This is a genomic window from Dietzia sp. Alg238-R159, from assembly GCF_900537145.1.
Taxonomy (GTDB): domain Bacteria; phylum Actinomycetota; class Actinomycetes; order Mycobacteriales; family Mycobacteriaceae; genus Dietzia; species Dietzia kunjamensis.
This window is the reverse complement of record NZ_UNRI01000009.1, coordinates 1-57,671: the sequence shown is the minus strand read 5'-3', so window position 1 is coordinate 57,671 and position 57,671 is coordinate 1. Positions and strand designations below refer to the sequence as shown.

General features: G+C 66.4%; 47 protein-coding genes and 2 pseudogenes (1 of these 49 running past the window's edge). 17 read left to right on the top strand and 32 right to left on the bottom strand.

Features of this window, described 5'->3' with window-relative positions; translation table 11 throughout:
* Nucleotides 1-455, top strand: the final stretch of a protein-coding gene (gene selB / locus G6R20_RS16005; protein WP_205475917.1) for a selenocysteine-specific translation elongation factor. Its footprint begins 1,309 nt before the window's first position; only the last 455 of its 1,764 coding nucleotides appear in the window; its start codon lies off the left edge, out of view; its stop codon occupies nt 453-455.
* A 71-nt stretch (nt 456-526) separates the two neighbouring features.
* On the opposite strand, the gene nrfD is transcribed toward selB, so the two are convergent.
* From nrfD to fdh, 3 genes are read right to left on the bottom strand one after another with little or no spacing between them, the layout of a single operon-like run.
* Nucleotides 527-1,633 (bottom strand): NrfD/PsrC family molybdoenzyme membrane anchor subunit, encoded by a 1,107-nt coding sequence (nrfD, locus tag G6R20_RS16000; RefSeq protein WP_240341515.1) that lies wholly within the window; start codon nt 1,631-1,633, stop codon nt 527-529.
* Nucleotides 1,633-2,622, bottom strand: a complete 990-nt coding sequence (locus G6R20_RS15995) for a 4Fe-4S dicluster domain-containing protein (protein ID WP_163376970.1) — start codon at nt 2,620-2,622, stop codon at nt 1,633-1,635. The genes nrfD and G6R20_RS15995 overlap by 1 nt, the downstream gene beginning before the upstream one ends.
* 3 nt (nt 2,623-2,625) lie before the next feature.
* Entirely contained in the window at nt 2,626-5,880 is a 3,255-nt protein-coding gene (gene fdh / locus G6R20_RS15990; protein WP_240341521.1) for a formate dehydrogenase, read from the bottom strand.
* 193 nt (nt 5,881-6,073) lie between these two features.
* Here fdh and G6R20_RS15980 point away from each other — a divergent pair, with 193 nt between their 5' ends.
* The 4 genes from G6R20_RS15980 to G6R20_RS15965 all read left to right on the top strand — a co-directional run bounded on the left by G6R20_RS15980 (nt 6,074) and on the right by G6R20_RS15965 (nt 9,990).
* The gene (locus G6R20_RS15980; protein ID WP_240341514.1) at nt 6,074-7,348 is read left to right on the top strand and encodes a hypothetical protein; all 1,275 of its coding nucleotides are present in this window, start codon (nt 6,074-6,076) and stop codon (nt 7,346-7,348) included.
* A gap of 9 nt (nt 7,349-7,357) precedes the next feature.
* Nucleotides 7,358-8,395, top strand: coding sequence for an iron-containing redox enzyme family protein (locus G6R20_RS15975; protein WP_163376969.1), 1,038 nt, complete (start codon nt 7,358-7,360; stop codon nt 8,393-8,395).
* Between the two features lie 153 nt (nt 8,396-8,548).
* Entirely contained in the window at nt 8,549-8,944 is a 396-nt protein-coding gene (locus G6R20_RS15970) for a hypothetical protein (RefSeq protein ID WP_061917909.1), read from the top strand.
* Nucleotides 8,860-9,990, top strand: a complete 1,131-nt coding sequence (locus tag G6R20_RS15965) for an IS3 family transposase (RefSeq protein WP_163377000.1) — start codon at nt 8,860-8,862, stop codon at nt 9,988-9,990. Before G6R20_RS15970 ends, G6R20_RS15965 begins: the two co-directional genes overlap by 85 nt.
* Nucleotides 9,991-10,102: 112 nt before the next feature.
* Here the strand turns inward: G6R20_RS15965 and G6R20_RS15960 are convergent, their stop codons facing one another.
* The 5 genes from G6R20_RS15960 to G6R20_RS15940 form a co-directional block, all read right to left on the bottom strand.
* Nucleotides 10,103-10,273, bottom strand: a complete 171-nt coding sequence (locus G6R20_RS15960; protein WP_067720218.1) for a CDGSH iron-sulfur domain-containing protein — start codon at nt 10,271-10,273, stop codon at nt 10,103-10,105.
* A 34-nt stretch (nt 10,274-10,307) separates the two neighbouring features.
* On the bottom strand, nt 10,308-10,976 hold the full coding sequence (locus G6R20_RS15955) for a HemK2/MTQ2 family protein methyltransferase (protein ID WP_163376968.1): 669 nt from the start codon (nt 10,974-10,976) through the stop codon (nt 10,308-10,310).
* A 108-nt stretch (nt 10,977-11,084) separates the two neighbouring features.
* Nucleotides 11,085-11,657, bottom strand: a complete 573-nt coding sequence (locus G6R20_RS15950) for a hypothetical protein (RefSeq protein ID WP_132063498.1) — start codon at nt 11,655-11,657, stop codon at nt 11,085-11,087.
* Nucleotides 11,658-11,678: 21 nt separating this feature from the next.
* Nucleotides 11,679-12,767: an inositol-3-phosphate synthase gene (locus G6R20_RS15945; RefSeq protein ID WP_067720034.1), complete on the bottom strand. Its 1,089-nt coding sequence runs from the start codon at nt 12,765-12,767 to the stop codon at nt 11,679-11,681.
* Nucleotides 12,764-13,315, bottom strand: coding sequence for a PadR family transcriptional regulator (locus tag G6R20_RS15940; protein ID WP_096906350.1), 552 nt, complete (start codon nt 13,313-13,315; stop codon nt 12,764-12,766). Before G6R20_RS15940 ends, G6R20_RS15945 begins: the two co-directional genes overlap by 4 nt.
* Nucleotides 13,316-13,503: 188 nt before the next feature.
* Between G6R20_RS15940 and G6R20_RS15935 the strand changes: the two genes are divergently transcribed.
* The 4 genes from G6R20_RS15935 (at nt 13,504) to G6R20_RS15920 (ending at nt 18,225) form a co-directional block, all read left to right on the top strand.
* A complete protein-coding gene (locus tag G6R20_RS15935) occupies nt 13,504-13,992 on the top strand; it encodes a DUF5318 family protein (RefSeq protein ID WP_227022312.1) in 489 nt (162 codons plus the stop codon).
* A 130-nt stretch (nt 13,993-14,122) separates the two neighbouring features.
* Nucleotides 14,123-16,432 carry a transglycosylase domain-containing protein gene (locus G6R20_RS15930; protein WP_163376967.1) on the top strand — a complete coding sequence of 770 codons (2,310 nt, stop codon included), beginning with the start codon at nt 14,123-14,125 and terminating at the stop codon, nt 16,430-16,432.
* 42 nt (nt 16,433-16,474) lie between these two features.
* Nucleotides 16,475-18,037, top strand: coding sequence for a glycosyltransferase 87 family protein (locus G6R20_RS19050; protein WP_275898265.1), 1,563 nt, complete (start codon nt 16,475-16,477; stop codon nt 18,035-18,037).
* Nucleotides 18,034-18,225, top strand: coding sequence for a hypothetical protein (locus G6R20_RS15920; protein WP_119192320.1), 192 nt, complete (start codon nt 18,034-18,036; stop codon nt 18,223-18,225). The genes G6R20_RS19050 and G6R20_RS15920 overlap by 4 nt, the downstream gene beginning before the upstream one ends.
* 49 nt (nt 18,226-18,274) lie before the next feature.
* Here G6R20_RS15920 and G6R20_RS15915 read toward each other — a convergent pair whose 3' ends face one another.
* Nucleotides 18,275-22,261, bottom strand: a complete 3,987-nt coding sequence (locus G6R20_RS15915; RefSeq protein WP_163376965.1) for a hypothetical protein — start codon at nt 22,259-22,261, stop codon at nt 18,275-18,277.
* 177 nt (nt 22,262-22,438) lie between these two features.
* Here G6R20_RS15915 and G6R20_RS15910 point away from each other — a divergent pair, with 177 nt between their 5' ends.
* The 5 genes from G6R20_RS15910 (at nt 22,439) to dnaB (ending at nt 26,703) form a co-directional block, all read left to right on the top strand.
* Nucleotides 22,439-22,699: a LuxR C-terminal-related transcriptional regulator gene (locus G6R20_RS15910; RefSeq protein WP_163376964.1), complete on the top strand. Its 261-nt coding sequence runs from the start codon at nt 22,439-22,441 to the stop codon at nt 22,697-22,699.
* A 157-nt stretch (nt 22,700-22,856) separates the two neighbouring features.
* A complete protein-coding gene (rpsF, locus tag G6R20_RS15905) occupies nt 22,857-23,144 on the top strand; it encodes a 30S ribosomal protein S6 (protein ID WP_067720016.1) in 288 nt (95 codons plus the stop codon).
* A gap of 105 nt (nt 23,145-23,249) precedes the next feature.
* Complete coding sequence (locus tag G6R20_RS15900) at nt 23,250-23,825, top strand: single-stranded DNA-binding protein (RefSeq protein WP_067720013.1); 576 nt, start codon at nt 23,250-23,252, stop codon at nt 23,823-23,825.
* Between the two features lie 115 nt (nt 23,826-23,940).
* The gene (gene rplI, locus G6R20_RS15895; protein WP_067720010.1) at nt 23,941-24,393 is read left to right on the top strand and encodes a 50S ribosomal protein L9; all 453 of its coding nucleotides are present in this window, start codon (nt 23,941-23,943) and stop codon (nt 24,391-24,393) included.
* A gap of 519 nt (nt 24,394-24,912) precedes the next feature.
* Entirely contained in the window at nt 24,913-26,703 is a 1,791-nt protein-coding gene (gene dnaB, locus G6R20_RS15890) for a replicative DNA helicase (RefSeq protein WP_205475922.1), read from the top strand.
* A 642-nt stretch (nt 26,704-27,345) separates the two neighbouring features.
* Here the strand turns inward: dnaB and G6R20_RS15885 are convergent.
* The 15 genes and pseudogenes from G6R20_RS15885 to G6R20_RS15815 all read right to left on the bottom strand — a co-directional run bounded on the left by G6R20_RS15885 (nt 27,346) and on the right by G6R20_RS15815 (nt 47,118).
* Nucleotides 27,346-27,849 (bottom strand): GNAT family N-acetyltransferase, encoded by a 504-nt coding sequence (locus tag G6R20_RS15885; RefSeq protein ID WP_205475915.1) that lies wholly within the window; start codon nt 27,847-27,849, stop codon nt 27,346-27,348.
* A 157-nt stretch (nt 27,850-28,006) separates the two neighbouring features.
* Complete coding sequence (locus tag G6R20_RS15880) at nt 28,007-28,231, bottom strand: GNAT family N-acetyltransferase (RefSeq protein WP_163376962.1); 225 nt, start codon at nt 28,229-28,231, stop codon at nt 28,007-28,009.
* A 236-nt stretch (nt 28,232-28,467) separates the two neighbouring features.
* Nucleotides 28,468-29,313 (bottom strand): annotated as a pseudogene (locus G6R20_RS15875) (IS3 family transposase); the annotation flags it as partial.
* Entirely contained in the window at nt 29,310-29,765 is a 456-nt protein-coding gene (locus G6R20_RS15870; RefSeq protein ID WP_163376961.1) for a transposase, read from the bottom strand. The pseudogene G6R20_RS15875 and the gene G6R20_RS15870, both read right to left, overlap by 4 nt.
* A 526-nt stretch (nt 29,766-30,291) precedes the next feature.
* Nucleotides 30,292-30,909 carry an AAA family ATPase gene (locus G6R20_RS15865; RefSeq protein ID WP_163376960.1) on the bottom strand — a complete coding sequence of 206 codons (618 nt, stop codon included), beginning with the start codon at nt 30,907-30,909 and terminating at the stop codon, nt 30,292-30,294.
* Nucleotides 30,910-31,603: 694 nt separating this feature from the next.
* Nucleotides 31,604-33,175 (bottom strand): hypothetical protein, encoded by a 1,572-nt coding sequence (locus tag G6R20_RS18545; protein ID WP_205475914.1) that lies wholly within the window; start codon nt 33,173-33,175, stop codon nt 31,604-31,606.
* A 73-nt stretch (nt 33,176-33,248) separates the two neighbouring features.
* Nucleotides 33,249-36,359, bottom strand: coding sequence for a type I restriction endonuclease (locus tag G6R20_RS15855; protein ID WP_163376959.1), 3,111 nt, complete (start codon nt 36,357-36,359; stop codon nt 33,249-33,251).
* Nucleotides 36,360-36,361: 2 nt separating this feature from the next.
* Nucleotides 36,362-37,561 carry a restriction endonuclease subunit S gene (locus G6R20_RS15850; protein ID WP_163376958.1) on the bottom strand — a complete coding sequence of 400 codons (1,200 nt, stop codon included), beginning with the start codon at nt 37,559-37,561 and terminating at the stop codon, nt 36,362-36,364.
* Nucleotides 37,562-39,538: a class I SAM-dependent DNA methyltransferase gene (locus G6R20_RS15845; RefSeq protein ID WP_163376957.1), complete on the bottom strand. Its 1,977-nt coding sequence runs from the start codon at nt 39,536-39,538 to the stop codon at nt 37,562-37,564.
* A 146-nt stretch (nt 39,539-39,684) separates the two neighbouring features.
* Nucleotides 39,685-41,826, bottom strand: coding sequence for a DUF262 domain-containing protein (locus tag G6R20_RS15840; protein ID WP_163376956.1), 2,142 nt, complete (start codon nt 41,824-41,826; stop codon nt 39,685-39,687).
* Nucleotides 41,823-43,322, bottom strand: a complete 1,500-nt coding sequence (locus G6R20_RS15835) for a DUF262 domain-containing protein (RefSeq protein ID WP_163376955.1) — start codon at nt 43,320-43,322, stop codon at nt 41,823-41,825. Before G6R20_RS15835 ends, G6R20_RS15840 begins: the two co-directional genes overlap by 4 nt.
* Nucleotides 43,323-43,573: 251 nt before the next feature.
* Entirely contained in the window at nt 43,574-44,575 is a 1,002-nt protein-coding gene (locus tag G6R20_RS15830) for a CHAT domain-containing protein (protein ID WP_240341513.1), read from the bottom strand.
* 433 nt (nt 44,576-45,008) lie between these two features.
* A complete protein-coding gene (locus G6R20_RS15825) occupies nt 45,009-45,212 on the bottom strand; it encodes a hypothetical protein (protein WP_163376953.1) in 204 nt (67 codons plus the stop codon).
* Nucleotides 45,213-45,481: 269 nt separating this feature from the next.
* Complete coding sequence (locus G6R20_RS15820; protein ID WP_163376952.1) at nt 45,482-46,081, bottom strand: hypothetical protein; 600 nt, start codon at nt 46,079-46,081, stop codon at nt 45,482-45,484.
* A 683-nt stretch (nt 46,082-46,764) separates the two neighbouring features.
* Nucleotides 46,765-47,118, bottom strand: a complete 354-nt coding sequence (locus G6R20_RS15815) for a hypothetical protein (protein WP_163376951.1) — start codon at nt 47,116-47,118, stop codon at nt 46,765-46,767.
* Between the two features lie 210 nt (nt 47,119-47,328).
* Between G6R20_RS15815 and G6R20_RS15810 the strand changes: the two genes are divergently transcribed.
* On the top strand, nt 47,329-47,511 hold the full coding sequence (locus G6R20_RS15810; protein WP_163376950.1) for a hypothetical protein: 183 nt from the start codon (nt 47,329-47,331) through the stop codon (nt 47,509-47,511).
* 148 nt (nt 47,512-47,659) lie between these two features.
* On the opposite strand, the gene G6R20_RS15805 is transcribed toward G6R20_RS15810, so the two are convergent.
* The 6 genes from G6R20_RS15805 to G6R20_RS15780 all read right to left on the bottom strand — a co-directional run bounded on the left by G6R20_RS15805 (nt 47,660) and on the right by G6R20_RS15780 (nt 51,103).
* A complete protein-coding gene (locus tag G6R20_RS15805; protein ID WP_163376949.1) occupies nt 47,660-47,902 on the bottom strand; it encodes a hypothetical protein in 243 nt (80 codons plus the stop codon).
* Between the two features lie 211 nt (nt 47,903-48,113).
* A complete protein-coding gene (locus G6R20_RS15800) occupies nt 48,114-48,383 on the bottom strand; it encodes a hypothetical protein (RefSeq protein WP_163376948.1) in 270 nt (89 codons plus the stop codon).
* A gap of 228 nt (nt 48,384-48,611) precedes the next feature.
* Nucleotides 48,612-49,142, bottom strand: coding sequence for a hypothetical protein (locus G6R20_RS15795; RefSeq protein WP_163376947.1), 531 nt, complete (start codon nt 49,140-49,142; stop codon nt 48,612-48,614).
* A 185-nt stretch (nt 49,143-49,327) separates the two neighbouring features.
* A complete protein-coding gene (locus tag G6R20_RS15790) occupies nt 49,328-49,600 on the bottom strand; it encodes a hypothetical protein (protein WP_163376946.1) in 273 nt (90 codons plus the stop codon).
* Nucleotides 49,601-50,009: 409 nt separating this feature from the next.
* Nucleotides 50,010-50,303 (bottom strand): hypothetical protein, encoded by a 294-nt coding sequence (locus tag G6R20_RS15785; protein ID WP_163376945.1) that lies wholly within the window; start codon nt 50,301-50,303, stop codon nt 50,010-50,012.
* Between the two features lie 119 nt (nt 50,304-50,422).
* Complete coding sequence (locus tag G6R20_RS15780; RefSeq protein WP_163376944.1) at nt 50,423-51,103, bottom strand: hypothetical protein; 681 nt, start codon at nt 51,101-51,103, stop codon at nt 50,423-50,425.
* Nucleotides 51,104-51,613: 510 nt separating this feature from the next.
* Between G6R20_RS15780 and G6R20_RS15775 the strand changes: the two genes are divergently transcribed.
* Together G6R20_RS15775 and G6R20_RS15770 are read left to right on the top strand one after the other, a co-directional pair.
* A complete protein-coding gene (locus tag G6R20_RS15775) occupies nt 51,614-52,741 on the top strand; it encodes a hypothetical protein (RefSeq protein ID WP_163376943.1) in 1,128 nt (375 codons plus the stop codon).
* 70 nt (nt 52,742-52,811) lie between these two features.
* Complete coding sequence (locus G6R20_RS15770) at nt 52,812-55,499, top strand: AAA family ATPase (RefSeq protein WP_163376942.1); 2,688 nt, start codon at nt 52,812-52,814, stop codon at nt 55,497-55,499.
* Nucleotides 55,500-55,657: 158 nt separating this feature from the next.
* Here G6R20_RS15770 and G6R20_RS15765 read toward each other — a convergent pair whose 3' ends face one another.
* Both G6R20_RS15765 and G6R20_RS15760 read right to left on the bottom strand, forming a co-directional pair.
* Entirely contained in the window at nt 55,658-56,860 is a 1,203-nt protein-coding gene (locus tag G6R20_RS15765; RefSeq protein ID WP_346010053.1) for an IS110 family transposase, read from the bottom strand.
* 375 nt (nt 56,861-57,235) lie between these two features.
* Nucleotides 57,236-57,589, bottom strand: a pseudogene (locus tag G6R20_RS15760) (integrase core domain-containing protein); the annotation flags it as partial.
* Nucleotides 57,590-57,671: the final 82 nt, after the last annotated feature.

Here is a 57,671-nt window from a genome sequence, read left to right as displayed (position 1 = left end):
TCGGGCTGCCCGACGCATCCCTGCTCATGGCCGTCCTCGATCACCCGGCCGCGGCCTCGCTGCGGGCGGAGGGGGGCCGGGTGGTCGCCGGGGACGGGCCGGGCCTGCCCCCGGCGGTCCGCGCGGCAGCGGACACCCTGGCCGAGCGGTTCCGGGTCGGGCCGTTCGACGCCCCGACCGCCGGGGAGTTGGCCGGGCTGGGCCTCGGACCACGTGAGCTCGCCGCCTGCGAACGGGCCGGGCTCCTCACCGGCGTCGGACCCGGCGTGTGGCTGGGTCCGGGCGTGATCGGGGAGGCGGTACGGCGGCTCCGTGAACTACCGCAGCCGTTCACCCCGAGCGGCGCGCGCACCCACCTCGACACCTCGAGGCGTGTGGTGATGCCGCTGCTCGAGGTGCTCGCCGAACGCGGGCTCACCCGCCGCGAGGGCGACGACGGCCACGCCATTGTCTGACCCGACCTGTCGGTTGCCGCGCCGGGCCGCCCCGGACCCCGCCGGCCGGACGAGCCCGCGGGGAGGTCCGGTTACCGCTCGCCCGCGTAGGCCTCCCCGCCACCGCGGGCGTCACGCCGCTCGCGCTGGGGGATGACCACGTACTTCGGGTCCTTCGTCGACGCCATCCCGGCGTGGAACACCGCCCACCGGGTGCACGCCGACCCCGCCGCCAGCGCGAGGCCGGCGACCGCGGACAGCGCCCGGTTGCGTCGCCCGAGCACGGCGCCCACCGCGCCGGCGGTGGTGAGGATCTGGGCGGCGCGGTGGTACGCCCCGGCCCGGCCCTCGTGGAGCGGTTCGGCGGTGATGCCCATCGACTGCTGCATGATCCGGTCGGCGGCGAGCTCGAGCGTCGCGCCGCCCACGGCCAGCCGTCGGGCGGGGCCCGTCTCGTGGAGCGGGTTGAGCATCAGGCCCACCCCGCCGGACGCGGCCGCGGCGCTGCCGACGAAGACGAACGGCAGCTCCCGGCGGGCGGCGCTCCAGCTGGGGGCGGCGGTGTCGGTGAGCAGTACCGCCGTGTACGAGGCGACCGCCGGCGCCACGAGGGCGGCGACGATCCCGGCCGGTCGCGAGGCGCGGGTGATGAGGTCGGTGGGCAGGCGACGCGCGAGGCGGGTGGGCAGCAGCGGCACGATCTCCTGCCCCAGGGCCAGACCCACGAACGGGCCGTACGCCGACAGGAGCCAGGTGCCCACGCTCATCGGGGAGGTCAGCTTGAGCACCCGCAGCATGTGGTGGAACCGCTCCGGGCGCCCCAGGTCGCGGACCAGATAGTACAGGCTACCGGTGATCCCGCCGAGAGCGACGATTCGCGCGGAGCGGCGCTGGCTCGGCAGGCCCGCCAGGTCGGCCCCGGCGGCGAGCAGTGAGGAGCCACCGGCCAGGCCGCCGAGGAAGAGGTAGGCCGCGATGTCGTACTCCCACGGCGGGGCCTTGACGATCGGTGTGCCGTAGTACGAGCGGAATTCCGCGGGGGGCACCACGAGCTGCTCGCGTCCCCCCTTGCCCTTTCGGCGGGTCCGGGTCTGCTGCCCCGGTCCTCCGGGGATGCTCGTCTTGTCGTCGTCGGCTCGGTTGTGGTCGGCCCGGTTGTGGTCGGCTGGGTTGTGGTCGGCCCCGCCGCCGTTGCCCATCAGGACCCGCCCCCCGCGGCGAAGGCGGCCACCGCGCCGCCGAGCAGCGTCACCGCGGCCAGAGCGGCCTGCTGCCACATCTTCCCCACGAACCGGGTCGTCACCACCGGATCCGGCGGCAGTCCGTACACCTCCGGGTCGTCGAGCAGGAGGAAGAACGCCCCCGTGCCGCCGACGCCGTTGTTCGAGTCGTGTCCGTAGAGCTGGGCGTTCGGCTCGCCCGCCTCGACCAGCTGGTCCAGGCGGCCGGCAGCGCGCTCGCGGAGTTCGTCGAGGTCGCCGAACTGGATCGACTCCGTGGGGCACGCCTTGGCACAGGCGGGGGTCTGGCCTTCGGTGAGCCGGTCGTAGCAGAGCGTGCACTTCTGGGCGATGCCCACGGCGGGGTCGCCCGCAGGGCCCGAGCGGCGCTCGATCACACCGTACGGGCACGCGCTCACGCAGTACCCGCAGCCGTTGCAGATGTCGCTCTGCACCACGACGGTGCCGAACTCGGTGTGCATGAGCGCCCCCGTCGGGCAGACGTCCACGCAGGCGGCGTGCGTGCAGTGCTTGCACACGTCGGACTCCATGAGCCACCGGAAGTCGGTGGACTCCCCGGCGTCGGGGGAGTCGCCCGGCAGGGTCGACGCCGGTATCCCGAGGTCGACGGGCGCGGGCGCCGCGGGGGCCGGCGCGGCGTGCGCTGACGGCGCGCCGGCGTGCGCACCGGACCGGGCCGGCACCTCCTGCTCGATGAACGCGACGTGCCGCCATGTCGACGCGCCCAGCGCCTGGGTGTTGTCGTAGGACATGCCGGTGAGCTCGAGGCCGTCGGAGGGGATGAGGTTCCACTCCTTGCACGCCACCTCGCAGGCCTTGCAGCCGATGCACACGCTGGTGTCGGTGAAGAAGCCCTTGCGCGGCGGCGGGTCGGCGTAGCCGTTGTCCTCGGCGGGGTCGATGTCCCCGAAGAAGGACCGCCCGAGGTCGGACAGGAAGGCGGACATGATTCAGCTCTCCGTTCCCGGTTCGGTGGGCACGCCGGCGCGGCGACGGTACTCCTCGACGAACTCGAGTAGCGCGGGGCCACGCGGGCGGCGTCCCGCGACGATGTCACAGCTCGTCGCCTTGGTCGCGGGGATGGACACGTTGGGGTCGAGGGACTGGGCGAGCAGGTCGTTCGCCGGGTCGCCGATGCTCACGCCGTTGCCGCCCCAGTGATAGGGCAGCCCGATCTGGTGCAGGGTGCGGCCGTCGATGAGCAGCGGCGTCATCCGCCTGGTCACCAGGACCCGCGCCTCGATCGCGGAGCGGGCGGTGACGATCGTGGCCCAGCCCCCGTTGACCAGGCCCCGCTCCCGCGCCAGCTCGGGGCTGATCTCGCAGAAGAACTCCGGTTGCAGTTCGGACAGGTACGGCAGCGTCCGGCTCATGGCCCCCGCCGTGTGGTGCTCGGTCAGTCGGTAGGTGGTGAAGACGAACGGGAACACGTCGCTGCCCGGCTCCCCGTGGCCCGGCTGAGTCTCGTTGTACCGACCGGGGCGTATCGCGCGGGCGGGATTGGCGTCGCGACCCGGGTAGATCGGGTTCGCCACGGGCGACTCCGGCGGCTCGTAGTGCGCCGGCAGCGGACCGTCGGCCAGTCCGCGCGGCGCATAGAGCCACCCGCGGCCGTCGTCCTGCATGATGAACGGCTGCGCCCCACCGATGGCGTCCTGCGCCACCGCCCCCTCGGGCGGGGTGTAATCGGGCGCCTTGTCGGCCTCGAAGTCGGGCACGTCCTCGCCCACCCATCGGCCGGCGCCGTCGGCGGCGTCCGGATCCCAGCTGATGAGTGCCTTGCGTTCGCTCCAGGGCCGCCCCTCCGGGTCGGCGGAGGCACGGTTGTAGAGGATGCGACGGTTCGCCGGCCAGGCCCAACCCCACTCCGGGGCCACCGGGCCCTGCTCGTGGCGGGACTTGCGCCGCGCGGCCTGGTTGACGCCGTCGGCGTAGACGCCGCAGTAGATCCAACACCCGCACGAGGTCGAGCCGTCCGGCTTGAGCTGGGTGAACGTCGACAGGGGTTCGCCGTCCTCGCCGCGGCCGTTGATCTCGGCCAGCACGGCCTCGGCGTCGGGTTCGTCGTCCGAGCCCGGCTCCATCGGGTAGTCCCAGGTCAAATCTAGTAGCGGCCGGTCTCGGGGGTCGGTGGAGTCGGCCAGCTTCTCCTTCAGACGGCGTCCGAGGTGATAGTAGAACCACAGTTCACTGCGCGCGTCCCCCGGTGGCTCGACGGCCTGGTGTCGCCACTGCAGCAACCGCTGCGTGTTGGTGAACGTGCCCTTCTTCTCCACGTGGTTGGCGGCCGGGAAGAAGAAGACCTCGGTGCCGATGTCCTCCGGGCGCATCTCGCCGGTCTCGATCTCCGGGCCCCTGCGCCAGAAGTCGGCGCTCTCGATCATCACGAGGTCGCGGACGACCAGCCAGTCGAGGTTGGCCAGCCCGGCGCGCTGCATCCGCCCGTTGGCGGTGCCCACGGCGGGGTTCTCGCCGACGAGGAAGTACCCGCCGCCGCCTTCGTTGATCTGCCGCTGCACCGTGACGGTCGAGTCGTGCTTGCCCGTGAGCTTGGGCAGGTAGTCGTAGGCGAAGTCGTTGTCCGCGGTGGCGGCGTCGCCCCACCAGGCCTTGAGCAGGCTGACGGTATACGAGCGCATGTGGCCCCAGAAACCCTGCGCCACGTCGTCGGTGCCGATGTAACTGTCGAGGTCCGGCTGCTCGCCGGCGTTCGGTGAGGGCAGATACCCCGGCATGAGGTCGTACAGCGTCGGGATGTCGGTGGAGCCCTGGATGCTGGCGTGCCCGCGCAGCGCCATGATGCCGCCGCCGGGGCGGCCGATGTTGCCGAGCAGCAACTGGAGGATCGCGGCCGTGCGAATGTACTGCACTCCCACGGTGTGCTGGGTCCAGCCGACGGCGTAACAGAACGCGGTGGTGCGCTCGCGCCCCGAGTTCTCGGTCAGCGCCCGGGCGACGCGGAGGAAGTCGTCGGCGGCGACGCCGCAGGTGCGCTCGACCATCTCCGGGGTGTAGCGACTGAAGTGCCGTTTGAGGATCTGGAAGACGCAGTGCGGGTGCTGCAGGGTCTCGTCGCGCAGGGGATCCTCGGTCGTGTCCGACGCGCGGGCGCCGGCGGCGCCGGGGGTCTCGGAGGCCTCGTCCTCGGCATCGTCGTCGTCGCGGCCCTCGTCGGGCATGTCGTTCTGGGCACCCGCGTACTGCCAGGACTCCAGGTCGTAGGTCCGGTCATCGGCGTCGAAGCCGGAGAACAGGCCCGCGAGGTCCTCGGTGTCCTCGAAGTCCTCGCCGATGATCGTCGACGCGTTGGTGTAGGCCAGCACGTACTCCGAGAACCAGGCGTCGTTGGTGAGGACGTGGTTGATCAGCCCGCCGAGGAACGCGATATCCGACCCCGCACGGATGGGTACGTGCTGGTCAGCGAGCGCACTGGTGCGCGTGAACCGGGGGTCGACGTGGATGATCGTGGCGCCACGGCGCTTGGCCTCCATGACCCACTGGAACCCCACCGGGTGCGCCTCGGCCATGTTGGAACCCTGGATGACGATGCAGTCGGCGTTCGCGAGGTCCTGCTGGTAGTTCGTGGCACCACCACGCCCGAATGAGGTTCCCAGACCGGGAACGGTGGAGGAGTGTCAAATGCGCGCCTGGTTCTCCACCTCGATGGCGCCGAGCGCCGTGTAGAGCTTCTTCATGAGGTAGTTTTCCTCGTTGTCCAGCGTCGCCCCGCCCAGGCTGGCGAGACCCCGGGTGCGCCGGACGGTGTCTCCGTTCGAGTCCGTCTCCTCCCAGAACTCCTTCCGCGACTCCAGCACGCGGTCGGCGACCATCTCCAGGGCCGTGTCGAGGTCGAGTTCCTCCCAGTCTGTCGCGTACGGCTTGCGGTGGAGCACCGTGGTGATGCGGTCCGGGTTGGTGACGAGCTGCTTGCTCGCCGAACCCTTGGGGCACAGGCGGCCGCGGGAGATGGGGCTGTCGTCGTCGCCCTCGATCTGGGTGACCTTGCCACCGGAGACGTAGACGTCCTGGGCGCACCCGACCGCACAGAACGGGCAGACGCTCTTGACCACCTTGTCGGCGGTGGTGGTGCGGGGGGTGATCTCGAGGGAGCGCCGGGAGCGGGTCGCGGAGCCACGACCGAGAAGATCCTCGCCGGTGAACTGTCGCCACACGGGCCAGTTCAGCGGTGAACCGCGGCGGGCCAGTTCCGGCCGCGACGCCCGCAGCCGACCGGGGTCGGGCTGGTGTTCCGACCTCGCCTGTTCCGACCTCGCCTGTTCCGACATCGTCACCTCCCGTTCTCCTGTCCGCACCACGTGGGTTCCGTCCGATGTAACGCCAGCACGATGACCGTCGCAACCGATTTGGCGAAACCTCTCCCGGACGCATGATGGAGGGGTGGACGAGCAGACATCGAACCAGCACGAGCCGTGGGCGACGGTCGGTCTCATGGCCGACCCCGGAGTGCCCCGCCGGGTCGCGGAGGCGATCGCGGACGACCTCGCCGACGACCTGACGCGCGAGCTCGGGGGTCGGTGGCGGGTGGAGGTCGACCAGGAGACCCTCCCGCTCGGACCGGACGGCGAGATCCGGCTCACCGAGCACGCCCCCCGGCTGCTGCAGGAACACGACTGGGACTTCGTGCTCTATCTGACGGACCTCGCCACCCGTTCCGACGGGGACCCGCTGCTCTACGACGTGAGCGGCTCGACCACCGCGGCGCTGGTGTGTATCCCGGTGTTCGGCGTCGTCAGAGTGCGTTCGAAGGTCCGCAAGCTCGCCCTCAAGCTGGTGCGTGCGGGCACCCACCAGAGTGGGCTGGGCGCACCCGCGACGGACGACCTGCCCCCCGGGCGCTGCCGAGGCTTCCTCAACAAGGCCCGGTTGCTGACGGGGATGGTGCGCAACAACCGGCCGACCCGGATGATGACGGCGCTGACCGGTGTCGTGGCCGCCGGAGCGGGGACCGGCGCCTTCGGCATCTTCTACGGGAGTATCGCCTCGCTCGCGGTGGCGTTGCATCCGCTCCGGCTGCTGCTGATCAGCGTGATGGGCGTGCTCACCCTGGTGGTGTGGCTCATCCTCCGCAACGGCCTGTGGACCCGCCCGGATGACGGGCTCACGGCGAGCAACCGGCGGATGGACAACGCGGCCACCGTCCTGACGGTCGGTACCGGCGTCGGCATCATGTACCTCGGCCTGCTGGCCGCCATGTTCGTGCTGGCGATCGCCGTGATGGACGCCGGATACCTCGAGACGCAGCTCGAGCGGCCCGTCTCAATCTGGGACTACGTCCACCTGGCCTGGCTGTCCAGTTGTCTCGGCGCCTTCGCCGGGGCGCTCGGGTCGAACTTCGACGACGAGGACGCCGTCCGCGAAGCCACCTACAGCCTGCGTTGGCACGAACGCCGCAAGATGTTCGACAGCTACGAGAGCGGGGATGCCGACAGCGACGAGCAGGAGGAACAGGAGCGGATCGAGCGCGAGTACGACGACGACGACGAGAACGAGGGCGGGGACGAGAACGACGACAACGACGACGACGACGGCGGCGAGAGCGGGGACGAGGGCGACGACAACGACGACGACGACGGCGGCGAGAGCGGGAACGGGAACCAGAGCTCCCGCAACGGGGGGCCGCGCGAGGTGGAGGACGACCGGCCGAGGGGGTAGACAAGGGATATGACAGCTGCACCGATCGACGCCGCCCCCGCGCAGGGCTCCGCCACGACCGCGCAGGACTCGGCCACGACCGCGCCGTCGCTTCCCGTCGCCTGTGGTCCACTGTCCGAGGCGGTCGTCGCGGCGTTGTCGTCTGGCGCCGTGCAGGATCTGCCGCCGGTACCGGCGGACACCGATCCGCTGGGCCGGGACCTGCAGCTCGCCCTGTACACGCTGTACGAACTGCACTACCGGGGTTTCGACGGGGTCGACGCGGAGCTGGAGTGGGAGCCGGACGTGCTGCGGCTGCGGCGGGACCTCGAGCGGGTCTTTCTCGGGCACCTGCGGTCGGCCGTCGAGCCGGGCGACGACCCCGTGGCAGAGATGGACGCACTGTCGGTCGAGGCGACCTCCGGCACCGGCCCGTCCTGGTACTTCAAGGACGAGGGGTCGTGGGACCAGTTGCGCGAGTACTTCGCCCACCGGTCCCTGTACCACCTCAAGGAGGGCGACCCGCACGCGTTCACCATCCCGCGTCTGCAGGGTCAGGCCAAGGCCTCGTTCGTCGCGGTGGAGTTCGACGAGTTCGGCGGCGGGCGGGGTGAGCGCGTGCACCAGCAGTTGTGGGCCGACCTCATGAGCGCCGCCGAGCTGGACCCGACCTACCTCGGTTACCTCGACCGGGTGTCGGCCGAGACGCTGGCGACGGTCAACCTCATGTCGATGTTCGGCCTGCACCGGTCACTGCGGGGCGCGGCGATCGGCCACTTCGCGGCCATCGAGATCACCTCGTCGCCGGGATCGGCCCGACTGGTGGCCGGACTGCGTCGGCTGGGCGCTCCCGAGGAGTGCGTCCACTTCTACGCCGAGCACGTGGAGGCCGATGCGGTCCACGAGCAGGTCATGCGCCACGACGTCGTGGGCGATCTGGTGCGCCGCGAGCCGGAACTGGCCGCCGACGTGGTGTTCGGTATGCGCGCGCTGGACTATCTCGACGACCTGGCCGCGGAGAAGATGCTCGCCGCGTGGAAGCGCGGCGAGTCCTCGCTCCTGTCCTGACACTCTCCCGGCCACTCTCCCGGCGAGCCGCCCGCCCCACCGCCCCGGAAAATCGGCTACTCCGAATCGGGATCCGCTATGCGCATCGGGGTAGCACCCTGTGGCTCAGGCTGGTTGTGAGTCGGCGATGGGCGCTGGCGGGAGGGTGTCGAGATGACGGTGGTTGTTCCATCACGCGAGCGCAGCGTTGAGGAGAGGCGGCGGTTGGCGCTTGAGTACGTCGAGTGCCGGTATGGCACCAAGGCCGCGTTCCTGCAGGAGCACCGGATCGCTGAGTGGCAGATGCGGCGGTGGGTGGCCGCGTTGGCTGACGGTGACCTCGACGGGAACGTCATCCCGCGTCAGACTGGGGAGATGACCAGGGAAGATGCAGCTGAGGTTAGGCGTCTGAACGCCAGAATCGCCAAGCTGGAAACGGAATTGGATTCCGAGCGCAAGGTCGTTGATGCGCTGGGAAAAGCTATATCGGTCATGCACTCACTTGGCGTGGCCGACGACGGGGAGGACCCGACTGGACCGAGCAGCAGCGGCGAGAGCACGAGGAGCTGATCGCGGCCGAGAACGCCCTACTGGAGGAACTCAAGGCGGCAGGCCGAAGTCAGCGATCGGCGCTGGCAATGATCGGCCTGTCCCGGGGCTCGTTTCATGTTCGGCGCAAGCCCCGAGCCCGGGTGGCGGAGCCGATCGCCCACGCCGATCGCAAGCAGCCCCATGCGTTGACTGAGGCAGAGTCAGCGCAGGTCGCCGATACGGTCAACGCCTCGCTGGCGAAGGGGCGTAGTGTGCGGCAGGCCTGGTACGAGCACATCGATACCGGACCGGTGCTGGCCAGTCAGGCGACCTTTCAGCGGGTGGCCGCCAAGGTGCGCACCACCCCTGTCCGTCGACGACGACGCCCCAACGTGCCCCGGGATAGCCCCACACTGCAGGCCCGCCGGCCCGATCAGGTGTTGTGTTGGGACATCTCGTTCCTGCCCGGACGCACAACCAGACAGAGCTTTGCGCTGTACTCGGTAATCGACCTGTACTCCCGCAAGATCGTCGGATGGACGATCCAGACCCGCGAAGACCGCTACGTCGCCGCTGAACTTCTGACCACCATCGTCGATGCCTCAGGCGGCAGGGTCGAAATCGTTCACTCCGACAACGGCTCGGCCATGACCTCCAAGCACGTACGCGGCGAACTCGAGAACAGAAGCGTGACCTGCTCGTACATCCGGCCCGGGGTCAGTAACGACAACGCCTACATCGAATCGTGGTTCGCCACGGTCAAGAGCGCGCACGCCTACCCGCGGGCCTTCCGTGACCTCGATCATGCCACCGAGTGGATCGCCGAATGGGTTGAGTACTACAACCATCGACACCATCACGGCGGACTGGCCGGCTACACCCCGGCGTCCGTTCACGACGGCACCTGGGTCGACGTGGCCCGCGCCCGGCAGACCAGGCTCGATGAGCACTACCGCCAGCACGCGGGCCGCTACCGCAAACGACCCCACATCCCCACCCCGAACACCACCGTCACGATCAACCTGGCAAACGATGGCTCACGACTGACGATCCCACCAATCGCCGCAACCCTCATCGCCGCCTGAATGACTCACAACAGGTTGACAATCACCGCAGATCCCGATTCCGGGTAGCGGATTCGCGGCGAGCGGCGGGGGACGAGCGGCGAGCGGCGGGCGGTCAGGGGCGGGGCCGCGCTCAGTCGTCGTCGCGGGCCGGGTCGGTTGCCCGGACCTTGCGGCGGTGGCTCGTGTCGCACAACGGGTAGGTCTTGCTACGCCGACACGTGCACACGGCCACCATGAAGCGGTCCGAGCACACGCGCTCGCCGTCGGGCGTCGTCATGTCGACCGGGCCCTCGATGAGCATCGGTCCCCCGGGCACGATCCGCACCCGCCGGGCGTCAGACGCGGTCAACGCGGATCACCACCAGCTCCTCCTCGCGGCGACCGGGCTCGAGCAGGCCGGCGGCCTCGAGTCGCTCGGCGTACGAGGTCATGACGGGACCGAAGTCCACGACGCGGGTGGCGACGGTCCGCGCGGTGAATCCCGACTGCTCGAGCTTGCGGATGGTCTGCGGGGGGTCCGAGAACTCCGAGTGCACGATCATCATGCTCCCGCCGGGCGAGACCAGGTCCGGGGCGAGGTCGCACAGCTGGTCCAGCACCACGCGGCCGTTGGCGCCGGCGTCCCACGCCCGGTTGGGTCCGGTGCCCTCGAGCGGGGCGTCGGACGGGACGTACGGTGGGTTGGAGACCACCACGTCGTAGGGGCCGGCCCGGCGGGCGTCGTCGAGGGTGCCGAGCCGGACGTCCACCTGCACTCCGGCCCGGTCGGCGTTGCGGGACGCGCACGCGACGGCGGCGGGGGAGATGTCGTAGGCGAGTACTTCCCGTGCGCCCTTGAGCGCGGTCTCGATGGCGAGGATGCCGCTGCCTGTACAGATGTCGAGGACACGCCGCCCGGCGACCAGATCGCACTGGTCGAGCGCCTCACAGACGAGCCAGGAGTCGTCCTGGGGCGCGTAGACACCGTCGTCGACCTCGATATGGGTGAACCGGGTCTGGGTCATCGGGGCCTCCGGTTGATCTTCGGGACAGATGTTGTCCAGTCAATCGGCGAAGCGCCCCACCTGCAACCGGATGCGGTCCCATCGGGCCCGGCCGGCGCCCCGGGGGGCCTACTGCCAGTAGAGGCCGCCGGGGACGTCGCCGCCGCCGGTGAGACGGCAGGTGAGCACGTCGCCGTCGGCGGAGGTGACCGCGAGGCCCTCCTGGGCGCACGGTCCGCCGGGTCGCGCCTGTCCGGTGGCGTCCGCGACCGCGGCCCCGCCGGTCCCACCCGTGCCGCCCTGCGGCAGCCACAGGGGGCCGGCGCCCCCGGGGTCCTCGGTGCAGAACAGGGCGGAACCGTCCTCGGCCTGGGCGACCTCGCCGAGCATCTGGCAGGGCCCACCGGTGCCGACGACGTTGGCGGGCAGTCGGGGCGCGGGGGCGGGGGAGACCGGCGGTGCCGGCGCGGGGGGCACGGAGACGGGCTGCGCGGTGTCGGGGGCCGTGGTGGTGGGGGCGGGAGTCGAGGATGACGACGACGACGAGGTGTCGGGCCGCGTCGTCGGCGAGGTGGCGGAGTCGTCCGCGGTGTCGGCGGAACAGGCCGAGAGTGCGACACCGGCCGCCATCGCGAGTGCGATGACGGCCGGGACACGACGACGCCCCGGGGTGGTGTGCGGGTGGTTCGTCGCTGTGTTCATACGATCCTTCTGCTGCGCTGGTCAGGCCCCGATGATGAAGGCCTCGAGCTCGGCGCGGGCCTTGTCGTCCGCCATCTGCTCCGGCGGCGACTTCATCAGGTACGCCGAGGCGGGCAGGATCGGTCCCCCGATGCCGCGGTCCTTGGCGATCTTGGCCGCGCGGACGGCGTCGATGATGATGCCCGCCGAGTTGGGGGAGTCCCACACCTCGAGCTTGTACTCGAGGTTGATCGGGGCGTCACCGAACGCGCGTCCCTCGAGACGAACGTACGCCCACTTGCGGTCGTCGAGCCACTCCACGTAGTCGGAGGGGCCGATGTGGACGTTGCGGTCGTGGATCTTGTCCTTGAGCGACCCCTCCAGGTTGGAGGTCACGGCCTGGGTCTTGGAGACCTTCTTGGACTCCAGGCGGTCACGCTCGAGCATGTTCTTGAAGTCCATGTTGCCGCCGACGTTGAGCTGGTACGTGCGGTCCAGCGCGACGCCGCGGTCCTCGAAGAGCTTGGCCATGACGCGGTGGGTGATGGTGGCACCGACCTGGCTCTTGATGTCATCGCCGACGATCGGGACGCCGGCGCTGCGGAACTTCTCGGCCCACTCCGGGTCGGAGGCGATGAACACGGGCAGGGCGTTGACGAACGCGACGCCCGCGTCGATGCAGCACTGCGCGTAGAACTTGTCGGCCTCTTCCGAACCGACGGGCAGGTAGCTGACCACGACGTCGACCTCGGCGTCACGCAGGGCCTGCACGATGTCGACGGGCTCGGCGGCGGACTCCTCGATGGTCTCGCGGTAGTACTTGCCCAGGCCGTCGAGGGTGGGTCCGCGCTGCACGGTGACGCCGGTCGGCGGCACGTCGCAGAGCTTCAGGGTGTTGTTCTCGGAGGCGTTGATCGCCTCGGCGAGGTCCATGCCGACCTTCTTGCCGTCCACGTCGAACGCGGCGACGAACTCGACGTCGCCCACGTGGTAGTCGCCGAACTTGACGTGCATGAGTCCGGGAACGGTCTGGTCGATCGCGGCGCCGGCGTAGAACTCGACGCCCTGCACGAGCGAGGACGCGCAGTTGCCGACGCCGACGATCGCGACGCGCACCTTCTTGTCGGTCATTGGGGATCTCCTTGTGATGGGTTCTCTGTCCGGATGAGTTCATTGATCCAGCGCAGCTCGCGCTCGCTGGTCTCCAGCCCGAGCAACGTGAGTTGCCGGGCGTAGCGCAGTTCGGTGGGTCCGGCGCGGGTGGCGGCGTCGCGTTGGCTCTCGCGACGCTCCTCCAGCACCCGACGCCGGCCCTCGAGAAGGCGCACCCGGGCGGGCCCGGGAGTGCGGTCGAAGAACGCGAGGTGGACGCCGAAACCGTCGTCGGCGAACGACGCCGTCACCGGCTCGTCGAGCAGGGCCGCCAACGTCCCCTTGCCGCGGGTGGTGATGCGGTAGGTCTTGCGCCCGCGCCGCGTGGTGGCGGGCGGCCTGGTGGCGGTGGCGGCCGAGGAGTCCTCGACGATGTCGCCCTGCTGCTGGAGGCGGCGCAGAGTGGGGTAGAGGGAGCCGAAGGACACGGTCCGGACCGTCCCGAGCATCTCGGAGAGTCGCTTGCGCAGCTCGTAGCCGTGCATCGGCCGCTCGTCGAGCAGACCCAGGATTGCCAGTTCGAGCACTCCACCTCCCCCTTCCCGCGAATCGTGCCTGTGCGCGTCGCGCGCCGTGCGTCATGCGACGGATTCACACTGTACACCTGCTGATGTATCGAGCCGATATACCGAGCGGTGGCATCGGCCCGACGTGTCGGCGCGCTCTGCGGCTCGCTCGGGCTCGGGCCCGCGGCGGGGGCCGTAGGCTGGAGGACGTGGACCAGGCCGACTCCCGCTCCCCGCGACCCGGCCCCGCGCCGGGGCCCGAGGACCCCACCGGCCGTGCGGCGCTCCAGCGTCGACGGGTGGTGGACTTCGCCCTGCGCCGCCGCGGTGTCCTGGGGGGCCTGCGCGAGGGCGCGCTCTCGCTGCGCGAGGTGTGCGACGCGGACGTCTACCTCCTGCGGGCCGCCGGTTTCCACGGCGTGGAGACGGAGACGGTCTGCCCGGTGTGCCGCAAGGAGAACCTCACGGAGGTCTCCTGGGTGTTCGGTGACGACCTGGGGCCGGCGTCCGGGTCGGCCCGCGGTCAGGACGAGATAGACCACCTCGCGTTGACCCACGACGGGTTCACCGTCCACGTGGTGGAGGTGTGCCGCAGCTGCTCCTGGAACCACCTCATCCTCTCCTACGAGGTGGGGCTCACCCCGGGTGCCGGAAAGCGCGTGCGACGAGCGGCGCGAGAGCTCCGCCGACACAGCTGACGCCCGCCCGGAGTGCCCGACGCGGGTTCCGGAGTACAGAATCGGTCGCGATTTCGTACACAATGGTCGCCAGAGCACCGCAACCGGGGGACTCCCGGGCCAGACGGGTCGGCTCGCAGGAGGGTAGAACATGTCGCAGAATGGCAGGACGAACCGGTCCGCCGACGAGGGCCGGAGCACCAGCTCGGACCGGCGCGGCTGGGCCCGTCGCCATCCGATCTGGACGACGGTGATCCTCCTCGCCGTCGTCGTCCTCGTGATCCCCCTGGCCATCGCGGGGGTGATGTACAACCGCACCGAGATCCCCAGCCCCGGCAGCGTCCGCACCGAACAGATCTCCGAGATCTACTCCAGCGACGGCACCACGATGATCGGTCGTATCGTGCCCCCGGAGGGCAACCGCACGCTCATCGAGCTCGACGCGATCCCCGTGCACGTGCGCAACGCGGTGATCGCCGCCGAGGACCGCAGTTTCTACACCAACGAGGGGTACGACCCCACCGGCATCGGTCGCGCGGTGATCGGGCAGATCACCGGCGAGGCCGGTGCGGGCGGTGGCTCGACCATCACCCAGCAGTACGTCAAGAACACGATGGTCGGCGACGCCCCCACGTACCAACGCAAGGCCAAGGAGATCGTCATCGCGGCCAAGATGACGAACGAGTGGTCCAAGGACCAGATCCTCGAGGCGTACCTCAACACCATCTACTTCGGCCGCGGCGCCTACGGCATCGCCGCCGCGTCCACCGCCTACTTCAACAAGCCGGTCGAGGCGCTCACGATCGAGGAGGGCGCGCTGCTCGCCGGCGTCATCCAGTCCCCGTCGGCCCTCGACCCGCTCAACAACCGGGCCGCGGCCGAGGGCCGCTGGAACTACGTCATGGACGGGATGCGGGAGATGGGCGCGATCGACGCCCAGCAGCGCGGCAACGCGGCGTTCCCTCAGGTCGTCGAAGACCCGCAGGCGATCGAGCAGAACGTCGGCGACCCGAGCAACGGACCCATCCGCCGTCAGGTGCTGGGCGAGCTCGCGGCCGCCGGGATCGACGAGCAGATGCTCAACACGCGGGGCCTGAAGATCACCACGACGATCGACCCCCAGACCCAGTCGGCGGTCGTCGACGCCGCCCGGTCGAACATGCAGGGCGAGAGGCCGGAGAACCGGACCGCCATCGTCTCGATCAATCCCAAGACGGGCGGCGTGATCGGGTACTACGGCGGCGAGGAGGCCGAGGGCTGGGACTACGCCAACGCCCCCCTGCAGACCGGTTCGACGTTCAAGATCTTCGGCGTCGCCGCCGCTCTCGACCAGGGCATCGGCCTGGGGACCCAGATCTCGTCCGCACCGGTGACCACCGGCAACGTCACGGTCACCAACGTCGACGGCCGGTCCTGTGGCTCGTGCTCCATCTCCCAGGCGTTGCTGCTGTCGCTCAACACCTCGTTCATCCGGCTCCAGCGCATGCTGGACAACGGGGCCAACGACGTCCGCGACATGGCCCACCGCACCGGCATCCCCAAGCAGATCCCGGGTCTACCGTGGGAGACGCTGAGCGAGCAGGGCGAGGATCCCTACGACGGCCTCATCCTGGGCCAGTACCCGATCCGCGTGCGGGACATGGCGACCGGCCTGGCGACCTTCGCCGCAGAGGGCGTCCACCGGCCGACCCACTTCATCGAGCGGGTCGAGACCGCCGACGGCGAGGTGCTGCTGGACAACTCCTCGATCGAGGGCGAGGAGGTGGTCGACCCCGACGTCGCCAACAACCTCACCTCCGCGATGCAGCCCATCGCCGCCTATTCGAACGGTCACTCGCTGGCCGGCGGGCGGCCCTCGGCCTCGAAATCGGGCACCACCCAGCTCGGCGAGACCGGGTACAACAAGGACGCCTGGTTCGTCGGCTACACCCCGTCGATCGCGACGGCCGTCTGGGTGGGGACCGACGACAACCAGCCGCTGCTCAACGCCTGGGGCGGCACCATGTACGGCGCGTCGCTGCCCGCCGACATCTGGAAGTCCGCGATGGACGGCGCCCTGTCCGGCACGGAATGGGAGAGCTTCCCCGAGCCCGGGTACATCGGCGGCCAGGCCGGCGCGTCCCAGGGGCAGTCCTACGGGAGCGGTTCGGGCACCACGGGCGGGACCGGTACCGGTGCCGGCACCGATGACTACGTCCCCCAGGCCAGTCAGGCCCCGGCCCCGGTCCAGCCCGCGCCGGCGCCGCAGGCTCCCGGCCCGCTCACGCTCCAGGTCCCCGGACTGCCGGAGATCGTCATCCCGGGCGCCGGTGCGCCGGCACCCGCACCCGCCCCGGCGCCCGCGCCCGAGCCCGCCCCGGTCCCCGGCGGCGGTGGTGGCGGTGCCGGTGGTGGTACCGGAGGCGGCACCGGCGGAGACGGAGGCACCGGTGGCGCAGGCGGCGGGGACGACGGGGCCTGATCCCGGGCGACCGGCCCCCGCCCCCGCCGCTAGGGTGTGACCGTGCAGAGCAACGGCCGTATCTCCCCGCTGCCGCTCGACGACGACCTCCGCTCCCTGGAGCCGCACGAGCGGGTCCGCCCCGGTGACGGGGTCGGCGCGGAGGCCATCGCGGCGTGGGGTGGGCCGGTCGGTCGTCACGCGGTGGTCGGCCGTCAACGGTTCTGGACGCCGCTGCGCGTGATCATGCTGTTCGCCGTGATCTTCCTGGCGTTCGGGTTCTTCTCCAAGTCCGCCTGCCTGGAGACCACCCACCCCACCGACGGTTCGCAGCCGGGCCTCAACTGGGACGGCCGCCAGTACTACAAGGCGTGTTACGCGGACCCGCTGCCGCTGTACTCGGCCGAGGGGTTGGACACCGGCGCCTTCCCGTACAAGTACATGTGGATCGCCGACAACGGCGAGGTCCGCTACATGGAGTACCCGGTGTTGTCCGGGATGTTCCAGTACGTCACGGCCCAGGCGGCCCAGGCCTGGCACGCGGTCTTCCCCGGCGGGCTCATCGAGGTGGCCAAGTACTTCGTCCTGGGCAGCGTCCTGCTCGCGATGGCGTGGATGATCGCCGTATGGGCCACCTACCAGTCCGCGGGGCGCAGGCCCTGGGACACGCTGCTCATGGCGGCCAGCCCGCTCATCATCTTCCAGGCCTTCACCAACTACGACCTGATGGCGATCGCGTTCGCCTCCGTCGCGCTGTTGCTGTGGGCCCGTTCGCGCCCGGTCTGGGCCGGGGTCGTGCTGGGCCTGGGCGTGGCGGCGAAGCTGTACCCGCTGTTCCTGTTCGGCGCACTTCTGGTGGTGGCCCTGCGCCGTCGGCGCTCCGCCGAGCTGGGTAAGGCGGCCGCGGCGGCGGTGGTGGCCTGGCTGGCCGTGAACCTGCCGATCATGATCCCGTTCCCCGAGGGCTGGCGGGAGTTCTACCGACTCAACTCGGACAGGCCCGCCAATCCCGAGAGCATCTACGCGGTCATCCAGACCCTCACCGGGTGGCAGGGCTTCGACGCGGCCCGCGCGGCGGGGGAGGCCCCCGCGACCCTCAACCTGGTGTCGTTGGTGTTGTTCGCGCTCGGCTGCATCGCGGTGCTCGTCATCGGACTCACTGCGCCCGTCACCCCCCGGGTCGCGCAGTTGGCGTTCCTCATCGTGGCGTTCTTCCTGCTCACGAACAAGGTGTGGAGTCCGCAGTACTCGCTCTGGCTGGTGCCCCTCGCGGTGCTCGCCGTCCCCCGCGTGCGGCTCCTGCTGCCGTGGATGGCGTTCGACGCCCTGCTCTGGGTGGCGCACATGTCGTACTTCCACGGCGTGGACAACAAGGGGATCGGCGCGGACGTGTTCCACCCACTCGTCCTGGTCCGCGACCTGCTGGTCGTGGCGATCTGCGCCGTGGTCATCCTCGAGATCTACCGCCCCCACCTGGACCGCGTCCGCATGACGCACCAGGGCACGCCCGAGGGCCCGGACCCGCTGGCCGGGGTGCTCGCAGACCCGGACGAACCCCTCGTCGTCGCCCCGCCCGCGAGGCGCGACCCCGTCGACGCCCCCCGGAAAGAGGACGCCGCCCCATGAGCACCAACTCCATGATCTGGATGTTCGTCTGCATCCTGATCGGCTTCATCTGCATGGTCACCGCTGCCGGCGGCTACCGGGCCGGGTGGCGCCAACCCGTGTGGATCGGCTGGACGGTGGCGGCCTTCCTGTTCCTCACCGTCATCCCGGTCACGCAGGCGTTGACGATCGGCCTCCAACACGGCTGACCGCCCCCGCCCCCGGTCAGCGGCCCGGCGCTCCCACTGCGCGACCCGGTCAGCCACACAGGTCGAACGGCTCGGTGTCCGGGAAGTGCCGATCCCACTCCTCGGCGGTGAGCTGCACGCCACCGGCGCAGGCCTCGCTCACCACCCGGTCCGGGTCGAGCTGCCACATCCACATGGCGCCCTCGACGCCCACCGCGAGCAGGCCGCCCGTGGGCGAGGCGCTGCGGCCCTGGTAGAGCAGGGGATCGGTGGTCGATCCCAGAACCGCCCACGGTTGCGGCCCGGCAGGGTCGGACACGTCCACCACGGTGACCTGGCCGGTGCTCGAGGTGAGCATGACCAGGTCGTCGTCCGCGGAGAACGCGGTCCAGTAGATCTCCCCGGGCGGCGCGGTGAACGAGGACAGTTCGCGGGGCGCGGTCGCGTCGGCCATGTCCCACAGTCGGATCGTCTTGTCCCCGCCGGAGGTGGCCAGCAGTGGCGAGCCGTGCGCGTACCCGGCCGACGGCGAGGCGCCGATCCCGGTGGTGAGCCGGTGGGCGACGGTCGGCCGGTCGGGGTCGGTGGTGTCGAGGACGACCGTCTCGGGCCCGAGGGTCGGCACGACGAGTTGCCCGGAATCGGCCGAGAACTCGGCGACGACGCACGGGTCGGGCAGCGGCACCGTGACCCGGAGCGTGGGCTCGGCGGGATCGGTGACGTCGACCAGTCCCAGGTCGGGGCTGGTGTCGCTGCACACGGCCAGGGTGCGCCCGTCGGGGCTGAGCGGGCTGGCCACCACCACGCCGGAGGTCACGGGCAGGGTCGCGATCGACCGGGTGGCCGGCCCGAACGGTGCGGTGAACACCTGCAGGCCCCCGTCGGCAAGCCCGGCGTAGACGACGCGCCCGTCGGGGGACATGGCCACGGAGCCGGAGAACCGGGTCCCGGCGTCGGGGACGACGCGGCCGGTCTCGCGCGGGACCGGGCCGGTGGTGTCGACGACGGTGTAGTGCAGTTCCGCGGCGGTGACGCCGAGGACCCCGGTGGTCCGATCCGCCGAGGACGCGGTCTGGAAGATCGAGTTGGACTCCGAGGCCGCGCCCAGGCGTCCCAGCGGCCAGAGTCGGACCAGGCCGTCGACCGAATAGGTCACGAGGCGGTCGGAGTCGGTGAAGCGGACCCCGGTCGCGACCTGCGAGGCCGGCAATTCGGCGAGCATCCGCCCGACGGGGTCGTAGACGCGGACCCGCTCGTCCGACCCGGCGGCGGCGAGCCGCCCCCGGTCGTCGTAGGTGACGTCGTGGACGTAGGCGTTCCACCCGGTCAGTTCGGGCAGCGGGCGGGCACCCTCGAGGACCTCGGCACCGCCGTCAGCGCCGTCAGCGCCCGCTCCACCGGCACCGCCCAGCTGCCAGCGCTGCACGGACCGGTTGGTGGTCCCGGCCGCGATCCGGGTCCCGTCGGGGCTCACCGCGAGGGCGAGCGGGATCGCGACCGGCCCGGTGTCGAGGTCCGGCCCGCGGCGACCCCGGCCGGACGCATCGGCGTCGAGCAGCGTCTTGACGCCCGCGGTGCGGTTGGCCGCCAGCAGGGTCTGGGAGTCGGGCAGCCACTCCAGCGCTTCGACGGGCTTGGCGACCTCGGCCCCGGGATCGGGGACGGCGACCCGCGCGCGCTGGTCGGTGACGGCCAGCGCCCCGCCGCGCATGCCCAGCGGCCACCGCAGGACACGGCCGTCACCGGTGCCGGCCGCGAGGGTGGTGCCGTCGGGGGAGAAGGCGACGGAGTGGAACGGCCCGGCACCCTCCTCGAGGGCGGCAAGGATCGTGGGCTCCGTGGGATCGCTCAGGTCGACCAGGTGCACCGCGCCCTGTCCGGCGACCCCGAGGACCGAGCCGCCCGGCGACAGGTCGGCGGCGTACAGCTCGTGGCGCTCCCCGACGCCCAGGGCGAGGGTCGCGACCGCCGCGGGGTCGCCCGCGCGGAAGATCCGCAGGACGCCGTCCGAGCTGACGGCGGCGACACCGCCGTCGTCCGGCAGCGCGATGACCCGTCCACTGCCGGGGGCGGCCTCGAACCGCAGTGGCACGTCGGCGCGGCTGGTGTTGAGCAGCGCCGAGCGCGCCTCGGTGGTGGGGTGGATCCGGTAGGCGGCCAGGGCCAACGCGCGGCCCAGGCCGGGGTCGCGGGAGAAGGCGGTGGTGGAGGAGACCGATCCGGAGCGGGACAGGGCCACGTCGCGGGTGTGGCGGGCGTCCGCGCCGGCGCGGAGTGCGACACCGCTCGCGACCAGGGCCAGTACGGTCACCACCGCCAACGACGTCGCCAGCACGGTCAGCGTACGGATGCGCCTGCGGTCCCTCCGGGCGACGGATCGGTGATGGGATTCGGCGGCGGCGAGGAACTGCCGCTCCGATTCCGCCAGGTGGGCGCTGGGGCCGTCGTCGTCGTCCCTCCACCTCAGGTAGTCCGCGGTCGCCGACGCGGGGGGCAACGCGGACTCGTCGCGCCCCGACCCCTCCCAGTCGGCGGCGGCGGAGCGCACGCGCGCGAGGGTGCGCAGGCCCTCCCGGTCCGCGTCGATCCAGTCGACCAGGCGCGGCCACGAGGAGAAGAGCACCTCGTGGGTGGGGGTCACCGCCTCGCCGTCGACGGTGAGCAGGCCCGCGTGGGCGAAGGGGGTGGCGACGACGAGGAGGTCCTCGGACAGCTCGGCGAGCGGGGCGTGGCGGCGGACGGGACGGACGGAACGCACGTCGACCAGCCGGAGGAACAGGGTCCTGCTCGCGGCCCGGCCGGCCGGATCCAGTTCCTGGTAGACGGACTCCGCCGACGCGCGGACGGCGCCTTCCACCCCGCCGGAGGAGTAGTAGTCGTCCACGATGATGCGACGGCGGCGGCTGCGCTCCCAGCACACCAGCAGCACGTGGGACAGCAGCGGCAGGAGGGAGCGCTCGTCGGCGCCACCGTCGGCGGGGGCGACCGCGTCGAGCAGCAGGTTCACCAGCGACGGCTCGACCGTGTAGCCGAGGGAGCGTGCCGGCTCGACGATGATCTCGGCGAGCTGCTCGCGGCTGGGCGGGCCGATCACCACCGGGTCGTCGAGGGCGTCGCGCAGGACGGGCTCGGCGAGGGCGGGCTGAAAGAAGTCCGCGCGCAGGGCGAGAATCGTCGGCCGGCCCTCGGCGGCGCGGGTGGCCAGCACGTCGAGCACCTCCGCGCGGCGCGCGGGGCCCACCTCATCCGCCCAGAGCTCCTCGAGCTGGTCGACGACGAGGTGGCCGGTGGTGCTCGCGACCTCGGCGGTGATCCCGGCCGGGCGCACGATCGCCACGGTCGAGCCCTCGGCGACCCATCGCGGGGCGAGCCCGGCGGCGAGCAGCGACGACTTGCCCGAGCCGGAGGCGCCCACCACGACGAGCGGCCGCGTCCGTGAGGCGGTCACGCGGGCCAGGACCTGGTCGATCTCGGCCGCGCGACCGTGGAAGAGGGCGGCGTCGTCACTGAGGTAGGAGCGCAGACCGACATACGGGCTGCCGGTGTCGTCGGGCTGGGGCACGGCCGAGCGGGGAGTCGGTCGGGCGTCGGTCGGGTCGGTCCCGGCCGGAGCAGCGGGGTCCGTCGACGATCCGGTCTCACCGGGGCGGGTGCCGTTCTGCGTGCGGCGGGTGGTGCGCCGGGGCCCCGGACGCATCCGGACCCGCTCGACGGCCGCCCGCCACTCGTCGATGGTGGCGGCGGCGGCGGAGTCTGCGCGGGCGGGGTCCGTGCCGGCAGGGTCCGTATCCGAGCCCGCGTCCCCGCCGACCCCGAGTAGACGAAGCAGCTCCACCAGCGTCGCCTCGCTCGCTCGGGTCGGCACGTGCTGGCCCGAGAACCAGCCGGAGGCGGTCCCGAGGGTCAGGGAGGGGACCAACCGCACGACATCGCGGACCGAGAGTCCGGCCGCCACCCGGAGCGCGGTGAGCGCGGTGCCGAGCTCCTCACGAGTCTGAATCTGAGAAGGAGCTGATCGTCCAACTGCGCCCTCGACGGGCTCGCGGGGGGTGTGCACGGTCAACATCGTACGGCCGGCCGACCGGCGTACGGAAGGGATTCGGAGGTCATGTGCTGGGGTTTCATACAATCGTAGGACGCATCCGTACGGACTTGTACTGACATTTCGGGGGAAGTTCACGCCGTGACCGGGCGTCGCCAGAATGAGTCGGAACTCATCGAACGAGAGGGCGCCATGACCGCCACGATCCCTTTTTGCCCCGCCGCGGCCCGTCCGGACCTCAGTGACCGGGAGGTCGAGGTCCTCATCGCCTGGCTCGCCTCGGACAGCAAGCGCGAGGTCACCGAGCGGCTGTTCCTGGCCGACTCCACCGTCAGCACGTACATCCAGCGGGTGCGTTCCAAGTACGACGCCGTCGGCCGGCCCGCGCGGACCAAGGTCCGGTTGCTGCTGCGGGCGGTGGAGGACGGTTACGTCAGACTCGACGACCTGTGAGGGGGTGGCGCGCCCCCGTGACGGCGCTGCCACCGCCGACGGGGATTTCGTCTGCCGAGGTCACCGGGGTAGCCTTGAGCGGTTGCTGACGCAACGACCCTCCTGCCACGGAGACACCGTGGCCGAATCTGTAGTCCACAGGAGGTGATGAGGTCCCATGCGTCAATACGAAGTGATGGTCATCCTCGATCCGAGTCTCGACGAGCGCACCGTGGCGCCGTCGCTGGACACGTTCCTCAACGTGATCCGGCAAGAGGGCGGATCGGTCGACAAGGTCGATGTCTGGGGGAAGCGCCGCTTCGCCTACGAGATCAACAAGCAGACCGAGGGCATCTACGCTGTCGCGCAGATCAAGTCCGAGCCGGACGCGGTCAAGGAGCTGGATCGTCAGCTCGGTCTGAACGAGAACGTTCTCCGCACCAAGGTGCTCCGCGCCGACAAGTGACCCGGAGTGTCCGACCGCACCGGTAATCTGGGCGCGGTCGGTCGGCCTTCGATCACCATCCACCTCAGGCTGTAATACGCCGGCTTCAACACGGAGGACAAGCGCATGGCACAGGGCGACACCCCTATCACAGTGGTCGGGAACATCGTCGCGGACCCCGAGCTGCGGTTCACGCCGTCGGGTGCCGCGGTGGCGAACTTCCGGATCGCCTCCACGCCACGTCGCTTCAATTCGCAGACCAACCAGTGGGAGGACGGCGAAGGCCTGTTCCTCACCTGCAACGTCTGGCGGCAGGCGGCGGAGAACGTCGCCGAGTCGCTCCAGAAGGGCATGCGCGTCATCGTCAACGGTCGGCTGCGCCAGCGGTCGTACGAAACCCGTGAGGGCGAGAAGCGCACCGTCTACGAGGTGGAGGTCGACGAGGTCGGCCCGTCGCTCAAGTACGCCACCGCCAAGGTGACCCGCACCAACCGCGAAGGCGGCGGGGGCGGCGGCCAGCAGGGCGGCGGTTTCCAGGGTGGCGGCCAGCAGGGCGGCGGCTTCCAGGGTGGCGGTCAGCCGCAGGGCGGTTACGGCGGCGGCCAGGGCCGTGGTCAGCAGAACGACGACCCGTGGGGCAGCGCCCCGCAGGCCGGCGGTTCCGGTGGCTTCGGTGGCATGGACGACGAGCCCCCGTTCTAGAGCGCGTCGATTTCCCCGGGGCGCCACCCGCGTCCCACCCCATAAGCATGAGACATGACCTCGCGACATCCCGGCCCCGGTCGGGTCCGTCGGAGGAAAGAAAGGTAGACGGATCATGAAGCTGATCCTCACCGCCGACGTCGACAAGCTCGGTGCGCCGGGCGACATCGTCGAGGTCAAGGGCGGATACGGTCGTAACTTCCTGCTCCCGCGCGGGCTGGCCATCGTGGCCACCCGTGGCGCCGAGCGCCAGGTCGACTCCATCAAGCGGGCCCAGGAGGCTCGTGAGGTGCGCGACTCGGACCACGCCAACGAGCTCAAGCAGAAGCTCGAGTCGCTGGCCGACGTCAAGGTCGCGGTCAAGACCTCGGACACCGGCAAGCTGTTCGGTTCGGTCACCGCGGGCGATGTCGCCTCCGCCATCAAGGCTGCGGGCGGGCCGACCCTCGACAAGCGTGCCGTCGAGATGCCCAAGGAGCACATCAAGTCGACCGGCGCCCACAGCGTCGTCGTCGACCTGGGTCACGACACCACCGCGCGCGTCGCGGTCGAGGTCGTCCCCGCCTGATTCACCGCGAAGGGCCCCGGTCGTCACAGTGACGGTCGGGGCCCTCGCTTTTGTGGACGGCCTGTGGATAACTAGTTGTAATGCCTAGGGTCCGGACGGTTCTCGGATCGGTGCCGTTCATCTTTCGTTATCCGTTGTGTCCCTGTTTGTGACGTGGTAAGCACCGTTCTCCACCGGCGCCACGACCTGCAACGATGATGGTGATCTGCGGGTTTGCTGAAAGTGGCCAGCGGTTTCCACCGGTTGTCCACAGTGATACGCCCATCGGCCCTGCGTAACCCACATCCATTCACAGTTGTCCACAGGTGCTCTCTCGCAAATGTGGATAGACCTGTGGATAACCGGGTGGACGGGGCGCCGGGCGTGTCGGCGCGGTGACCTACAGTGGAGAGGTCGCTCGGCGCCTGTTCAGGGCCGGTGCCCATTCGGGTTGGTGCCTGATCGGGGTCGGTGACGGTATGAGTTCTACGGCGGAGAGGAGCGGTCATGGCGCAGGGGGGATTCAGCGGTCCCGGCGAGATGCCGCCTCCGCCGGACGAGGGTGGCGGCGGAGAGTTCGGCCGCACCCCGCCGCAGGACCTCACCGCCGAGCAGTCCGTGCTCGGCGGGATGCTGTTGAGCAAGGACGCCATCGCGGACGTGGTGGAGGAGATCCAGCCGGGCGACTTCTACAAGCCCGCGCACCAGGCCATCTACGACGTCATCCTCGACCTGTACGCACGCGGTGAGCCGGCCGACGCCGTCACCGTGGCCGCCGAGCTCGACCGTCGGGGCGACCTCCGCCGTGCCGGCGGTGCCCCGTACCTGCACACGCTCATCTCCACCGTCCCCACCGCGGCCAACGCCGGGTACTACGCGCAGATCGTCGCGGAGAAGGCGGTGCTGCGCCGCCTGGTCGACGCCGGCACCCGGATCGTGCAGTTCGGCTACTCGGGGTCCGAGGGCGCGGACGTCGCCGAGGTGGTGGACCGCGCCCAGGCGGAGATCTTCGAGGTCACAGAGCGGCGCACCACCGAGGACTTCGTGATCATCGAGGAGCTGCTGCAGCCCACGATGGACGAGATCGACGCGATCCACACCGCGGGCGGGCTCGCCCAGGGAGTGCCCACCGGATTCGCCGACCTGGACGCCGTGACCAACGGCCTGCACGGTGGCCAGATGATCATCATCGCCGCCCGCCCCGGCGTGGGTAAGGCGCTGGCCCTCGACACCGTCCTGCCCACGCCCGACGGCCAGACCACCATGGGCGAAGTCGTCGTGGGGGACCGGGTGCTGGATGCCGACGGGCAGCCCACCGAGGTCGTCGCCGTGACCGAGGTGTGGCAGGACCGTCCATGCTTCACAGTGCGGTTCAACGACGGCACCGAGCTGGTCGCCGACGCCGAGCACGAGTGGCGTATCGAGATGGGTGGCACCGAGCAGATCGTCACCACCAAATCGCTCGACACCCTCATGCTGGTCTGTGACTTCGGGATCGTCGTCCCCGAGCATCCCGGCTCCGGCCGGGCGGCCCGGGTGATCACGGATGTGCGCGGCGCCGAGAGCGTCCCGGTGAAGTGCATCGAGGTGGCCGCTGCCGACCACCTGTACCTGGCGGGCCCCACCGCGATCCCCACGCACAACTCGACCATCGGCCTGGACATCATGCGGTCGTGCTCCATCAAGCACGGCCTCGCCTCGGTGGTGTTCTCGCTGGAGATGAGTCGTACCGAGATCGTCATGCGTCTGATGAGCGCCGAGGCACGCGTCAAGTTGTCCGACATGAAGTCGGGCAAGATGAGCGACGAGGACTGGACCCGGATGGCCCGGCGCATGGGCGAGATCTCCGAGGCGCCCCTGTTCATCGATGACTCTCCCAACATGACGATGATGGAGATCCGCGCCAAGGCCCGCCGGCTCAAACAGAAGCACGACCTGCGGCTGATCGTGGTGGACTACCTGCAGCTGATGTCCTCGGGCAAGAAGGTCGAGTCCCGTCAGCAGGAGGTCTCCGAGTTCTCTCGTCAGCTCAAGCTGCTGGCCAAGGAGATCGACGTCCCCCTGATCGCGATCTCCCAGCTGAACCGTGGCCCGGAGCAGCGGACGGACAAGCGGCCCCAGGTGTCCGACCTCCGTGAGTCCGGCTCACTGGAGCAGGACGCGGACATCGTCATGCTGCTCCACCGGCCGGACGCCTCCGAGCGCGACGACCCGCGGGCCGGAGAGGCCGACCTGATCCTGGGTAAGCACCGTGGTGGTCCCACGTCCACGATCACGGTGGCGCATCAGCTGCATTACTCGCGTTTCGTGGACATGGCGCGGGGGCTGTAGCTCTCGTGTCGGTTGCCAAACAGTTTGTCAGTTTGCCAACTGCGTGTCAGTAGCGTGCCACTATTTTGTCAGCGAAGGCAGCCGGCCGAGTGTCGATGAATCCATCTTCGCGGTGAGACATCGGCAACGTGTCCCGGCTCTCTGCCCGGCACGGGTCAGCCAACGAGGACGGCGGAAGCCAGCGCAGCGATCAACCCTGCCAGCGTGGCCACCACGCTCCCAGCAGGCACTGCCACCCCGGCGGAGCGCTCTCTCASCAGATACCSAGCTCCAGCCCCTACTGCACCTACAGCCTCCAAGCCGGCGAACACCGAGAACACCGAGAACACCGTCAAGTACAGCGTCATGCTGAGTATCGCCCCGGGAACAGCCCCAGGGCCGCTCCCCGTACCAGCTAGAATCAGCGGAAACTGCCAGGCCCAGGGCACAATGCCCGCGGTCGGCGCCCGAATCCCGAGACTCTGTGGCGTGACCAGCGAGAACCCGAGGCGCTCGGCGAACGCGGCCCGGCTTATCTCAACTGGGCGCGAAGCCGCCCACCTCGATGGAATACCTACATGAGCCCCGAGTATCGCCTTCCTCGAGGCTCCAAGCTAGGTGAACCACAGACAAGACGACCGGCACCGCATCCCCGTTCTCCAGCTAAGCCCGACTGGGATCTTGCAGGCGCAGGAGCATAGTAAGCGATTCACCCACCTTGGCGACCTGTTGAAAACCTGCGCTTTCGTAGAGATGCAGCGCAAAGTTGTCTGTTTCAACGCTCAAGCTCAACGAYGCCAGCCCCTGCTGTCGTGCGGCCCCGATCAGCGCGTCAAGAAGTCGGGACCCAAGTCCGTGTCCGCGCCAACTCCGCACGACCCCCATGGCCAGCTCGGGCGTGGCGGCATCGACGTAGCCGTAGCCAGGATCGCTCTCCGGGAGCAGTCGCACCCAGGCTGCCCCCACGGGCGCTCCCTCGTACAGCGCGACCACGCCAAGGTCCCCGTAACGCGGCCAGCCCACGACGTAGTGGGCAAGCTGCGGTTCACGCAAGACCCCTGCGACGCTGCCCCCAACATCGTCAGGTCTCCAGAAGGCCGCTTCGACGAGCATCTCGGTAAGAAAGTCGGCATCCGAGGCGTCAGCGCGACGCAATATAAGGCTCACCCGACCATTGTGACCGGCGAGCGGTCCTCCACCGAGCAGTTCCGCCTTTCGCTGGAATGTGACGCCGCCCTGGAAAGATGGCCCACTTAGATGGGGGCCGAGGGGACGGCTATAGACCTCTCGGCAGTTGAGATGGATGTGCGCCCCTGAGCGCCTCCTACTGATCGAGSTGCTTGAAGTATCGCGCTACAGGCCACGGCTCGAAGCCGATCGACTCGTACACTCTTCGCGCAGGCGCGTGCCCGCTATCGCCACCCGTCTCGACCAYCACCATTGCCATGCCCGCCGCGCGAACTCGAGCGAACGCGTGCTCCAGGAGATGACGCCCAACCCCCCGTTGCTGATAGTCGGGATCAACGGCGATGACAAACACCTCGCCCATGTTGTCGTCAGGSKGAGCGTGTCAMAYCAMATSMGACGKGCGGTAGTCGGTTSAGCTTGGCTAGTTTCGGGTTCTCGGGCGGCGGGGTCGTTGATGGTCGCCTTCTCTGGGAGTCGGGGTGGGTGTGGTCGTCGGTTGAACCGTTCGGGGTGCTTGGCGTAGGCGGCGTCGAGCACGAGCTGGCGCCTGTCGCGGATGGTCTCGGCGGTGCCGTCGTGGACGCTGGCCGGGGTGTGCAGTCCGATCCCGCTATGGCGGTGCTGGTGGTTGTACCAGTGGATGAACTGGTTCATCCAGGCCCGTGCCTGGCCGATGCTGGCGAACCGCTCGGGGTAGTCCGGCGTGTACTTCATCGTCTTGAACTGGGACTCGCTGTAGGGATTGTCGTTGCTGGTCCGCGGCCGATTGTGCGACCGGGTCACATCCAGATCGCACAGCAGCGAGGCCAACGGCTTCGAGGTCATCGCCGCACCGCCGTCGGCGTGGAGATACCCCGGCGCCCGGCCCTGCTCAGCGATGGAATCGGCGACCAGGTCAGCGGCCAGTTCGCCGTCTTCGACGGTCTCGATACGCCAGCCCACCACGTAGCGGGAGAAGATGTCGATGACGACATAGGCGTGGTACCAGATGCCCTTGGACGGGCCCCGCATTTTCGTAATATCCCACGACCACACGTCATTTGACGAGGTCGCGACCAGTTCAGGGATCTTGCGTGGTGGATGGGTGGCCTGGCGGCGGCGTTCGCCGTTCATCGCCTGCGCCGCCAGGATCCGGTGCATCGTGCGCTGCGAGCAGTGATAGCGGCCGGCGTCGAGCTCGCGGGCCCACACCTGCGCCACCGACAGATCGGCGTAGGCCTCGCTGGTGATCACCCCGAGGATCGCGGCGCGCTCGGCGTCGGTGAGCTCGGCAGGGTGCCGGGCTTTGGGGTGCGGCCCCAAGGCGCGCGGCTTGGGATTGGCCTGGCGGTGATGGGTCGCCCGGGACCGGCCGACCAGGGCGCAGGCCCGCACCACGCCCAGCAGCGAGGTCAGCAGCTGCGCGGTTTCGGCCTGCCAGGTGCGCCAGGCCGCCCTGGTCACCCCTTGTTTTTCTTGGAGAGCGCTTCCMAGAACGCGACACCTTTTCCCATGACCTCCAGAGCGGCGTCACGGTCGGCGATGACCTTGTCCTTTCGGGCCGCGTCCGCCTCGAGCTTGCCGATCTGCTTTTCCAGCTCGGCGATGCGCGCCTGCTCCGGCGACTGACCCGCCCGCGGCTTCTTGGTGCTCACCCTGCCCAGTGTTCCGGCTTCGATCTGGGCCCGCCACTGCTTGACGCTGGAATCGTAGAGGCCCTCCCGGCGCAGCACGCGGCCCTTCTGCCCGGACGGGGCCTGCTCGTACTCGGCGACGATGCGCCGCTTGTACTCGGCGGTGAACGTCCGCCGGGCCGGCCGCCCGGTTCGCGGGGCCTGAACCGTCTCCCGCGTCGAGGTCGTCGGCGTCGTCTGCGAGGCCTCCATGGCCGCGTCAGTGGTCACAGTGATCGTCATGCTGGGTTCTCCTTCTGCTCGCGCCCCAGCCTCTCAACCAGCCAGCCCGGGTGTCTCACCTCAGTCTGGCGGATAGGGAGGGTGCAAGCGAGTGCACACCCATCCGATTGGCCGCCCCTCATCAACCGCGACATCGACGTTCTCAGGTTCGTTGTCAAGCACTTCTGACAGGTCCTTGAGCTGCCTTTCGCGCCACCCACTTGGGTAGAACGCGCTGTACACGAAACCCGGCACTTCGTTCCTCACTATCGGGAAGACTGGTTTCCAAGCCCGGAGTGAGAGGTCTAGTAGCGCAGACCGGTGCTCTGGGGCGTAGCTGATGATTCGGTGCATCCAGATCTCCTAAGGTGGACACGCTCTCGAAAGAAAGCCACCGTGGCCGTGATGGTGTGACCTTCAACTTCGTTTAGAGGGATTTCTCAGCTTCATATGGCGGCACTTTTCTGATAGGCCGAGAGGCTCGAAGGTGAGCGCCTGTTGCACGCAATCTAGTCGGGCCGCTGACTGGTAGTCGCACCCGATCTGCTCAGGCCCAAGGTGAACGGATAGCCGAGACTCGCAGCGCTGCCGTACGGATAGCCCTGGCCGCAGGGAACGAGCGGTCCGGTCGAATGTCCAGGCCAGCGACCTTCGCGATTTCGTCGGCGACCTGTTGCACGGTCCGGTTGCCTGTGTCGATATGCACCCCGAACTCCGGCGCAGATAACGCATCGAGTGTGGCGTCAGCATGATGCTGGGCGTAGGCCGCGATCACGTCGCCACGAGATCGGAGTCGCCTACGCAGTTCGTGGAGTTGCAGTGACAGCGTGACGTGAATAACCCGGTGCTGCGATGCCTGTACGGGATCGAGTACGTGAGATAGGAGGAGGCTGTCGACGACAGTTTGGGGAGCAATGATCGTCGCCCCCGTGTGATCGAGAATGTCGATCAAAGTGGATGAGACGGCAGAGGTCCAAGCGTAAAGGGTTCGGTAGTCAGGTCTCTCGCTCCGCGGGTACATCCGGCGTAAGCCGAAACCAACATGTTCCGGATCGGCGAGGTGGGAGTGCGGCACACGACGGACCAGGTCAGCGGCAACATGAGTCTTGCCACTGCCATGGGCACCGTTGATCCACAGAAGCGTGCCGCGTCGCTGGTCACTCATTACGTAGTCAGTACTCAATTCGACTGAGACTGGGGCGCTGTTACAAGACATATCGATATGGGTACCAAGGTCCTTCGAGGTGGTTTACCGCTAACCCTTTGACCTCGGGATCGAAGGTGGGTGGGACCAGCCACTCTTGTGAAAGAAGGCTCCGGAGTCGGTCGAGCCGAACGAAGTGCGGCCCTCTCGGAGACGCTGGAAAAACTGTCAGGAACGAGGATTCTGCCAACTTCGTGACAATCGGCCTCTGACAATTTGCTGACAACGTGCTGCTGGATCGGCACGAAGCTGACAAGTTGGATGAGAACCGACATCTCGTTGTCGGTTCTCAAACAATCTGTCAATTTCTCACTGGCGTGTCACACGGTTCGCAGGAATCTGTCACTTCCCCGATCGAAGGAGACCACGCACGAAGAAATTGCGGCACTGCACGGCCTCGAGCAGCGGATAACGGTGTCCGTCTGCGAGCCAGGTACAAGAACCAAAAACTCGCAGCGGTTTTGAAGGAACGAATTGGTGCCACTGAGATTTGACCGATCTAACGGTATTCTGATTGCCGATTCGAAATCAGCTTGAATCTGCGGCAGAAAAACGGGCGCAATCGGAGGAGTGTTGGTGAATCGGGAGCCCGAGCGCGTCGGCTCTCTATGGTATCACTTAGAACGTTAGGCGACCTGATCACTGGCCCGTCGCTTCACGTGGAGGGAAACCTCGGAAGAGTTGAAACGCAGACTTCGTGACCGGGCAGAACGTCGTAAACAAAATGCTTCCAAGTCGGCTGCGCCTGGAGTTCAACATTTTCGTATTCAACTTGGATAACTAAGGGAATTTGCAAATTGAGGTTCTGGTAATACTGGATTGTCGATTCAGCCGCTGAGGACAATGAAACTTCGCCCTGGGCGATCTCTTGAGCCGAGACTTTATTCTTATGTACCAGAAAATACTGAGAATCGTCCTGTGGAGAGATTACGATGTAGCAAAGAGATCCTTCGAGGTCCAGAGGCATTATTCGATTTCTACCGTCTCGGAACGAGGACAATGCCTCCCGCCATCGCTTGTAGATTCTCAGACGTAGATTAACTTCAGAGAGATTATTTTCGAAATCGCTGAAGCGGTCATCCCAGCCGCCTCGATTTTCCAAGCCCTGATGGCCGAGGACGGCTAGCGCCGTAATAGGTCGTTCTGCACGAGCTTCAAAAACCCTATCGGAGACAAATTTAACGACTTCGTCAACTGTGCGGAGGCACGCTCGAATCTCGTCGAGAGTCGGAGTGTATCCGTAGTGGATTGCTCTATTGCGAAGCGAAGCCACATCCGTAACCCATTGCTCAATAATTTCCGGGGCTTCCTGGCCCCACCCATAGTGCTGGTAGAACTTTTGGAGTTCGTTCTTAACAAGATCGACGATGCCTCGAGCAGTTCCGCGCTTGTTTAGGAAGCGCGTTACCGCCTGCTCGGGGCGTAGGTCCTCCTCCCAGAGCGTGTGCTGCAGCAGTTCGTCTAGCAGTGCTTCGCAACTTGAAGCATATAGTATGGCGGCGATTCTATAGTTGCCCTCTTTAGTGAAGTACATGTCGGCTTCGCGTCGAAAATCGAAGTAAGCAGTGAAAGGTCCATCATTAGAAAGATTGACAAGGGCTGCGTCTAGCCAAGAATCCAAATCGGCCGAATCCTGGGTGACGCTACTAACAAAAGGAATATTCCAATTTAAATTGAAGACGCTAAGCCCCTGCAAATCGGGCAATTCGCCCTTTTCGATCATTCGCCAAGGCTGGGTGTCCGAAGTGGCTAAGGGGATCATTGGTGGCAAGGACTCCCTAGTTACAAGTCTGAGCGGTTCATTCGAAATTAAGGCGAACGCTCGAAGTAATACGTTTAATTCCGAAACTGCGTAGTCAAAGGCGGCCGTGAATTCATCTGGGACATTATCGCTCGTGGGCGCCGTTGTGTTCTTCCCTGTGAAATCTAGATCGACCATAGCTTCCGCCACTGTTGATTGGACAGGCTCTAGGATGTCGGAAAGGCGTTCTTGACGACGCTCCCCGTTAGTCCGTTCTGCAGCGAGTTGGAAGCTCGATTCAATCGATATGGGAGGCGACCCTTTAGTCTCGACTTGGTGAAACACGAAGTGGACGCTGTCGGCTGTGGGAGACGAAGATCCGTCGTCCTGTTCAATCCATCCGGTGGCCTTCTTGGTTTTGTTGAAGCCGTTAGGTACGTGCAGTGTGCGGCTGAGCGGAATGAAGAAATGCGCAGTTGATCCCACGGCACGGACACTCCTATTCGAGTCCATAGTTAATGACCAGAGAAACTGAAAAAAATGACTTTCCTACCACGCCTCAGCCTGCCTTGCTCAGAGTCCGATAGACGGCCGGCAGGAGCTCGCCGAGCAGTGCTCGGGCGAGGTCCTTGTTGTTGAGGATCTGGGCGGAGAGGTCTGCCGAGGAGTCCATGGATCCGATGACTGCGTCGGTGAAAGCGACATCGATGTCGGGGCTCGCGCGGAACTGGGCGAGTGAATTGTTCTGGGCCTGTGTCTTGAGGGTCTCGCTCTCTTCGAGCCGGTCCTTGATGTGGGTGACCACGTTGCGGACGGAGGAGTCGGGGTGGTTTCCGGCGAACAGGTCGTTGATGCGGTCGATCACTTCGTCGAGGGCGACCATGTCGGGGTCGCGGACCGTGCCGGTTCCGGCGTCGCGCGCTGGCTCCAGTGGGGTGCTGCCGGAGAGCTCACCGTCCCGGGTGGCCTGCCGGTGGTGGCCGAGGTAGTCGATAGCCACCGCGGACAGGTCGATGGGGGTGTCCTTCTCCCCACTGCTGAGCTGCGGGGCCAGGAGCTTGAGATACAGCGAGAGCTTTTCCAGCCATGGGTTTTCGTAGTCGAACAGCTGGGACAGGAACTCGTACTGTCGAACGTAGGTGCCCACGTCTTTCCTGAACATCTGCAGCTCGTCGATTTCCACAGCGTCGGAGGCGTCGACCGCGGACCGCATCCGCACGGTGAAACGGTCGGCAGCGGGAGCGACCCACTTCACCAGCGCGTTGTGGCCCTCTCGGGCGAGGAAGGCATCGGCGAAGCCGTCGACCTCGGAGCGCTCGTAGATGCCGGCGACGGAGAGTTTGCGTTCGGTGTCGTGGACGATGTTCGGATCGGTGATGTCGGCCAGGGTGGTGGCCTCGTAGTAGGGCGCGAACGCGTCCACGATGTCGTCGACCTCGTTGGCGAAGTCCAGCACGAAGGTCTGGTCTTTCAGCGGCGGGAAGGTCCGGTTGAGCCGCGAGAGGGTCTGCACGGCCTGGACCCCGCCGAGACGCTTGTCGACGTACATGGCCACGAGTTTGGGCTGGTCGAAACCGGTCTGGAACTTGTTGGCCACCAGCATCACCTGGAACTCGTCGGTGGCAAACGCGTCCCGCAGGTCGCGGCCCTTGAGCCCGGGGTTCATGTTGATCTCGGAGAACGGCTCGTCGGTGCCGGACTCGTGGTCGGTGAGCTCCCCGGAGAAGGCGACCAGCGCGGCGATGTCGCTGTAGCCGTTCTCGGAAACGTAGCGGTCAAAGGCGAGCTTGTATCGCACGGCGGCCTTGCGGGAACTGGTCACCACCATCGCTTTGGCCTGCCCGTTCAGTCGCCAGGCGACGTTCTGCCGGAAGTGCTCGACGATGATCTGCACCTTCTGCGAGATGTTGGTGGGGTGCAGCTTGACCCAGTTCATCACCGACTTCACCGCAGCGGAGCGGTCCACAAGGTCGTCGTCGCCGCCCTCGGTGGTCACGGCGACGGTGCCTTCGCCGGTGTCGCTGGTGGCGTAGGTCTTGCCGTTGTGCGACAGCCGGAACGCGGTCTTGTACGGGGTGTAGTTGCGCAGGACGTCCAGGATGAAGCCCTCGTCGATCGCCTGCTGCATCGAGTACAGGTGGAACGGCTGCGGGGTGCCGTCGGGGCCAGGGCGGCCGAACAGCTCCAGCGTGGTGGCCTTGGGGGTGGCGGTGAAGGCGAAGAAGGAGATGTTGCCGGCCTCGGCGCGGGCTTTGGTCTCGGCGGCGAGCATGTCCTCGGCCGACACGGCTCCGCCCTGGGCGACCTCGTCGAGTTCGGCCTGCGACAGGACCTGCTTGAGTTTGTTGGACGCTCCACCGGCCTGGGAGGAGTGGGCTTCGTCGGCGATGATCGCAAAGGACCGACCTCGGAGGGTGGTGCGGTCGGAGATGGCGTCCAGGGCGTAGGGGAAGGTCTGGATGGTGACGACGACGATGTGGGTCCCCGACTCGAGAGCCTCGGCCAGTTCTGAGGATTTCGAGCCGGTCAGCCCATCGATGTGGGCCACGACGCCGGTGGTGCGGTTGATCTGGTGGATGGCCTCTTGCAGTTGCGCGTCGAGAACGGTCCGGTCGGTGACCACGATGACGGACGAGAACACCTTGTCGTCGTCCTCGTCATACAGCGACGACAGTCGCTGGGCGAGCCAGGAGATGGAGTTGGTCTTGCCCGAGCCGGCGGAGTGCTGGACGAGGTACTTATGCCCGGGCCCTTCGGTGCGGGCGGCCTGGACGAGTCGGGTGACGGCGTCCCACTGGTGGTAGCGCGGGAAGAGCAAGGTCTCTTTTCGGGTCTTCTTGCCGGTGTCCGGATCGCGCTTCTCGGTGATCTCCAGGTGCATGAAACGGTCGAGGATCTCCAGCCAGGTGTCGCGCTGGAGAATGGTCTCCCACAGGTAGGCGGTGGCCGAGCCGTGCGGGTTGGGCGGGTTGCCGGCGTGGTGGCCGTTGCCGCGGTTGAAGGGCAGGAACACGGTGTCCTGGCCGGCGAGCCGGGTGGTCATATGCACTTCGGTGTTGGATACCGCGAAGTGCACCAGGGCGCGGGTGGCAAAGCCGAGCAGCGGCTCGCCCTTGGGCAGGCGGTCCTTCTTGTACTGCTCGATAGCGTGCTCGACCGACTGCGTGAAGTCAGTCTTGAGTTCGGCCGTCGCCACCGGGATTCCGTTGACGAAGAACACCAGGTCGATAGACTTCTTCGGGTTGGACTTGGAGTAGTGGACCTGCCGCATGACCCGCAGTCGCACCGCCTGGTACCTGGCGGCCGTGGTGGCGTTAAGCCCGGAGTTCGGCTTGAACTGGCACATCGCGAAGTTCGCATTGAAGTCCGAGAAGCCGCGCCGTAGCACGGCGAGCGTCCCACCGTCGGCTTTCAGATCCGCCGACAGGGCTTTGGACAGCCGCTGCAGAAGCGCGGCCTTTGACTTCTCCTGTGCTGCGGACTGGTCTGCGGGTTTGACGCGCTTGTCCCACTCGTCGGACTGGGAGTGCTGCAGCCACCAGAACACGTCCTCGGGAAACAGGGCGAGTTCACGGTCGTACCCGGCATCGTTGGGCGAGTACTCCCAGCCATGCGCGGCCAGGTGCGCGCAGATCTCGTCCTCGAGCACGGACTCGTGATGCTGGGCCATGGTTACACAGCCTCCCTCACGTCGATCCGGCCCGTCACGGCATTAGTGATCAGGGCGGAGCGGTACTCGCCTAGCACGTCGATCATCTCCGTTGCCTTGTCGATCAGGGCATCGATGCTTGCGCAGCGCACATCGAGAAAGTCTGCGATTTTACGTTGCTCATGCAGCGGCGGTTTAGGGATAGCGAACGACGCAACCTGGCCTGGACTGATATGGGGAACGCTCACTCCAGTAAACATGGGAGTCAAGTGATCGACGAAACCCTGTCCGGAGAGCAGATACGCAACGTATCGATTCTCGAAATCGGCAGAGGTCCTTAGGCGAAGAACGCGCTGGAGTAGGAGGGAGGGCACATCCTGGGCGTGAATTTTAGCAACCCGAGTTCCCGCGCCGATGAAGGGACGGTCGAGGCCAACTACGATGTCGCCGACTTGGAGTCGATAAGAATGAAGATCAGCCGACTCGCTGCGCGGCCAATAGACTGCCGAAGACCAGTCGATTTTCTGCACTCCAACGTTGATTCCGCGGAGAAGGGGAAGTTCGCCCGAGTCGTCCGTGAACCCTTCGCTTCTAAACGGAAACCCGGTCAGCAGATCGCAAGCGTAGCCTATGCGGGAATGGCCCCAATGGTCAGGAATCTCGGAAACCCAGTCGAGAGCTGAGGGGCTGACGCTCGTTTGTGGTTCGATCCCCCTGGTGACTGCGTGGGTGATTGTGGCGGCGCGGTCCTCGCGCAGGGTGGCGATGAGCTGCTCCTGCTTGTCGATCAGCGCATCGATCTTGGCGGTCTCACGGTCGAGAAATTCGGCAATCAGCCGTTGAGTTTCAGTTTCCGGAGCCGGGAGCCGTACTGCGTTCAGATCGCCCTGCGTCATGCTTGGAAGGGCTGTACTCGTGGAGAGCAGATCGAACGGGATTGTCGTGCATGCGTAGTAAAGGAATGTTGGATTCACAGTCGCATAGGGCTGAGCGCAGAACATTGTGTCGACAGTCCAGAACTCGCCATCGACTAGTAGGGGGCGATCAATGGTCCCTTTGCGTCCCAGCAACACGGAAGGCCCAGAGTAAAGCGGGCGGCTCGCCCTAGCGAACTCTCCGCCTGACCCGTAAACAGGGAACTCGCCGAGGTCGTCCTGAACCTGGCTGTGATCGGAACCGTTCTTGATCCGTGCCAATCGTCGAAGCTGCTGGGTGGGGTACATCTACGCCCCCACCTCCGCGAGCATGGCCTGGATTTCTGTCACAAGCTCACGCAGGTCTTTCTGGATTTCTTCGAGGGGGCGGGGCGGGGTGTAGCGGTAGAAGTGCCGGGTGAAAGGGATTTCGTAGCCGGTGCGGGTCTTGTCGTGGTCGATCCATGCGTCCGGGATATGGGGCAGGACTTCGCGGGCGAAGTACTCCTCGATGTCCTCGGACAGCGGCACATTCTCGGTGTCGCGCAGCGAGGTGTCGGGTTCGGGGTTGCCCTTGGTGGTGATGACGTCGGCCTTGGGGTCGTGCTCGCCGATCGTCGTCCAGATTGTCTTGACCACCGGGGCGCCGACCTTGGCCATGCCCGCGGACTTCAGGGCTGCTTTGAGCTCGGTCACGAAGGCGTCGCGGTTGGTCCAGGAGTGTCCGACGAACTCGGTGAGAGAGCTGCGGATGGCGTCCTGATCGGCCGCAGGGAGCTTGGCGATCGCCTTAGTCGCGAGCACGAGCTCGGCGGTATCCGTCGTTATGTGGAACCGCAGCTGCAGGGGTCGCTCCACCGTGATGGTGCGGTACCCGAACTCCGAGTTGGCGAACGCTTTCGAGAGGGCGGGCGCCTCGTCGTCGTTGTCGTGGTTTTCAAAGCCGTCGTAGAGTTCGCAGATCTTCTCGATGTCCTGCGGGCGCAGCATCTTGCGCTTGGAGCCGAGGGACTTGCGCATCTTGCCGAACATCTCGACCGCATTGATGAGCTGGATCTTGCCCTTGCGCTCGTCGGTCTTAGCGTTGTCCAGGATCCAGATGTAGGTGGAGATGCCGGTGTTGTAGAACATGTCCGTCGGCAGCGCGATGATCGCGTCGAGCAGGTCGTTCTCGATGATCCACTGCCGGATGTTGGACTCGCCCGAGCCGGCGCCGCCGGTAAACAGGGGCGAGCCGTTGAGGACGATCGCCAGCCGGGAGCCCTTGTCCTCCGGGGTGCGGACGGGCCGCATCTTGCTGATCAGGTGCATCAGGAACAGCAGGGAGCCGTCGGAGACCCGCGGTAGGCCGGGGCCGAAACGGCCCGCGAAGCCCCGCTGCTCGTGCTCGTCCTTCACCGCCTTCTGCTGCGTCTTCCACTCCACACCGAACGGCGGATTCGACAGCAGGAAGTCGAAGTGCTCGCCGTGGAAGCCGTCGTCGGTGAGCGTGTCACCGTTGTAGATGTTGTCCACGCCCTGGCCCTTGATCACCATGTCCGACTTGCACATGGCGTACGAGCGCGAGTTGACCTCCTGTCCGTACAGCACCGGCTTGGCGTCAGGGTTCATCTCCACCAGATGGTCATAGGCCACTGAGAGCATGCCGCCGGTGCCGGAGGCTGGATCGTAGATGGTGCGCACGATGCCGGGTGTGGTGAGCTCGAGGTCCTTGTCGGCGTAGAGCAAGTCCACCATGAGGGAGATGACTTCGCGTGGGGTGAAGTGGTCGCCGGCCTGGGCGTTGTTGGACTCGGCGAACTTCCGGATGAGCTCTTCGAAGATGTAGCCCATGTCGTGTCCGCTGACCCGGTCCGGGTGCAGGTCCACGTTCGCAAAATCCTTGACGATGAGGAACAGGCGGTCCTTCTTGTCTAGATCATCGATCAGTTCCGGCAGCTTGTAGCCATCAAAGACATCCCGAATATTGGCCGAGAACCCCTCGATGTAGTCGACGAGGTTATCCGCCAGACCCGCCGGCTCCGCAGCGAGCTTGCCGAAGTCCCACACCGAGGTGTTGAAGAACGGCAGCCCGAACTTTGACCGCAGAACCACGAACGGGTCGATGCCGCTGTCCTGCAACCTGGCGTGCTGGGTGAGCACTTCCGCCTTGGTGGGCGCGAGGATCGCGTCCAGGCGCCGCAGGATCGTGAACGGCAGGATCACATCGCCGTACTGATTGGGCTGGTAGGGCCCCCGCAGCTTGTTTGCGATGGACCAGATGAAGGCGGCGTTAGTGGTGGGCAAGGCAGAAGTTTCCTTTGTGATGGAGGGTCCCTGCAAAGGTAATTGTCGCGTCGGCGGTAGCACTTCGGGCGCGCCGCCTTAGCCCTCACGGGGAACCCTCGACGAATAGCGCGAGAAGTTGCTCGACTGACGCTCGGACAGCTCGCTCAGCCAGCCGAGCGGGAGTCGATCACGTCCTCCAGAATCTGCGTCATCATCTCGCCGTGGGACGCGATCTGCGAGCGTCCCCATTCGCTTTTGGTTGCGATCTCGGCCATGAGCTGAAACTTCAGACTCTGTCCCTTGCTGGCGAACTGCTCGGCCTTTGCCTTGGGCATCAGGTTGTTCCGGCGCGAGTTCTCTGACCGGGACATAATGCACAGATTGCCGAATTGGTCGACATCTTTGCCGGGGAGCTGCTCGTGCCCCTCCTCGGTGGCCGGTTGTGACGGGTAGAAGTGCTCTACCGACGTGCGATACCGGAACCGGAACTGCGGCGCATCCCGACGCAACACCTCTGCTGACAGCCTGCCCACCTGGGTGGCGAAGCCGAGGAGCCGGTCCATCCGGCCCTGATCCGCGGCGAGTCTCCACAGTTCGTAGTCGAGCACGTTGAACAGGAAGTTCTGGACCATTGTTCCGAGATTCACGTGGTCGGGGCTGTACAGGACGGCGAGTCGATCGCGGGCCGACGACTCCAGTAGGGCAACGAACTCGCTGCCCCGGACCGGCGAGGTCTGATCTTGGGCGTGGAGCCATTGGAGCATCTGAAAGAGGAAGTACTTTGACGAACGGCGGGTGTCGGACACCTGGAACATCGCCTGCAGGAGTAGTACCTGCCTGTGGACCGCCGCTTCACTTCCATCGGCATCTGAATCCGAGTCGTTCGCTCTGAAGGTATTCCGTGCGCTCAACTGTTGCGACTGTTTGCCTTTCCGCCTGCGGAATGCCCGGTGTATAACCCAGTTCTCCTCGTGATCGCCGGCGGTGTTGGCCTGCGTCCGGATCACATAGGTGTCGAGCAGATAGCGGGACTTGAACAGGACAAATGCGAACTCGCGTACCTGGTGGGCATCGAAGGTGCGGGCCTGGCCGGCGCCGTCAGGATGTCGGAGCGCGAACTCCTCCAGGAGGTACTTGTCCTCGAGTCGCACCTCACCCGGTCTGGAATCGATGTCTACTGCCCAGGAGAACTCCTCATGTCGGAAGATCTTGAGCGCGTGGAGGAGCAGGTTGGGAAAGTCAACGATCGCCCCGTACGAGCCCGACTCGTCAATCGCCTCATCAGTTGTCTCTCCAGACTGCGGTCGTGTTCCGGTCTCGAGGACCTCCGCCAACGAGATGCGGTTGACGTTGGCGTCCACCAAATCGGCTTGATTCTCACCGCGACGTTGCTCGGCTAGTGCGTCGAATAACTCACGTCCGTTGCGGGGGACCAGGGTGTCCCACTCGCTGCCGAAGATTCGGGCGCGCTCAGTCACGCCGTCAGTCTTGGACGGGGAGAACTGTGTCTGGAGATGCCGGTCCAGAATCGCGCACGCATCCCAAACCTGGGAGAACGTTGCTCTTTCCGTCGGGTCGTCGAGAGCCGCGATCAGTCGGGCCTTGAGGATCTCGTGCTTTTCCAGCTGCTCGCCCCGGGTGTTCATCACCTCGAAGTAGTGATTTAGATCGGTGCTGGGAGGCAGGTCCGTGCGCAGGATCATCACGTGCTCGAGTAGGTACTCGAGGTCCTCGGCGGTGAAACTTGGATCCTTGGCCGCGCTGTGATCGTCGGCCGGCGCGGTGCCCGCTCCGACGTCGGTGCTGGCACCGCGAAGTGCGGCCGACTGGATGATCTCGGCGGCGTTCTTGATGCCGTCGGTGCGCAGACTGTTGATGGCCGAGGGGCCACGTCGTGCAAGCCGTAGTAGGTCGTCACGAGCGTCAGAGCGCCCCTCAAAGCTGAGCTTGTTCTCCAGGAGGTGGCTCCACGCCTGAGGATGGCCCAGCACCTCCGGTGCCACGGATAGCATCACGAACAGCGTGGTCAGCCGCTGCTGGCCGTCCACCACCTCGTGCACCACATCGTCCTCGGAACGCGACGTGTTCACGACCAGCGAACCGATGTAGTACTTGCGGGGGTCAGGATCCGCGCCGTTGCGCAGACTGTTCTTCCTTGCGTCCTGGATATCGATCAGCAGCGTGTGGATTTCTGTCTTGGTCCACGCGTAGGCGCGTTGGTACAGCGGAACCCGGTACCTGTCGTCGGCAAAAACGTCCTTGACAGACAGCTTCTTCAGGCCGTCAGCTGTCGCGTCGACTGTCATGCCTGCGACTCCTGCTCGTCAGAGGCCGAATAGCCTGAGTACAGGCGCTCGAGCGGCTCCGGGATGATGGTGTCCGCCTCGAGTACGGGCGCCGGCCGGGACAATACGACCTCCGGGTCCATCGCCTGGTTGATCTGAGAAAACAGGTTCTCGTCGCGGGCCTGCACGCGATCGTGGACCATGCGTGCGTGCAGGTCCACGGAACTGGCCTGCACCCGTTCGAGATGAATCCGTAGCAGAAAGGTGTGGCGGGCAAGCACAAGGCTCGCAGCTTTCGCGTCTTCCCAACCGAACCTGTCCACAAAGGCAATAAGAAAGCAATCGAATAGCTCCCGCACATATCGGTTGCCCGTGCCGGGCGGCATCTGGTTGATGATCTCGAGGACATCCTTCAGCGCCGGATCAGAGGCCGTGTCCGTCTCGGACGACGGTGGCGTGGACTCCCACCGCACACCGGCTCGGCGCGTCTGGCGCACATAGTGATGCACCGATTGGAAGAACGCCTCCCCGTCGATTATCGGCTGGGTGATCAGGAACGGATACTCCAGCTCCTCGACCACACCGTGTCGCAGCAGCGTGGCGTTCTCGTGCTGGAATCGGTCCACCGACGCCTTGGCGAGCAGTGCCTGGCGCGCCCACCGGTAGCGGGCGTTGCCGCTCGCGCCCTCCTTGATTCCCTTGAACAAGCCGATGTCGTGCGGGGTGAACCCCTTGTGCGGGATCGGACGGTTCGAGGACCACAATCTGATCCGGAAAAGAACCTCCGCTATCACGTGGTTGATCTCCGCCGGATCCACCGCCTCCCATTCGCGGACCGTCGCCAGCATGGCCTCCCGATCCGGCGAGGTCTGGCTGAACTCCCGTAGGTGGTAGGCCTTTAGCAGGTCGGTGGGGTATAGCGCACGGCCACGTGTGTTCTGTGAATCGAACATCTGGAACGCCGCGTCGAGGTCACGCACCCGCAGCACTACGACCGAGCAGTCCTCGAGGAAGAACTCGGTGAACTGCCGGCGCTTCTCGGTATCCCAGTCGGAGAACAACTGCACCAGATGCGCGTAATTTTGGCGCAGGTTCCGTTCGCTGCGCCCGTCCTTGCGAACCGGGAGTGTGACCCCCGAAATTGCCGAGTGGAGGACAGCGGTCAGGTCCGCGTCCTTGTCTTCCATTTGGGAAGCTAACGCGGTGGCTATCAACGCGAATGTCAGAAATCGCTGCTGCCCGTCCACGATGTCGAGCGACTTTCCCGCGTTGTCGTCGTCTTCGCCGGGGGAGGGGTGAAGAATGAATGTCCCGATCCGGTAGTGCCCGGCCGAGCTGAAACGTCGGATGTCGCTAACGAGCTGCGAGACATTCTTGGCCGTCCACGTATAAGGGCGCTGGTAAGCGGGGATGTCCAACTTCATCGTCTGCATCAGCTTCACCACAGACGTGATCTCTGAGGTGAGTTGCTCGCCGAATTCTCTTTCAGTTGATGCGTGTTCCTCCGTTGAGACCATGGCGCAATGTTGTCACAGGCCATCGATGGTCAAGCACAACGCAGTGGATGAAGTGCCACGCCGACACAGTTGACGCGATGGTCAAGATCCGTGTCCGTCGGTTCTCGCGGTGGGAGGATCGACGGGCTTGCGCCCAGTGAATTAGCGGGGCTAGGACCTTCCTGGGCGCTGGCCAAGAACAGATTCTCTACGTTTCATGTCGCTTGCTCAGGCCGGGCGAGCCAATTCAAGCCGACGCTCGTAGCAAGTAGTTAAGCCGTTCCCGTTCCTGTCACGAGAACTGCGGCTGCGGGATCTAGCCCTTCATTCGCCTTCAGAAGCGCAATTTTCGGGTCTAGGCCAGCGAACTCAAGCGCTACGAGACCCGCCGCGTGAGACGAGGCGATTGATTGGCCATTCGCGATCGACGCGTAGAAACGTGCAGCGTAAATAATGGCATCTCCGTCACCGATGGCATCGGTCATTCCCACAGCGAACGGGACGAGTTCGCCGACAATCGCGTCCAGATGCGCGGCTGAGTCGCACGAGTTCAGGACTACGAGCGTCGGCGGTTCGTCCGTCGCATGCATTGCGCGGGCGAAAGCGGCGCCAGCCACAACCGTTCCGCTATTTGGCGCATCATCATCATCCTCGAAAGCGAGGAGACTCTCGTTGCTGTGGCCTGAGAAGTGCACCACGTGAGGCCTGAACTGGCTGATGCCCTCAAGTAGATCCTCCGTCGTCGCAGCTGGTCTTGGCTGAATCTCGATCAGGTCACGATGATTTGCGGCCCTTACGGCCGCAGCGATGCGTTGCTGCTCGCGGCCGATACGAAGTCCACACTCTCCGATCTCAGCGCCTCGACTGTCAGCCCCGAGCAACAAAACACGCAGCTTCTCGGGTTTGGGCTCGGGCAGGGTTTGGGGCAAGGTCGCTGCGGTGTTTTGCGCTTGATGCGCGGCCGCTTCTGCAGCGGAGATCCGTCCCTCGTAGTCGGCGCGTTCAGCGGCCCGTTCGCGCTCGGCACGTCTGTCCTCTCTCCTTTGCTTCTGCTCGGTGGATTTTCGCTCCGAGGTCTCGGCGGTGGCCAGGCGGGTCCGCAACCGACTCTCCTCGCCACGCAGACTGGCTGCCTTTTTGTCTGCGGCGGCGGCATCCTTGCTTGCTTTCTCGGCATCCTTGTCGCGCCTTCCGGCCTCGGACATCTTCGACTTCGCTGTGGACGCACTTGTCGTTTTTGTTGCATCCGCCCGCGCTTTGTTCGCCGCCGCCACTGCACTCGACGCTTTAGTTCGATGTTTCCCAGCGACTGTCTCCGCGTCTGCCCGTGATTTGATCTTCCGCTCGAGGTCTCGCCGAATTTGGTCTGCACTCATGGGGGATGCCTTTCACAAGTATGCCGAACGAGCCGCTCGAACCGGGGTTTGCCGATCAGGCTATCCGGTGCCTCCGACACCCGGAACGGCCCAAGACTGATGCGCCCTGGTCCAAACCGGATGCCATTGCGTGGCGACAGTCGTGTACAGCAAGCTGACCTTTGTCGAGGGACCGTGAGCTTGGCGTCCATCTGATGCAGATTGGTGCGGACTTGGCCAATCTCTCCTCCGGCTTTGGCAGCCACCCGACGGTCTAACCGCGGGCTGCGTTGGGGCCAAGACCAGCCTCTACCGCCTGGTTAGAACGACAAGTGGCCGCGGCACCCCGTTGTCAGTTCGAGGTGCGCAGGAGGCGCCGAAGCAGTCCGAAGCCGGAGGGCTTTTCGTGCTGCAGGCCGATCAACTCTTCGATTCGTGACCACGGCACCACTCTGCGAATTGCTGCGCACTGGGAGGTGAAATTCGGCCCGGCCGCATCGGCGGCAGCTACAGCGCTCGTCACCACTTCAGGCTCCTCTCCGAGTGCTTCGGCCATCCAGATCAAGGCAGGGGCGCACCGGAGGCTGTTGTACGAGGCTTTCGCATCCCGACCCCTTGTTTTTCTACCGTAAGCGCCAGGACCTTCGCTCTCCGACATCCATGCAACCATGTGGTCCCGCTGGTTGCGGTAACTGGTCCGGGGATCCGGCGAGCCCTGCCGGTGGTACTGCTCGAAAGCATTAGTGACTGGCGGGTTGGTTGGCAATCCTGCGAGTACCCTTGCAAATTCTCGCCCTCTCATCCGACGAACATACGCTGTAGCGGTCAGGCGGCGTCGAGAATGCGGCGTTGCACTTCTAGATACTCTGAGAGGTCCGTGCCAGTGTCCCCGGCGGCAACCAGGTCCGAAACATCGGCGTTGTTGGCCTTGGCAAAGTCGAAAGTGAAACCGGCGATGACCTGCGTTGCCTGACCGAATACCGGAGACGCCTGCAGGCTGTGCGATGCGCCATTGGGCAGCGCCTTTGCGGCGGACCAGGCTGAGTCCAATTCGTCAATGACGTCTGTAGAGATGCGCCCCTGGCCGGTTTCCTCCAGATAGCTACGTAGGGCGGCTTCAAAGCGTTCGATGGTTGCACTGGTCGACCTCTTGCGCGCAACCAAGGCGGTGGTAGCAGCAACCGCCCCTACGCTGACGACCGCTACCGCAGCTGTTACGCCAGCTGCCAATGGGTTCGCTTTCGCCGCGGCAAGCATCTTGCTGGCGGCCTTCGCGGTCGCATCTCGGTCGACTTCACTCAGGTGTTTGACGATCCTCTTAGATATGACGTGACGGACAACGCTGCCGTCCCGGTAGAGTTCGCCCGCAGCGATGCGGACCGCCAGGTCAACGGGTACGTCGATGGGAACATTCACAATTGGCATGTCGGGTCCGCTCTTCCGGTCGGAGCCAGCACACTCGAAAAGGTGCTGACTTTAAGGAAGCACTATTACCAGAGGAGTCTGACCCGCACCTCTAAACGCGCATCGGTGCCGTCCAGCCGGGCAAGCCGCAGCGGGCAGTGCGGCACCCATCGGGGCGAGAGAGGTTCGAAGAGTTCAAGTCCCGAAGGGAAGTTGCGGGACAACAACACGTCGTCGACGACGCTCGCAGGTCCGGGCTCGGCCAGTCTTCCCGTTTGCTCAGCCGGACCGCGTCCGGTAGACCCGCTGAGCCGGCGTCGACTTCGTCGACGGCGACATTTCCGAGCGCGACAACAGTGCCCCTGGCGGCGGCGGCAGCTAGAACTTCCGCGTTCGGCCCGCTAGGGGGCTGGAGGTCAACGCTGAACTACTTCGCTGCAGCAGAACCTTGCTGCCCTCCTCCGGAGCGAGAGCTTAGATCAAGGCTTCCGGAGCGCTCCGGGTCTCGTCAGAGCTAGCGGATACGCGTGTCAGCTGTTGCCACGGGTTGTCAGTAGAGCGGAAGTTGCCAGATAAGTGACAACTTGCGGCTGACAAACAAAGGGCCGTTGGGCACCGCGCCTGCTGACAGGTTGATGGGGAACCGACAGGCCTGGATTGACGAATACGTATTCCAGGCTGACGAGTTCTTTGCCAGCTGCGCTCTAAGAATTTGAGGAGTCGACGGGAAAGTCTGATCGTCGCCGTTCGTCGTGGACCTCAGCGAAGCCGGCTACCTCGATGCGCAGATCTGCGACCAGTGCGTCTCCGTTGCGTTCGGACTCTTCGGCCGCGTCGGCCGTTTTCCAGCCGGTCTCCGGGATGCGGTTGGACTCCCAGTGCCTCATCCACTCGGCCAGCCGCCGGCCCAGCGACTCCGAGAGTCCGTAGTCCTCCGGGTCCATCGCGTACTTGTCGGTCCCGCTCTCCCACAACGGATGGTCGCGTCCCCAGTCGGGGAAGAACCGGATGATTCGTGTCCAGTTCGACCCGTAGATCGATTCCAGGTCCTGCTCCACGTTTCCTCCCTCATCCCACTAGCCCGTGGGGTCAACGTACGTGCTCCGGCGGGGAATTGTCGCAGGTAGAAGGTTGCGGACGCCCAGACGTCAGCACCGCCTCCCGGCTACTTTGATGGGCTCGGCTGAGATGCCCGAGATCTGTCAATCTGCACCGGCATGTCTCGTCAATCTGGACTGCACGGCGACAACCTTCTGAAAGGGCGCACCATGATCTCTGGATCTCTGAACAGCATCGCCGGCCTGCTCGGCACCTACGACACGATCTCCGACCTCCCGATCATTGGGGACATCCTCGGGAGCCTGCCGTTCACCGGTTCGCTGGGCAGCGTCTCGGGCAGCGCCGAGCCGATCGGCAGTGTCGCCAACCTCGTCAGCAAGGTCGGTTCGTAGGCCACAGGCCACACTGGAGGCCCCAGTCTCGCTCACGCGGGCTGGGGCCCCCTGCTTGCTACAGGGCGCACACGGGCAATCTGTGCCCCGTTGTGGTCGCACGAAAAAGCGCCCCCACCAGTCGGTGGGGGCGCTCGGGTCCCGGAGATCAGGCTGCGGCCGGAGCAGGCTGCTCGGCGGCGAAGAAGGTGATCTGGCCGAGGGCGTCGGCGGGGGCGATCACCGCGAGCACAGCGGGCAGGTCCGGCCCGGCGACGTTGAGGAGCAGGCCCTCGTCGGCGACGGTGAACATGACCTCGTCCTCGGCGGCTGCGGCGACGTCGGCGTGCAGGGCGAAAACGTCGGCGGTCTCGTCGGTGGTGATGGTGGCGGCGATCTGGATGCGGATCATGGTGTCCTCCTGGGTTGCTCTGTGCGGTGTGACACCAGCGTCTCGCCCTCTTTCCCAGGTGCAGCAGACGTCGATGGTGGCCCTGCACCTTTGACCTGGGCATCGAGGGGACAGCGCTGAAAGCGGCGCAGCACTCTTCGGGCCCTGATGGGCCGACTGGTGGCCGGGCATCACCGGCGGTCTGCGCGGCGATGCCCGGCCCGGTGGCTGGTTAGGCGTGCTGGCCGGTCAGGTACAGGTCAGCGGCGGATTCGATCCACAGCAGCGCCTGGGCAGCCGTCATGGAGGCCGCGCCATGCGGTGCGGGGATCCAGGCGGTGATGGGCTCTCCGTACCCGCCGGGGCACACGCCGATGCGGTCCCCTCCGTTCCAGACGAACGAGGTGTGGCCGGCGAAGTAGGCCACGTGCGCCTGCCCGTCGGCGTTGGGCACGGTGTCGGGGGTGAACTCGGTGAACGGGCTCGTGATGGGTGCGGTCATGGTGCTGCCCTCCTAGTCGGGAACTGGTGTGTCTCCACTGTCGATGGAGGCCGCCCGAGTGCAGCAAGCCGCGAACGGCCGGACCTACCGCGGCGGGAAAGTGCCCAGACCGGCGGGGGAGAGGGGCATGCCTGGCGGTAGGGGCCGGCGGGGAGACGATGCGGACAGCCCCGGACGTGGGACCGCGGGGTCGGCACCCGACTCGGTGGTCTGCCCCGGCGCTCTGGGTTAGCTCCAGTAGACGGTGCGCTGCCGGTCGCGGCTCCAGGTGGCGAGCTCGTGGAGACGTCCCAGGATGTCCTGGTGGTAGCCGGGTCGGCGGCCGCACTCGACGACCGTGGCACCGCCGGCGCCGGCGGTCTCGTAGGCGGGCACTCCGGCATCCGCCGGTGCCAGGGCCAGCGCAGTCAGGACGCGGCCCTCAAACTCCTCCGCGCCGCACGAGCCGCACAGGTCAACCTCCCCGTCCTCGGCATAACCCAGCAGGTCCAGGATCCCGACGGCGTTGATGTTGGAGACGTTGATGCGCGGCGCCTGGTCAAGGTCCGTGGTGACGGCCTCGACGAAGTAGCCGCCCATGCTGGTGATGCCCTCGGGGTCGGTGCAACCGGGCAGGACGCGGCCCGCGGACTCGGCGGCGTACCTGGCTGCAACGGCGTCGGCCCGGTCGGCGAACAGCTCCGAGTCCCTACCACCGGAGAAGTCGGCGACGCGGTATCCGACGACGGGGGCTTCCTCGGGGAAGAAGGTGACGCTCATGGTGGGCTCCTCGTTGGGCGGGTTCTTCGTGGTGACCCCACCCTCCAACGCGCTGCCGGCGGTGCAGCAGAAAATGCGCCGGTGTGTGCGGTGACCTGCGGGTAGCGCCGGACAGCACGATCCGGTGTCTCCCCGGGGAGACGGAAGCGGCCCGCACCCGCAAGGGGAGCGGGCCGCTCAGCGGTTCACGCGCGGGTAGGCATCGGATCCTCGGCAGGCTGGGCGTGGGCGTACATCAGCAGGTCCAGCAGGGCGTTGTTCCAGTCGACGGCCGCCTGGTAGTCCGGGCTGGCGGGCATCACGGTCAGCGACTCGACGACCGCGGCCGCTTCGGGCTGCATACGGATCGCGACCCCGGCGGCTTCGGCGCAGGTGGCATCGGGGTTCATCTCGCCGGCCGCGATGAGCTTGGCGGCGGCCTCGGCGGCTGCGGTGGCGTAGCTGGTGTTGGTGGTCATGGCGGGCTCCTGCCTGGTGGGCGGCTGGTGCGCCGCGGTGTGCCACCACGATCTCCCGCCCGCTGGCAGGTGCAGCAGTGCGAGACGGCCAGCCAAAGTTGAGGGTCTCGCCGAAGCAGGGCTCCTACTTTGACGAAAAGTCGCTCTAGATTGACGAAGGTGCCCGAACAGGCAGATCGGGGCCGCCCAACTGGGGTTAGGAGCTGCGTCTATGCGGGTCGTGGGGTGCCCGGCGCTCTACTTTGACGAAAAGCGGCTCTAGATTGACGAACGTCTTCAAATGCGGCTGTGGCCTGCACCGATGGTCGGACAGGTCGGGGCGGTGTCTCCCGGGGAGACAGCCCTCGCGGGCAGGATGCAGACGGCGAAGCCCCCGCACCTGACGTGGTGCGGGGGCTCAGCTGGAGGTTCAGAGCCAGATGGTGTGCCCGTCCGGGTGTAGAAGTCCGTCGATGGAGTCGACCTTCCAGCCGAGGATCTCGATGATGCGGCGGAAGCAGTCGTTGTTGGCGACGGTGTAGCCGTCGCTGATCTCGATGCCGATCGAGTAGCGGCCATCGTCAAGGAGGTGGGCGCCCTTGGCGGAGATGACGCCGGGCCCGCAGGTGTCGCGCGCGCCGGTGAACACGACGGTGTACCTGCCGGCGGGGCCGTGGATGGCGGTGGACGTCGGATCGGTGGGGGCGGTAGCCGTGACGGTCATGGTGATCCTTCGGGTGTTCGGTGCGCGGCGCCCTGGTCGGTGCTGCGCTGTGCCACTACTGTCTCCGCCGCTCATGCCGGTGCAGCAGTTGCTGTGCCCCTGTGCAGGCGGGCGTGGTTTCAGTTGGCGGAAAACTCACCGAAATCTGTATAGATGGCTTCGTTACGGGGCACATCTATGCCCGGAACGATTTCCAGACCTGTCAGTTCGTCGGGACTCTCGTCGAGGTAAGCGGTGTAGACCATCTGATCTCCGGGCTCCAGAAGTCCATCCCCGAAGGCGCCGTTACTGGCCCATTGCCAGGTGGTTTGTTCCTGGTCGTATTCCAAGCACTCACCTGTTGTCTTGTAGAACACCTCGCCCGGGACTGGCTGCTTAGTGAAAAACTCGACCATGTAGTTGCCGAACATGACGCTCTCGCTGTTCTGGGCCGGGTTGGTCACGACAATCTCCACGGCGGTGCCGTAGTCCCGCGCACGGTCACAAATCCTGGACTCGATCTCACTGCCGGACACGTTCGTGCGGACGTTGTCGATGGCGAGCTGTAGGCCATCGTTGAGCTGGACGGGCCCGTCCAGCGGCATCGGGTTGTAGGGGCTGCCCAGCGGGCCCGCCTCTGCCTCATCGTCCGCGTTGCCCTGGCTCTGGCTCTGGCTCTGGGAGGGCTCAACGGTCTCGGTCGTGGTGGCGGCACTGGTCTGAGTGTCTGAGTCTGAGCAGGCGCCCAGTACCAGGGCGGTGGAGGCGGCAATCGCCACCGCTGCGGCGGCGCGGGATCGCAGGGTTGAAGTCGAGGTCATGGTGATCGTGTCTTTCGTGTCGAGGGCCTGATGCGGTGAGACTATCGGCGGGTCGTGCCGCCGGGTCGACTACAGCTGCGTGGGCCGTCTGGCCGCGAAGGACTCTTGGCCGACGAAGCTGAGGTGGCGGCGTCGAGGCCGGCGGCAGGGGATGCGCTCCCGATTTGGGGATGACGCCGTGGTGATCGCTTCAAGCGGAGCTGCAAAAGTAGCTATAATTGATTACGTTTCAATAACGACTTGCTGGTGTGATAGGGTTGGACGGCAAATACGCAGAGGGGACACCTCTGTCCTTTTCGCAGCTCGCCGGGCCTTTTGCGCCCCTGGCGCATCCCGATTCCTCCGGGTTAGATCACTCTCGCACCGCATCGGTGCAGCGCACACCCCATCCAGGGCTGAGCGCGCGACCACTAGCCGCACGCCCGGGACATCCCGAAGCGACCGTCACCCGAACGCCAACTGGAACTGACTGGAGCGCACCCGGCACCGGCACAACAACAGGGAGTGACTATGGACAACCCGGCGGGCAACTGGCCCCAGGAGAGCGGCGGCCCCACCAATTCCCTTCTGGTCAAAATCCTCATCGCCCTCAGCGTGGCAGTGGTGGTCGCACTGATCGCAGTGGTTGCGCTCATCGCCACCAGCACAGCCGGCAACAGCGAGGACGCCGGCGCAGCGACCACCACAGTCACCGTCCCCTCCAGTGGCGAGTACCCGCCCGCCCCTGAGCCGGTCGCGAACCAGGAGCCGCCCGCACAGCGCGACGCCCCGGACGCGGTGCCGCCTGTGGCCGGGGCGTACCCGGGCGGGGGAGGGCCCCGGCCGGCGACCGCCGAACCACTGCCCACCTACACGGGCCGCTACAGCAAGCTCGAGTCCGCGCACCTGCTGACACCGTCGGGCAACATCGGCTGCGACTTCAACGCGCCCGACGACAGCGGGAGCCAGGGCCTGTGCGGAATTAAGAGCTTCAACTCCCCGAGTAGCCCACTGGGAACCGAGAAGTCGGTCGGGAACCGGAAGGGCAAGTGGATCTTCCCGTTCGCCGCCAACCGCATCGGTGAACCAACGATCGGGTCAGGCACCACCGGGTGGATGAACCAGCCGGCCAGCGACGGCTATCAGGTGCCGGTCGCGGAGTACGGCAAGCAGTACTACTTCCAAGACTGGGTATGCGCCTCAGAAGAGCCCGGCCTGACCTGCTGGAACACCAGCACCGGCAGTGGCGTGTTCCTGTCGAGGGAAAAGTCCGAGCGTTTCGACGGCCCGGCAACACCAGCAGCCGCGGACAGCCCCTCAGGGCAGGACGCTGACGTGGTGTTCGGGTCGATGGCCAGCAACGGCAAAGGATTGGGCCAGTCCCAGCCGGGCATCATCTACTTCGGCGGGGACCCCACCGGCCGGGTCATGGACGTGACCTGGAACTCCTGGGGTGGCGACAAAGCGGAAGCCGCAGGTCTGGGTAACTGGCGGGAAGCCGGAGTGGGAACCCACGAAGCCCCCGCCACCGTCGTCGCCTTCGACGTGGGCACCTGCAACGGCAAACGCGCCTACCGCAAGGCCGCCATCTTCTTCCCGCAGCGAGGAGAGGCCTTCGACCCGGCCAACGGCGTGAACATCTGTTTCACTGACCGGTGACGCACCCGCCAGCTCCTGGCGGCGATCACCAGCCACCGGCCTGTGCGGCCCAGATAGGACGAGGTGACAGATGAAGGTACACAACCTGGGAGGTTCGACACCTCAGGCCCAGAGCGGGATGCAACGAGCTGCCGACAAGTGGATCGGCGTGACGCACCTGGTCTCGAACGCAAAGCCCGGAGATCGAATCAACATCAACGTCGAGAACGAGTACGCCTTCGGCTCACAAACGATCAACGGGCTACAGCTCGTCGGCACAGGCTCGCCGCAGAAAACCATCCTGTCCGGAGGCCAGCTCGAGTTCGCAGGAAACTCGGTGCTGGCCAACTGCACCATCAAATGCACACGGATAGCGAAGACCGCCCTCGCGTTCAGGACCGTCCAACCAGGGTCAGTCCTGGCAGTGCACAACGTCATCGTCGAGGCCCCCACGCGGATGCGGCCAGCGCACCCGGACGTCTACATAGGCAAGAACACCTCGGTGTGGGCCTTCGGGTCAGCCCTCGGCCGGGTCCTCGTCGATGGCGGGCAACTCCACGTCAGCCCGAGCTCGTCGGCCGTGGACGTCTCGACCGTGAACGGGGGAACCGTCGTGCAAGTCCCCGAATACGGGCAGATAGCACCCGAGGGAGGCCCCCCAGCCAACCAGGCGGCCCGGCAGGAGGCTGGGGTAATCGACCAGGCTGCACGGCAGGCTGTCGCTGCCGGGCTGCAGGGCCGACACCTGCGTGAGGCAGTGAAGCAGGCTGCACTAAAGGCTTCGCAACAACAACGCCAAGCGGCACCACCACCAGCGCCGACTAAAGCAGCACAACCCCCGAACACCCAGCCAACGCCTACCGCCCAGTCGCGCGGCCTTCTACCCGAGCCGGCGAGTGTGTCACCGTGGGCCTCACTGTTGGACACAACCAAGCAGGCCGCATCGGCCTTCCTGAGCCAAAGGGAGGCCTCCACGGGGGCGCAGCGCCCCGCGGCCAGCCGCTCGGGCATGCCTCAGCCCAGCACACCGATCGGGCCAATCGGCCACCCTGGACCTCAAGTCCACGCCGGCAGGGCCGTGACATGGAGGGCCGTGGACGGCCACGATTGGAAAACGGCGATCAGCAGCCAACTAGAGGTCGGCGACACGGTCTACCTGGAAGAAGGCGAGTACTGGCTACCGGGAACCATGCTGAACGACATCAAATTCCTCGGTACCGGCGCACCTGACCGAACCGTGCTCAACATCATTAGCGGCACTCTGGGGCCCGGCACAGGACGCTCTCTCTCGTTGTCGAACCTGACTGTACGAGGCGAAGCAGGTAATCCTGCCATCGCCAACATGCAGGGGCGCAGCATGACTCTGTTCAACGTGGTCATCGACCACCCTCTCGGCTCGGACGATAAACAAGTGGCGTCAGTCGGGACGGCCTCGGGGACGACGACGATGAGGAACTGCGAGGTGCGCTACGACAAGTACAGCGGCTCGGGCTTTGTGAGCGTTGTCTCCGGCGGGAAGTTGCACGCCATGAACTCCGACCTCGGCTTCCTGGGCTGCAGCCGTGGGGTCGCGGAATTGGAAAACTGCAGTGTGTCGCATGTCGCTGTCGACAAGGAAGGGCAGGTCACTGTTGAGCACACCTTGTGGCTGACCAAACGCGGATCGACCGACTCTATCGCGATCCGCGCAGAGACTGGCGGCAGGATTGCGGTAGGTCAGGTAGTGACCCAGGAGAAGACCACCCCGATCGACGCCGACAGCGGCTCCACCATCAACATCGGTGCCTTCATCGCCCCGGAGGGCAGCGAAGCGTCCATCGAGGAGCTCGAGGACGCGACCGTCCACGTGGGCGGTAACCCCGACCAGATCCGCCGCACAAGCGGGGGTCAGTCGCTGACCCGAAAGCCCTCCAACCGCACCCTCGATGAGGTGCTCGCTGAACTCAACGCCATGGTCGGACAGGACGAGGTGAAGAAGCAGGTTCACGACATGATCGCCACGACCAGGTTCCACAAGCTCCGCCAGGAGCGTGACTTGCCCAGCGGCGATGCCTCGATCACCCAACACTTCATCTTCGCGGGCCCGCCCGGCACGGGAAAAACCTCCATAGCCAGGATCATCGGCGACGTCTACCGGGCACTCGGCGCCCTGAAATCCGGGCACGTCGTCGAGGTCGACAGGTCCAAACTCGTCGCCGAGGGTTACGGCGGTTCTGAAGCAATGACCAGTGAGCGCCTGGACGAAGCGATGGACGGAGTGCTACTCATCGACGAGGCCTACTCGCTTCAATCCGACGGGATCATGGGTGGGGACGCTGCAGGCACCCAGGTTATCGAAATCCTACTTAAGCGGATGGAGGACGACCGGGACCGGCTTGTGGTTGTAGCTACTGGCTACTCCGAAGACATGGAGAAGTTCCTCGACTCCAACCCTGGGCTTCGCAACCGGTTCAGCGGCCACATCACGTTTACGCACTACAGCGCCGATGAGCTCGTCCAGATTGTCCTCGGCATGGTGAAGAGTAGTGGCTCTCGGATCTCCAACGACGCCATGCAGGTACTCCACGCCGCCATGCAGGACATCGAACGCCAAGGACTCAACCAGTCGCGCACCTTCGGCAACGGCCGTTTTGCCCGCAACCTTGTCGCCAGAGCCGAACAAGAACAGGCAGTACGACTATCGCAGGTGTCCAACCCGTCAAACGACGACCTGACAACCCTCAATGACCACGACATGAAAGCCGCACTAGCAAACGAGATGCGCAAACTACGGCCCTGAACCGCCGAGCCCCCGCACCTGACGTGGTGCGGGGGCTGGTCTGGTGGCTCAGTAGCCGAGCCGGGTGAGGTCGGCGTTCATGCAACGGGCCAGGACGTTGTGCCCGGCGCCCACGTAGGTCTGTCCGTTGACGCGGAGCGTGATGCTCCTATTGTGTGTCAAGCGGCGGTGAGCCATTGCTGGTAGCGGTTGGTGAGGTCTGGGAGCGGACGCCTTCGCGCTTCGATGTCGGAGAGGCGCGCTGTTCGAGTCTGGAGTGCTTCGGCGGCTCGGGTCAGCGTGATTCCCTTCTGGATGCGCAGGGCTCGGAGGTCGACGGGCGCGGCGATGTCAGGGTCAAGGAGAACATGGTGGATTTCGCGGGCGATGGCCCGTTTGAGGCAGCGCAGGATCTCTTTCTTCGACCGGTTTTCGTTGGTTCGGCGCTCGACGTAGACGCGGGTGCGGGGGTCGTGGTTCATGCGCACCAGGGCGATGCGGTGCAGGGCCGCGTTGGCCTGCCGATCGCCGCCGCGGTTGAGCCGGAATCGGCGGGTCTTGCCGGACGAGGCGGGGATGGGCGCTGCCCCGCACAAGTGGGCGAACTGGGCCTCGGTGGCGATCCTGTCGGGGTTGCCACCGGCGGTGACCAGCAGTTGGGCGCTGGTGATGGTCCCGGAGCCGAACACCTCGAGCAAGGCTGGGTTTATGGAAGTGACCAGTTCGGCCATCCGGTCCTCAAGGCCATCAGCCTCGGCATGCAGACGCTGGTAGTCGCGGGCCAGCAGTCTCAAGGTGTGCTTCGCGGCGGTCGCGGGGTCGGCCATGTCGCTGCCCGGCCGGCAGGCCGCGAGCCGAGCGATCAGCGTGCGGTCGGTCAGACCTCGTAGCGGGGCTCGGACCGGATCGGGCGCGGTGACCAGCAGCGACTTGATCGCGGTGATCATCCGAGAGGCCGCGCGAACGAGGTTGCGGCGTGCGGTGAGCAGGTAGCGCAGCGCCTCGACTGGTGAATCGGTGTGCTTCGGGGTCGAGGTCCCGTCACCGGTGAGTACCTGCCGTGCAGCGGCGATCGCATCGACAGGATCGGACTTGCCGTCCATGCGTCGAACCTGCCGCGTCGGGCGCAGCACTTCCAGCACGGTTAACCCAGCGGCCAGCAGGGTGCGGGTCAGCTCGGCGCCGTAGGAGCTGGTGCCCTCGACCCCAACCCTGTCCAGGGCCTCGACCTCGGCCAGACGCCTGAGCAGGGCAACATTGCCGCGCCGGTCGGCGGTGAATTGTTCGGTGAACTCGACCGCGCCCTGGGCGGTCACTACTGCCAGAGTGTGGGTGTCGGCGTGGGTGTCGACCCCGGCAACAGGGCCGGTCGGGCGTGACATCGTAGGCATCGTGATCGTCCTCCAACGGTATCCGGAACCTATACAGCCGGTCGCCTGGAGAACAGACAGGACGCTGACGGGACCAGTACACTCAAAACGCCAGTTTCAGGTGTCGGTCACGCTCCTATGAGGTCATGGACCCCGGGCGAGCCGAGCCAGTGTCTGGGAGCCGGAGGGCAGATCAAGCCAAGGACAGACCCCGGGCAGGGTCGTCAGTCAAATCAAGAGTCACTCCGACTCCCAGGCACTTCCATTATCAGCGTCAAATCAAATGAGACGTGCGGTAGTCGGTTGAGCTTGGCTAGTTTCGGGTTCTCGGGCGGCGGGGTCGTTGATGGTCGCCTTCTCTGGGAGTCGGGGTGGGTGTGGTCGTCGGTTGAACCGTTCGGGGTGCTTGGCGTAGGCGGCGTCGAGCACGAGCTGGCGCCTGTCGCGGATGGTCTCGGCGGTGCCGTCGTGGACGCTGGCCGGGGTGTGCAGTCCGATCCCGCTATGGCGGTGCTGGTGGTTGTACCAGTGGATGAACTGGTTCATCCAGGCCCGTGCCTGGCCGATGCTGGCGAACCGCTCGGGGTAGTCCGGCGTGTACTTCATCGTCTTGAACTGGGACTCGCTGTAGGGATTGTCGTTGCTGGTCCGCGGCCGATTGTGCGACCGGGTCACATCCAGATCGCACAGCAGCGAGGCCAACGGCTTCGAGGTCATCGCCGCACCGCCGTCGGCGTGGAGATACCCCGGCGCCCGGCCCTGCTCAGCGATGGAATCGGCGACCAGGTCAGCGGCCAGTTCGCCGTCTTCGACGGTCTCGATA

Bases quoted from the DNA above. Each gene is read 5' to 3' on its own strand.
- nrfD (WP_240341515.1), bottom strand. From the start codon at position 1,633: ATGGGCAACGGCGGCGGGGCCGACCACAACCCAGCCGACCACAACCGG.
- G6R20_RS15995 (WP_163376970.1), bottom strand. From the start codon at position 2,622: ATGTCCGCCTTCCTGTCCGACCTCGGGCGGTCCTTCTTCGGGGACATC.
- G6R20_RS15975 (WP_163376969.1), top strand. From the start codon at position 7,358: ATGACAGCTGCACCGATCGACGCCGCCCCCGCGCAGGGCTCCGCCACG.
- G6R20_RS15970 (WP_061917909.1), top strand. From the start codon at position 8,549: ATGACGGTGGTTGTTCCATCACGCGAGCGCAGCGTTGAGGAGAGGCGG.
- G6R20_RS15960 (WP_067720218.1), bottom strand. From the start codon at position 10,273: ATGCTCATCGAGGGCCCGGTCGACATGACGACGCCCGACGGCGAGCGC.
- G6R20_RS15955 (WP_163376968.1), bottom strand. From the start codon at position 10,976: ATGACCCAGACCCGGTTCACCCATATCGAGGTCGACGACGGTGTCTAC.
- G6R20_RS15950 (WP_132063498.1), bottom strand. From the start codon at position 11,657: ATGAACACAGCGACGAACCACCCGCACACCACCCCGGGGCGTCGTCGT.
- G6R20_RS15945 (WP_067720034.1), bottom strand. From the start codon at position 12,767: ATGACCGACAAGAAGGTGCGCGTCGCGATCGTCGGCGTCGGCAACTGC.
- G6R20_RS15930 (WP_163376967.1), top strand. From the start codon at position 14,123: ATGTCGCAGAATGGCAGGACGAACCGGTCCGCCGACGAGGGCCGGAGC.
- G6R20_RS15920 (WP_119192320.1), top strand. From the start codon at position 18,034: ATGAGCACCAACTCCATGATCTGGATGTTCGTCTGCATCCTGATCGGC.
- G6R20_RS15910 (WP_163376964.1), top strand. From the start codon at position 22,439: ATGACCGCCACGATCCCTTTTTGCCCCGCCGCGGCCCGTCCGGACCTC.
- rpsF (WP_067720016.1), top strand. From the start codon at position 22,857: ATGCGTCAATACGAAGTGATGGTCATCCTCGATCCGAGTCTCGACGAG.
- G6R20_RS15900 (WP_067720013.1), top strand. From the start codon at position 23,250: ATGGCACAGGGCGACACCCCTATCACAGTGGTCGGGAACATCGTCGCG.
- rplI (WP_067720010.1), top strand. From the start codon at position 23,941: ATGAAGCTGATCCTCACCGCCGACGTCGACAAGCTCGGTGCGCCGGGC.
- dnaB (WP_205475922.1), top strand. From the start codon at position 24,913: ATGCCGCCTCCGCCGGACGAGGGTGGCGGCGGAGAGTTCGGCCGCACC.
- G6R20_RS15865 (WP_163376960.1), bottom strand. From the start codon at position 30,909: ATGAGTGACCAGCGACGCGGCACGCTTCTGTGGATCAACGGTGCCCAT.
- G6R20_RS15855 (WP_163376959.1), bottom strand. From the start codon at position 36,359: ATGGCCCAGCATCACGAGTCCGTGCTCGAGGACGAGATCTGCGCGCAC.
- G6R20_RS15850 (WP_163376958.1), bottom strand. From the start codon at position 37,561: ATGTACCCCACCCAGCAGCTTCGACGATTGGCACGGATCAAGAACGGT.
- G6R20_RS15840 (WP_163376956.1), bottom strand. From the start codon at position 41,826: ATGACAGTCGACGCGACAGCTGACGGCCTGAAGAAGCTGTCTGTCAAG.
- G6R20_RS15835 (WP_163376955.1), bottom strand. From the start codon at position 43,322: ATGGTCTCAACGGAGGAACACGCATCAACTGAAAGAGAATTCGGCGAG.
- G6R20_RS15825 (WP_163376953.1), bottom strand. From the start codon at position 45,212: ATGGCCGAAGCACTCGGAGAGGAGCCTGAAGTGGTGACGAGCGCTGTA.
- G6R20_RS15820 (WP_163376952.1), bottom strand. From the start codon at position 46,081: ATGCCAATTGTGAATGTTCCCATCGACGTACCCGTTGACCTGGCGGTC.
- G6R20_RS15810 (WP_163376950.1), top strand. From the start codon at position 47,329: ATGATCTCTGGATCTCTGAACAGCATCGCCGGCCTGCTCGGCACCTAC.
- G6R20_RS15805 (WP_163376949.1), bottom strand. From the start codon at position 47,902: ATGATCCGCATCCAGATCGCCGCCACCATCACCACCGACGAGACCGCC.
- G6R20_RS15800 (WP_163376948.1), bottom strand. From the start codon at position 48,383: ATGACCGCACCCATCACGAGCCCGTTCACCGAGTTCACCCCCGACACC.
- G6R20_RS15795 (WP_163376947.1), bottom strand. From the start codon at position 49,142: ATGAGCGTCACCTTCTTCCCCGAGGAAGCCCCCGTCGTCGGATACCGC.
- G6R20_RS15790 (WP_163376946.1), bottom strand. From the start codon at position 49,600: ATGACCACCAACACCAGCTACGCCACCGCAGCCGCCGAGGCCGCCGCC.
- G6R20_RS15785 (WP_163376945.1), bottom strand. From the start codon at position 50,303: ATGACCGTCACGGCTACCGCCCCCACCGATCCGACGTCCACCGCCATC.
- G6R20_RS15780 (WP_163376944.1), bottom strand. From the start codon at position 51,103: ATGACCTCGACTTCAACCCTGCGATCCCGCGCCGCCGCAGCGGTGGCG.
- G6R20_RS15775 (WP_163376943.1), top strand. From the start codon at position 51,614: ATGGACAACCCGGCGGGCAACTGGCCCCAGGAGAGCGGCGGCCCCACC.
- G6R20_RS15770 (WP_163376942.1), top strand. From the start codon at position 52,812: ATGAAGGTACACAACCTGGGAGGTTCGACACCTCAGGCCCAGAGCGGG.
- G6R20_RS15765 (WP_346010053.1), bottom strand. From the start codon at position 56,860: ATGTCACGCCCGACCGGCCCTGTTGCCGGGGTCGACACCCACGCCGAC.